Raw genomic sequence first — 44,407 nt, forward strand, 5'->3', positions numbered from 1 at the left:
GATTTTCAATCCCTTGCTCTACCGACTGAGCTATCCGGGCAACGGGGCGCATTAAACCGTATTGGGCATGTGTCGTCAACGGCTTTTTGTAACAACGGTGGCGTTCGTCACCCGACTGATGCTTTTTACCGCATTTTGGCGATTTAACTTACGATACCGGGAAAGTGTCTGTCAAAACAGGGTGGGATGGGCGGATTTTCGCGTTTTGTGATGTCGCATTCTGTAAGAATTTCCCGCAATGTTCAGGGTTGAACAGGGGAATAAAAGATGCCATTATTGCGCCGATTTATTAAACAACTCTGATCCCGTTTTCACGCGACAGCTCAAGAGGGTTGCGGCATGGCTGGTTTATCACATCGCGCTTTTCGTAAGTGCAGAAAAAATCTGATGATGATCTCCGGGTGCTGTAATCACCACGATTCCAGTTTTCCTCCTTTTGCAGATCCTTTCATGCGGTAAGGCTACCGTTTGCCTGCTGTTAGATATTAGTAAAAACAGAGCGCACCTCTGATTTTACTGTTGTCTATCAGACGTGGCCTGGCCTGAACGTCGATCTGTCACCACTTTGCCCCTCGGGCATCGTTTCATCGCACTCGACCTCGCGCTCAAGCCAACGTCATTTGCCGGGCTGGACTCTGCGCATTATACCTTTAAGACGTAAGAACCAGCTCATTGCCGTGCCCTGTGGCACACCCTCTTACTTAACCGTTTGAGAGTCTGAATGAAACACTTAAAACTTGCAGCAAGCGCTTCTGTCGCCCCTTATCTCCAGACGTCCCGCCTGGTCGTCGATCTGCGTCGTGCCGATTATGCCGACGTGGCGGCCATCATTATTTCTGTCGGGGATCTGAATCACGGCAGGCTGGCGGAGATAGAAACGCTGGGATTCGGGATCCCCGCGTTTGTTGCAGTGCAGGGAACGGAGCAGATTGCGCCGGAGTTTTTACCGTCGCTGAAAGGCGTGATTACGCTGTCCGATGCCAATCAGGCGTTCTATGCGGCGCAGATTGAATCGGCTGCGCAGGGCTATGAAGAAGCTTTGTTCCCGCCGTTTTTCGACACACTGAAAAAGTATGTCGAGATGGAGAACGCTACCTTTGCCTGTCCGGGGCATCAGGGCGGTGAGTTTTTCCGTCGCCATCCGGCAGGGCGTCAGTTCTATGATTTTTACGGCCCGAACATTTTCCGTTCCGACATGTGCAACGCCGACGTCAAACTGGGCGATTTGCTGATCCACGAAGGCTCGGCGAAGGATGCGCAAAAGTATGCGGCGAAAGTCTTCAGCGCGGATAAAACCTATTTTGTGCTCAACGGGACTTCTGCCGCGAACAAAGTCGTGACCAACGCGCTGCTGACGCGCGACGATCTGGTGCTGTTCGACCGTAACAACCATAAATCCAACCACCACGGCGCACTGCTTCAGGCGGGCGCGACGCCGGTGTATCTCGAAACCGCACGCAATCCGTTTGGTTTTATCGGCGGCATCGACGCGGCCTGTTTCGATGAAGCTTATCTGCGCAAACAAATCAAAGAAGTGGCTCCGCAACGTGCTGGAGAAAAACGTCCTTTCCGCCTGGCGATTATCCAGCTCGGCACGTATGACGGCACCGTGTATAACGCGCGTCAGGTGGTCGATAAAATCGGGCATCTGTGCGACTACATTCTGTTTGATTCTGCATGGGTCGGTTACGAGCAATTCATCCCGATGATGAAAGAGTGCTCGCCGCTGTTGCTGGAACTCAACGAAAACGATCCGGGCATTATCGTCACGCAGTCCGTGCATAAGCAGCAGGCCGGGTTCTCGCAGACGTCGCAGATCCATAAAAAAGACAATCATATCAAAGGCCAGAAGCGTCATTGCAGCCATAAGAAGCTGAATAACGCATTCATGATGCACGCTTCAACCAGCCCGTTTTATCCGCTTTTTGCCGCGCTTGATGTCAACGCGCGTATTCATGCCGGTGGCAGCGGTAAACATATGTGGATGGAGTGCGTGAAGCTGGGTATCGAAACCCGCAAAATGCTGCTCGATCAGTGTTCGATGATTCTGCCGTTTGTTCCGCCGGTGGTCGGTGGAAAGCGCTGGCAGGATCATGAAACCGCTGAAATGGCGAACGATGTGCGTTTCTTCGATTTTGTGCCGGGCGAGCGCTGGCATGCCTTCTCGGGTTACGCGGAAAAACAGTATTTTGTTGATCCTTGCAAGCTGCTGCTGACCACGCCAGGCATTGATGCGTCCAGCGGGAAATATACCGAGTTTGGTATTCCCGCGACGATCCTGGCGAACTACCTGCGTGAGAACGGCATCGTGCCGGAGAAATGCGATCTCAACTCGATCCTTTTCCTGCTGACGCCAGCCGAAACGCCGGCCAAAATGCAGCTGCTGGTGGAAGAGCTGGTTCGCTTCGAGCAGTACATCGAAGAAGACGCGCCGCTGAGCGAAGTGTTGCCGACCGTTTACCGTAAAAACGAAGACAGATACCGCAACTACACCATCCGCCAGTTGTGCCAGGAAATGCATAACCTGTACGTCAGTTTTGATGTGAAAGAGCTGCAAAAAGAGATGTTCCGCGAGAAGAGTTTCCCGAAAGCGGTGATGAACGCGCAGGACGCCCATAACGAGTTTATCCGCGACAATATTGAACTGGTGCCTGTCGGCGAAGCCGAAGGCCGTATCGCGGCGGAAGGTGCGTTGCCGTATCCGCCGGGCGTTCTGTGTGTCGTGCCGGGCGAGCTGTGGGGCGGCGCTGTGCAGCGTTACTTCATGGCGCTGGAAGAGGGGATTAATCTGCTGCCGGGCTTCTCGCCTGAACTACAGGGCGTTTATATCGAGAAAAAACCTGTCGGCTGGAAGCGTATTATGGGCTACGTCGTCGCGGAGTAATCCGCACACGCTCACGCAGAAATGAAAACGGAGGCCAGCGGGCCTCCGTTTTTTTTTGTACCGCAATCACATCAGTCTACACGGCGATAGCTGCGCTGCGTGTTGTTCACTTTGTACAGATAGCGGCGCGATTCGGCTGACGGATGTTTGGTGGTCAGCGTGGTATAGACATCGCCCGGCGCCATGTTGTTGATGATGTTGAACGCCTGCGTTTTGTTCTGTGAGAACACGCGCAGCACGCTGCCTGCACCGCCATTGTAGGCCGTGATCACGGCGTAACGGCGTGACGTCGGGTTACTGATGTTCCCCAGATACGTCGTTTGCAGCATCGCCAGATACGCGGTGCCGGTGTTGATATTGTTCTGCGGATCGAACAGATAGCTTCGGCTCGGTTTGCCCCACTTGCCTTCGGATTTAAAGACGTCAACCCCGGCGGAATGCTGCACAACCTGCATCAGGCCCAGCGCATCGGCGTTACTGACCGCATACGGGTTAAAGGCGGATTCGGTTTGCATGATCGCCAGGATCAGCGACTGATCGACGCCGTATTTGGCGGAGGCTTCGCGGATCATCGGCAGATATTTATGCGCACGCTGATTCAGGTGGTTTGGCACCATCTGGATCGTGACGGAATAAATGATATGCATGCCGGACTGGCGGCGCATCAGTTTGTTTTGCACCAGATAATCGGCAAAGCTGTTGGCACGGCCGACCCAGCGGATAGGCTGCCCGGTGTTGTCGAGAACCTGCCCGTAAAGCATCGGCTCACGGCTGATCTGGATATCGTTGGCGTCGGAATAGAGGTCAACATTGCCCGGATCATCGCCCACCAGTAAGGTGCTGACGATCGCCTGACGCAGGCTCGCGGCCGGATCGGTGCCGGAAATGGTTTCAATCGTGATGGTACCCGCATCAAAGTTGATGTGGCTGCGGGTGTAATACTGATCGCTATACTTTACGTAGTCTTTCGGACCCGCAATCAGGACTTCATTCATACCCCAGATATTTTCGATGTTATGAGCGAACTGCCCCATCAAAATATCGAATCCGTTGGTGTCTTTTACGAAAGCTTCGTCGAACTGGTTTTTTTTACTGCCGGAGCAGGAAATCAGCATCGGTGCGATAACCAGCAAAGCTAAAATTTTCTTCATCTGAAAACCATTTCTGGTGAAAGAAGCAGGCCGCGCACGAGCCTGCCTAAATTTCTGTTCCTGAACGTTATTTTGAAGGCGGGGTGTAGCCTTCAATATGAACATCCTGACCTTCAAACAGGAAATTAACCATTTCCTGTTCCAGCAGTTTCCGGTCGTCCGGGTTCATCATGCTGAGTTTCTTTTCGTTGATCAGCATGGTTTGTTTGGTCATCCACTGAGACCAGGCTTCTTTCGAAATTTCGTTGAAAATACGTTTGCCGATCTCGCCCGGATAAAGCTGGAAGTCCTGTCCTTCGGCATCGCGTTTCAGAAAAGTACAAAAAATCGTTCTGCTCATGCTAATTCCTTATGATCATTCTGTTGGGACGGTTTTTTGCCATCGGCTTGTTTTGCCAGAGAGGTCAGCAAACGCTCGACCGGTGCGGCCAGCCCGACCTGTTGTGGTTGCGCTAAGTTATACCAGAGACCCGCACCTTCATCCATGCAACCCGCTGTCGTTCGCAGATTTAACCACATCGGGACGATATCCAGATGGAAATGGCTGAAAGTGTGGCGAAAAGCGGTCTGCTGCTGCAACTGATTTTGCGTAACACCGTATTTTTGAAGCCCCTGCGCCAGTTCTTCTTCTGTCGCAAATTGCGGGAAGCAAAATAAACCGCCCCACAGGCCCACCGGCGGCCGCTGCTCCAGCCAGACTTTTTCGTCCTGCTGAATCATCAGCATAAAGGCCGTTTTTTCCGGCAACGTCGTCTTGGGTTTTTTACCCGGATATTTTGCCCAGCTGTGATGTGCGTAGGCTTCGCAGCCGGATTTCACCGGGCACAGTTCACATTTTGGTTTGCTGCGGGTGCAGACCATTGCCCCTAAATCCATCATCGCCTGATTAAACTGCGCGACACCTTCAGCCGGTGTGACGTCTTCGCTTATTTTCCACAAACGATTTTCAGTTTTCTTCTCGCCCGGCCAGCCGTCAACGGCATAACACCGGGCCAGCACGCGCTTCACGTTACCGTCTAAAATGGGATAGTGCTGGTTTAGCGCCAGCGACAATACGGCGCCTGCGGTCGAACGACCAATGCCCGGCAACGCGAGAATTTCATCAAAGGTGGTCGGAAACACGCCATTGTGCTGAGTGGCAATAGTTTGCGCCGCTTTATGCAGGTTACGCGCCCGGGCGTAATAACCCAGACCGGTCCACAGATGCAGCACTTCATCGAGCGGGGCGGCGGCGAGATCGGACACCGTCGGGAAGCGTTCCATAAACCGTTCGAAATAAGGAATAACGGTTGCGACCTGCGTTTGCTGCAACATCACTTCAGAAAGCCAGACTTTATAAGGCGTTTTGGCGATTTGCCACGGCAGCGTTTTACGGCCATAGCGCTGATACCAGTCGAGCACCAGCGGCGAAAAAGTGGAGGCTTCCATCATGGGTGAATTACAGTCCGGCAGGGTTAAAAGACGGGGCTGATCACATCACAGTTCCCGTCTGGCTGTAAACCGGAACTTTCCGCACTGTATTGACGGATTTCCTGCCCGCAAGCCTTGCTAATCGGGAGTAAGTTTGGATAATGCGCCATTCTTAACAGTTAATGACCAAAATACAGCAGTGACCGAATACCGCGTCTTGCGTAACGGAGTGGAAACACCATGAAAAACGACGTCATTTCTCCGGAGTTCGATGAGAACGGTCGCGCAATGCGCCGTATCCGCAGCTTTGTCCGCCGTCAGGGCCGTCTGACAAAAGGTCAGCAATTTGCGCTGGACAACTTCTGGCCGGTGATGGGCGTGGAGTTTCAGACTGAAGCTCTGGATATTGATGCCTTATTTGGTCGCTCAGCACCGGTTGTGCTGGAAATCGGTTTTGGTATGGGCACGTCGCTTGTCACCATGGCGCAGCAGAATCCTGACCAGAACTTTATCGGGATCGAAGTGCATTCGCCGGGCGTCGGTGCCTGTCTGGCAACGGCGCACGAAGAGGGCGTCAGCAACCTGCGCGTGATGTGTCACGATGCGGTTGAAGTACTGGAAAAAATGATTCCGGATGGCTCGCTGGACATGGTACAGCTATTCTTTCCTGACCCGTGGCATAAAGCGCGTCATAATAAGCGCCGTATCGTGCAGCCTGAATTCGTTGAGAAACTGCGCAGGAAATTGAAAGTGGGTGGCGTATTCCATATGGCAACCGACTGGGAGCCGTATGCAGAACACATGCTTGAGGTGATGACCAGTCTCGAAAACTGGGCAAATCTGTCGCAGGAAAATAATTATGTACCGCGCCCCGAATCGCGCCCGGTAACTAAGTTCGAAATGCGTGGCCAGCGTTTAGGCCACGGCGTGTGGGATCTGATGTTTGAGAGGAAGCAATAATGGCTACAAATCGCAGTCGTCGTTTACGTAAGAAGTTACACATTGCCGAGTTCCAGGAACTGGGCTTCTCTGTAAAATGGCGTTTCCCGGAAGGTACCGCGGTAGAAACCATTGACGAATCACTGGATAAATTCATTGACGGTGTGATCGAGCCAAACAAACTGGCCTTCGACGGCAGCGGCTTATCTGCAATGGGAAGGTCTGGTTTGCCGTCAGGATATCGGTCACTGCACTGATGAACAGCGCGCGCAGGTCAAAAAATGGTTAGAAGACCATAAAATGGAAGACGTTGAAGTTTCAGACCTGTTCGATATCTGGTGGGATTGATTCTGCCAGCAGTTGAACACTGAATCTTTTAAAGGTGCCTTTCCGGCACCTTTGTTACATCTGGAGGAAGGACGTTGGGTACCGAGCTCGATAACAGTTTGCTGGAAGATATTCTTGCGCAGGTCAGGCCGCTGATTGGCCGTGGTAAAGTCGCCGACTATATTCCCGCGCTGGCAGAAGTCAGCCCTGATCATCTGGGGATTGCCGTGTGTACCACGAAAGGGGAGATCTTTCGTGCCGGTGATGCCAATACCCGGTTCTCAATCCAGTCGATTTCTAAAGTGCTCAGCCTGACGCTGGCGCTGACCCGCTATCAGGAAAGCGAAATCTGGCAACGCGTGGGCAAAGAGCCTTCCGGCCAGCCGTTTAACTCGCTGGTTCAGCTTGAGCTGGAACAGGGGAAACCGCGCAATCCGTTTATCAACCCCGGTGCGCTGGTGGTTTGCGATATGCTGCAAACCCGTCTGACTGCGCCCAAGCAAAGAATGCTGGAAGTGGTGCGTCAACTGGCCGGTTCGGCCGATCTCAACTACGATCGGCACGTTGCGCGTTCTGAATTCGATCATTCCGATCGCAACGCCGCGATCGCTTACCTGATGAAATCTTTCGGTAATTTCGATAACGACGTCATCACCGTGTTGCACACCTATTTCCATTATTGCGCATTGCGCATGAGTTGTGAGGAACTGGCGCGGACGTTCGTTTATCTTGCGAACAAGGGCCATCCGCTGGGTAATGAGCAGCCGCTGATTGATGCCCGTCAGGCGCGACAGATTAACGCAATGATGGTGACCAGCGGCATGTACGACGGCGCCGGTGAATTCGCTTACCGCGTCGGCATGCCGGGCAAGTCCGGTGTCGGTGGCGGCATTATTGCTATCGTGCCGGGAGAGATGTGTATCGCTGTCTGGTCGCCGGAACTTGATGCGGCGGGGAACTCTTTGGCAGGTATTGCTGCCTTAGAATTACTGGCGCAACGAATTGGCCGTTCAATTTTTTGAGTTTGCTGTCTTAAGGGAGAGTACATGTTAGTAAAAAGTGGAGTGGTAAAAACCGGACTGGCTGCATTGCTGGCGCTGAGTGCATGGAGCGTGCAGGCTGATTATCAGTGTGCCGTTCAGCCTAAAGACGACGTGATCATCAAGCCGCAAACCGTGCAGGTTGTCGGCAAAAGCGGTGACTTGCTGATGACCCCTAACGGCAATGTGACTCTTAACGGAAAAGACATGACCCTGAGCGCAAAACAGCGTCAGGAAGCCATCGATTATCAGGCTGGCCTGCGCCGTGACCTGCCATGGATTGATCAGGGCGCGACGGCGCATCTCGAAAAAGGCCGTGTGGCCGTTGACCGTGTGATTGTCGATAAACTCGGCAGCGACAGCAACGTGCGTAATCGTCTGGTCAAGCTGGATAAACAGCTGAAAGAGCAGATGAATCTGATTATCGAGCATCGCACTGACGGGCTGACCTTCCACTACAAAGCGGTGGATCAGGTTAAGCAGAATGGCCAGAAGCTGATGGAACAAACTATGGGCGGTGTGATGCAGGACAGCATCAACGAGATGGGCCTGAAACAAGCCACGAGCGGCGGCAATCCCCTGCAGGCAATGATGGGCAATCTCGGCGGTCTGCAACAGGCCGTACAGGAAGAGTGGAACAAACAGGAAAAAGAGTTTAAAGCCTTCGGCGATGATGTTTGTAAACGCGTCACCGCGCTGGATACCCAGCACAAAGCGTTACTGGCGGATTTGAAACAGTAATTTGCTAAATGCCAGACACAAAAAAACCGCGATTACGCGGTTTTTTTATCTTTGCGATCCTAATCCTTACTCCGCCAAAAAGAGCTCCAGCAGTGAGTTCAGGAACAGTTTTCCTTTGCCGGTGATCTGCCAGTGCGTCTCGGTTTCAACCAGATATTCTTTGGCGATAGCTTCATCTAACTGCGTGCGGATCACCGATTCATCCAGCCCGGTATACAACCCAAACTCTTCGCGTGGTGCGGCTTCGAGCAGACGGAAACGGTTCATGAAGAATTCAAACGGCAAATCTTCTGTTTCCACAGGATGCTGTTTGTCCATGTAACGTCCCTGCATATAACCACGCGGATGCTTGGTTTTGACCGTGCGCAGAATTTGCCCGTCGGGCTGTGTCAGCTTGCCGTGCGCGCCGCAACCGATGCCGAGATAATCCCCGAAGCGCCAGTAATTGAGATTATGCTGGCACTGATAGCCGGGTTTAGCATAGGCAGACGTTTCATATTGCTGATAACCGGCGGCCGTCAGCAGCCGGTCGCCTTGCTCAAAGATATCCCACAGCGCGTCGTCATCCGGCAACGTTGGCGGACGTGAGGCGTACATCGTATTAGGCTCGATGGTCAGCTGATACCACGATAAATGCGGCGGATTCAGTGCGATGGCCTGACGCAAATCGTCCAGCGCTTCTTCGAGTGTCTGATCCGGTAAACCGTGCATCAGATCCAGATTAAAACTGCGCAAATTCAGGCCGGTCGCCAGATGGGCGGCGCGTTTTGCTTCTTCCGGCCCGTGAATACGCCCCAGACGCTCCAGTTTTTGCGCATCGAAACTTTGCACACCAATTGAAATGCGGTTCACACCGGCGCGCTGATAGCCGCTGAAGCGGTCTGCTTCGACGGTACCCGGATTGGCTTCCATGGTGATTTCCGCACTGGCATCGAGAGGCAAACGCGCACGTACGCCGTCGAGCAGGTTTTGCATCGCTTCGCTGCTCAGCAGGCTTGGGGTTCCGCCGCCGATAAAAATTGTCCCTACGCTTCGGCCTACGGCCAGATGCAAATCTGCATCCAAATCGGCCAGCAGATGCGCGACATAGTCGTCGTGCGGCACTTCACCCTTTAACGCATGCGAGTTGAAATCGCAGTAAGGGCATTTTTGCACGCACCACGGAATATGAATGTAGAGACTCAGCGGCGGCAACTTACGCATTCTTCTGTACAGCCTCTTTCATCGCCGCCAGCAGCAGTTTCAGCGCCTGACCACGGTGCGATACCGCACTTTTTTCTTCACGCGTCAGCTCTGCGGCTGTTTTGCCCAGTTCCGGAACGAAGAAAATGGGGTCGTAACCAAAACCACCTTCACCGGCTTGTGCAAAGGCAATTTCACCCGGCCAGCTGCCGTGACACACCAGCGGCGTCGGGTCTTCTGCGTGACGCATGTAAACCAGAACGCAATGAAATTGTGCATTGCGCTGGCCCTGCGGCACGTCTTTCAACGCAACGAGCAGTTTGTCGAGATTTTGCTGATCGCTGGCATCAACACCTGCGTAACGTGCGGAATAAATCCCCGGCGCGCCACCCAGAAAATCGACGGCCAGGCCGGAGTCATCGGCCACAGCCGGTAAACCGGTTTCTGCCGCCGCGTGGCGGGCTTTGAGAATGGCGTTCTCAATGAACGTCAGGCCGGTTTCTTCAGCGGATTCAACGCCGAGTTCGGTTTGTGCGACAACGTCCAGCCCGAAATCGGCCAGAAGGTGTGCGAGTTCACGGACTTTACCGGCGTTGCCGGTAGCCAATACGACTTTTTGCATAAAATAACGTCCTGAAGACCATCTGAAATGAGTTTATTCAGCGAGCAGTACCGCGACCTCGGTCGGGATATTTTGCGGATTCGTAATGCGGACTTGTTTATGGCGGCCCAGCTCGCCCTTTTCAATGCTTATCTGACTTTTGGCGACTTTAAACTGTTTGGCGAGAAATTTCACCAGATGCGTGTTGGCCTGACCGTCCACTGGTGGCGCGGTGATGGCGACTTTGAATTCATCGCCATGCAAACCGACCAGGCTGTCGCGGCTGGCTTTGGGCTGAATAATCAACCGCAAAACCAGCGCATCGGACTGCCAGCTCACCGGATTTACGGCAACTGCCATAATGTTCCGATGTAATTTAAGTTCGCGAAGAAATTATCGAGAATATAAAGAATAATCACGATAATCATGCCTGAAAAATCGATGCCACCCAGCGCGGGTAAGATGCGGCGAATTGGCCCCATCAGCGGTTCAGTTAACTGCATCAGCAGATAATCCATCGGGCCACGACCCTGCGTTACCCAGCTCAGCAGGGAGCGGATAATCACAACCCAGAAAATCAGCGAGCCTGCGGTTTTGATTAACGAAACCAGACCCGCCAGCAAATTCACCAGGCTCAGTGAAATCCCGCCACTAATAATCAGCTCCATCAGCGGGTATTTGAGCGTCAGCAGCAGGAACGCAATCAGCAATGACGCGCTGTCAATCGGCCCCAGCGGCGGGATCACCCGGCGAAGCGGACGGATAACCGGCTGTGTGACTTTTACGACAAACTGGGATAACGGATTATAAAAATCTGTACGCGCCCACTGCATCCAGATGCGGAGCAGTAAAATCATTGCGTAAGTATTAATTACCATGACTAACAAATTGGTCAGCATAAATTGCCTTATCTAAGTATGTTAAAACTGTTTTTCCATTTCCTGTGCGCGGGTAATGGCGGCCTGCATGGCTTCGGAGACAATCTCCGGTAATTTACGATCGGTGAAAACTTTCAGTGCTTCAAACGTCGTGCCACCTTTGGACGTCACATTCTCACGAAGTTGTGACAATGGCGTGTCCGGGCTGGCGGCGACCAGCGCAGTCGCCCCGCTTGCAGCCTGTTCCACCAGCATCCGTGCCGCTTCTGCACTAAAGCCCAGACGCTGTGCTTCAGCCTGCATCGCTTCCATAAACAGGAAGAAATACGCCGGCGCACTGCCCGCAGCAGCAATAATATGGTTGATGCCTTCTTCGGTATCGACCCAGCACACTTTGCCGACGGCGGTCATCAGCTCGCCGCTGTAATCGCGGTCAGCTTGTGAAACCTGTTCTGGCGCGAACAAACCGCTCATGCCTTTTCCGACCAGAGACGGCGTGTTAGGCATAATACGCACAATGTTCAGATTATCGCCCAGCAGCTCGCAGAAACGCGCCACGCTGACGCCTGCGGCAATCGACAGTACCAGCTTGCCGCTAAAATCCACGTCTTTTTGCAGTGCTTTACATACATCGGCCATCATTTGTGGTTTTACAGAAAGTACCACCACATCAGCGTCTTTTGCGCAGCCATTGTTATCGCTGCTGCTTTTAACGCCATATTTTTCAGCCAGCGCGTCGCGGTGCGTGGTGGAAGGGGCACAAACGCTGACCAGATTTGCCGGATAGCCGCTTTCGACCAGACCCGCAATAATCGCGCCTGCCATGTTACCGGCGCCGATAAAACAGAGTTTACGATGTTGCATTGGTGCTCCTTGCTGTCAGAACAGGGGATAAGTAAGTCATTTAATGATGATTTAAAACAGTTTACTGCATCGCAGCGGTTACTGTTTGGCGCTGTAATCGCGGGCACCAAAAATCGCCGTCCCGATACGCACCATGGTGCTGCCTGCCGCAATGGCTGCCGGCATATCGTCGGTCATGCCCATTGAAAGCGTATCCGCTTGCGGGCAAATGACCTGCAATGCCTTCAGTGCGTCGCGCATCTGGCTGAAAACGTCCAGCTGGCGTGCGTAATCGGTTTCTGCCGCCGGAATTGCCATCAGACCGCGCAGATTCAGATTAGGCATCGCCATGATTTGCGCCGCCAGCTCCGCAACGTCTTCCAGCGCAATACCGGATTTACTGGCTTCATCGCTGATATTCACCTGAATCAAAACCTGTAATGGCGCAAGATCAGCCGGACGTTGTTCATTGAGGCGCTGGGCGATTTTCAGACGGTCAATCGTATGGCACCAGTCGAAATTCTCGGCCACCAGGCGGCTTTTGTTTGATTGCAATGGTCCGATGAAATGCCAGGTGAGCGCTGGCTGATGCCCGGCAAAGTGGGCAATTTTATCCACGCCTTCCTGCACGTAGTTTTCACCGAAGGCAAACTGCCCGGCGGCGATAGCTTCTTCGACAGCGCTCGCAGGTTTCGTTTTGCTGACTGCAAGCAAAGTAACTTCTTCTGGAGACCTGCCGCAAAGCTGTGCAGCGGCTGCGATTTTCTCGCGGACATTCTGTAAGTTCTGCTCAATAGCGTTTTGCTGACTCAGGCTCATAAGGACTCGGGAGGATTTCAACATGGATATTGATGGATTAGTGGGGCGTAGTGTAAAGCAAAATGCCTCTGATCTGCACCTTTGTACCGGCTATCCGCCAATGTTACGCATTGATGGCGAATTATGCCGCTGCGAGGATCTGCCGGTTGTTAAGGCGTCGGCGATGCAGGCACTCAGCCAGCAGTGGCTGGATACCGCGCAGCTTGACTGTCTGCATCAGGCCGGACAGGTGGATAAAGCGCTGACGCTCGGGGCGGGCGTGCGGATGCGGCTCAACATTTTTCAGCAATGGCACGGGCTTTCCGCGGCGCTGCGACCCATTCCGGCGCATTGTCCGGATTTGGCCACGCTTCACGCGCCTGACGTTTTGCAGCGGCTGATTATGCAGGAGGATGGCTTGATTCTGGTTACCGGCGCGACCGGTAGCGGGAAATCCACCACGCTGGCAGCGCTGATTAACCATCTCAACCGGCATACGGCGCGGCACATCATTACGCTTGAGGATCCCATTGAGCTGATTCATACCAGCCAGCGCTGCCTGATCCAGCAGCGTGAGCTGGGGCAGCATACGCGCTCTTTTTCTGAGGCCGTGCGCGGTGCCCTGCGTGAGGATCCGGATGTGTTGCTGCTGGGGGAACTGCGTGACACCGAAAGTATCCGGCTGGCGCTGACCGCGGCAGAAACCGGGCATCTGGTACTGGCAACCTTGCATACGCGTAATGCCACGCAGGCGATTGACCGGCTGGTCGATGTTTTTCCCGTAGAAGAAAAGGCGTTTGTCCGGGCACAGCTGGCAGGCAGTTTGCGGGCGGTGATTGCCCAAAAGCTGGCGGTAACGAAAGCGACGGAGGAACAGCAGGGCGGAAGGGTGGCATTGTTTGAAGTGCTGACATCAACGCCGGGTGTGTGCAATCTGATCCGCGAGGGGAAAACGCATCAGCTGGCCGATGTACTGCAAACCGGCGCACAGGCCGGAATGCAGACATTTGCGCAGAGCCGCCAGCAGCGGCAAAGCGCCGGGTTACTGGCTGCGGATCAGGACTGACTCCATTGTTTCTCGAACCAGCTTTCCAGAATGATGACCGCCGAAGCCGCGTCCACGCTGCCTTTGTCCAGCGCGCGAAAGCCGCCACGGTCAAACAAATCCGCGCGTGCTTCAACGGTGCTCAGACGTTCGTCATGCAGCTCCACCTGAACGCCAAAACGGCCATGCAGACGGTTGGCAAACTTGCGTGCACGTGCCGTCAGCGGCTGTTCTGTACCGTCCATGTTCAGCGGCAGACCAACCACGACCAGATCAGGAAGCCATTCTTTCAGCAGCTTTTCGATCTTCAGCCAGTCCGGCGTGCCGTCCTGCGCTTTAAACGACGTCAGCGGGCGCGCCGTGCCAGTGACTTCCTGGCCGATCGCAAGGCCGATGCTTTTGGTGCCGAAATCGAAGGCGAAGACTGTGCGGTTACCCATTATGCGTGCCCTGCGTGGGTGGCAAGCTGGCTGACATCCACGCCGATCATTTTCGCGGCTTCACGCCAGCGGTCTGCAATCGGTGTGTGGAAGAGAATGTCGCTGCTCGCTTCAATGGTCAGCCATGAATTTTCCAGCAATTCCTGCTCCAGCTGCCCCTGTTCCCAGGCCGCATACCCGAGCGCCACCAGCACATTTTTCGGCTGGTCAGGCGTGCCCAATGTTTCAAGAACGTCTTTGGACGTAGTGATCATGGTGCAGTCTGAAATCCGGATACTGGACCCAAAACCTTCACGCGGCGTATGCAAAATAAAACCACGATCGTCTGCCAGAGGGCCGCCGGAAAAGACCGGGCGGTCGAGGCGGATTGCCGGATCGCGTGGCTCAGGGCTGATATCGAGTTTATCGAGCACATTTTCGACGGTGAAATCTTCGACCAGTTTATTAATCACCAGACCCATTGCGCCGTCTTCATTATGTTCGCAGATATACACGACCGAACGTTTGAACTGGGGTTCGTCCAGTCCGGGCATCGCAATAAGAAAGTGATGTTGTAGATTCATGGTATGTAGGATGTTTAACCTCAAAATAGAAACAAAATCAGACAAGCCAGTTTATTACGGCAGCGTCATCAAAAAAAGCGGGCTATCCGGCAGTGCGGATAACCCGTTAATGACGATATTGCGTGATTAGCGTGCAGCCAGACGCTTTTCGATAGCGTCCATCAGCATACCGGTGATGGAAATCGGGAATGCGGCTTCGATTTCACGCGCACAGGTCGGGCTGGTAACGTTAATTTCGGTCAGGCGATCGCCGATGATATCCAGACCGACAAAAATCAGGCCTTTTTGCTTGAGGATTGGTGCAACGGTGCGGGCAATTGCCCAGTCGCTTTCGCTCAGCGGACGTGCTTCACCGCGGCCACCGGCAGCCAGATTGCCACGGGTTTCACCTTGTGCAGGAATACGCGCCAGGCAGTAAGGCACCGGCTCGCCGTCGACAACCAGAACGCGTTTGTCGCCGTCTTTAATGGCAGGCAGATAGTTTTGCGCCATGCAGAAACGGCTGCCGTGCTCGGTCAGTGTTTCGATGACAACGGAAACGTTCGCGTCTTCCGGTTTCAGGCGGAAGATTGATGCGCCGCCCATACCGTCGAGCGGTTTGAGGATCACATCGGTATGTTCTTTATGGAACGCTTTCAGCTGTGCCGCGTTGCGTGTTACCAGCGTGTCCGGCGTCAGTTCTGGGAACCAGGCGGTGAAAAGCTTTTCGTTACAGTCGCGCAGGCTCTGCGGTTTGTTGACGATCAGCGTGCCTTTTTCTTCGGCGCGTTCAAGGATGTAAGTGGCATAAATAAATTCGGTATCAAACGGCGGATCTTTACGCATCAGGATCACGTCGAGCTCCTGCAGGGCGATATCCTGTTCGGTGCCGAATTCATACCAGCCGTCATAATCCTGCTTTACGCTGAGCTTTCTGGTGGTCGCACGGCCTTCGCCGCCGCGCAGATACAGGGAATTCATTTCCATGTAATGCAGCTCGTAGCCACGACTCTGCGCTTCGAGCAACATTGCGAAACTGGTATCTTTTTTGATGTTGATGGAAGAAATCGGGTCCATCACGATGCCAAGCTTGATCATTTGGTCTCCTCTTAACCCAGATCGCCGAAACGAACCTGTAAGGCCGTTATCGCGGTGAGTGCTGTAGTTTCTGTACGCAGAACACGGGGTCCCAGCAGGATATCAGTAAATCCGTAACCGGAGGTCATTGCAATTTCGTCGGCGGATAAACCGCCTTCCGGGCCGATCAGCAGGCGAACATGATTCACCGGCAGCGGCAGGGTATTGATGCTGTGACTGGCGCGAGGATGCAGGTTCAGCTTCAGGCTGTCGTCCTGCTCGGCGCACCAGGCTTCAAGCTGCATGACCGGACGAATTTCCGGAATGCGGTTTCGGCCACACTGTTCACAGGCGGCAATGGCGATTTTCTGCCACTGCTGCAATTTCTTTTCCAGACGCTCACCGTCCAGTTTCACGCCACAGCGTTCGGAAAACAGCGGCGTAATGGTATTCACGCCCAGCTCAATGGATTTCTGGATGGTGAATTCCATCTTCTCGCCGCGCGAAATCACCTGGCCGAGATGCAGATTCAGCGGTGATTCATTGTCTGACAGCACGCCTTCTTCCAGGCTGACGCGCACGTTCTTCTTATCCACCTGCGTAATGCTGGCGTCGAAGATCTGATTACTGCCGTCAAATAACTGAATGGCCTGACCAGGCTGCATGCGCAGAACGCGCCCGACGTGATTCGCGGCATCTTCACTGAGCGCAATTTCGCTGTGCGCGTTTAACGGTTCAGGGTGATAAATGCGAGGTATGCGCATGTGAGGCTGCTGTCCTTAAAGTCTTGAGAGGGGTTATTTTGGCGACATTAGTCCGCATTGTCGCGAACTAATGTGCTCTGATGATGAGTTTAATACTAAGTTAGCTTTTTCTTTGCGCGCAAGCCTGCTGAACGTACGGATTGTGATTTCCCTGCACATTCGCAATGCGGTTATCGCGTTCGCATTCCCAGGCGGTGACCGGATACTGGCGATCCCAGGCAGTAAACAGCTGAGTTTGCTGACGGGACAGGTTCAGTTTGTACTGGTCGCGCATGTAGAAATAGGTGCGTGCGATGGCGCCGCGTGCACGGGCTGGCGGCTCGGCGGCTTTGGCTTTGAAGTCGACTTTCATCCCGCATTTGCCGTACTGGCCTTCCCCGCCGTTCCACTGACTGTACATAAAGTTGTTGCGATCGCCGTTCACTTCGCCGATAGCCGGTTCAAGGTTGTGCAAATCCGTTTCTATCTGGCGATAGTCGGCGTTTTTCGCACAGTTTTTGCGTCCGCCATCCTGCCAGCACTGCATCTGATGGCCGAACTGCCAGGCGGGAACCACATGCTCCCACTCAATCCTGCTGGCGCGTTGTTCGCTTTTACGTACCTGATAGCCACAGGATTGCAGATCCGGCGTGCCTTTTTTCCCCTGCCAGCTGATGGTACAACCGCAATAAAATGTAGGCGCACCCTGATTAATTTTCACTGCCGCCGCTTTGGCCTGAGTGAAATTATTAATGGCGTTGCCAGACTGGCTGAAAGCGCTCAGCGGTGCCAGAGCACCGATAAACAGAAAGGATAAAAGTGTTTTACGAAACATGTTTCCGAATAGCCCGAGTGTAAAAGGTCGCAAGGGTAACGGATGCGAAGCGGTGTGACAATCAGACAATATGGCTATTTAGTGATTGAAAAATCAGCAGTTAGCGGTGCCTTTAGCGTTAAAACGTAACAACTCACCGCAATGCCGGCAGCGATATTCTGACTCTTTACGCATCACTTTATTGTGGCGTCGGACAGTCAGCTGGTGATCACGGCAGGCGCATAAATATGGGTAGGTTTTGCTTTGCACCGAGGCGACTTCGAACTTGTGCGTCCGGCTGGCGGAAACACCCAGCACATGTTCCATCATCCAGCGCCACTCTTTGCCATGCGGCGCCGGTGCGCGTCCAAACCGCCGGTAAACCAGCAAATGCGCCAGCTCGTGCGGAACCACTTCATCAATAAAAGGCTGCTGGTTTTCCATCAGCAAGACAGGGTTAAGACGGATTTGCCAGTGCTGGAGGTACGCGCTGCCCGCGCTGGTACCGCGTTGCTGATATGTGATTTCCGGCTCCGCGTAATCGGTGGCAAAAAACTGATTTGCCATCTGGAGTTTTTCCCGCAGGCAGCGCATGACGGCTTGTTGCAGGGCGATGGGAAGGCGTGAGGTTTTCATCAGGCGAAGGATAAATCGGTGGGAAGCGAGATGCAATATTGAATTCCTCCCCTTTGCAGGGGAGGAATGGCGGGCTTACTTACCGATGTCGCGCAGCGCTTCACCTTTCATCAGGTTGCGTTCGATGTGTTCCAGAGAGACGTTTTTGGTCTCAGGGATTAACGCAATGGTGATGAAGATGAACACAACGTTCAGCGCCGCGTAAACCCAGAAGGTGTTGGCGTTGCCGAGGCTGTCGAGCATGGTCAGGAAGGTCGCGCCCACGATCATGTTGGCAATCCAGTTGGTCGCGGTTGAAACGGTGATACCGAAATCACGGCCTTTCAGCGGCTGAATTTCAGAACACAGAACCCAAATCAGCGGACCGGCACTCATCGCAAAACCTACGATGAACATCAGCAGCATCGCGATAGAGAAGTATTTCGCGGCATCTGATACAACGCCAATGTGCAGCATAGTCCCGAGCACGCCCATACCGACGGCCATAACCAGGAAGCCCAGTTTCAGGGTAGGTTTACGGCCCCAGCGGTCAACCAGACCGATGGCGATAAAGGTCGCCAGAACGTTAACCAGACCGACAATGACCGTTCCCCACATTTGTTGAGACGTGCTGGCAAAACCGGCAATGCCGAAGATTTTCGGTGCGTAATACATGATGACGTTCATGCCGGTGAACTGTTGCATGACCTGCAACAGGATGCCGAGGTAAACCGCACGACGGAAGTTTTTGTTGTTAGTGAACAGACCCCAGCCGCTTTGTTTTACTTTCAGGCTTTCACGGATTTCATCCAGCTCACGTTTCGCCTGTTCGCTGGAATCACGCAGTTTTTCCAGAACACGGCGGGCTTTGCCATCGTCACCGCGTGCGGCCAGCCAGCGCGGACTGTCCGGCAGGAAAAATACGCCAATCAGCAGCAACACGGCAGGGATGGTGATAACGCCCAGCATCCAGCGCCATGCGCCGGTGTAGCTGAATGCGGTATCAGACAGGTACGCCGCCAGAATACCGATGGTGATCATCAGCTGGTACATGGAAATCATGCTGCCACGGATTTTTTCCGGTGCAATTTCTGACAGGTAGATTGGCGCAGTGTAAGACGCGACGCCGACCGCCAGACCCAGCAGGACGCGGGCAATAATCAGAATTTCTGTGTTTGGCGCGAAGGCTGAACACAGGGAACCGGCAACGAACAGGATCGCGCCAATCATCAGGCTGTACTTACGGCCAATGCGGAAGTTCATCCAGCCACTGCCGACAGCACCGACGGCGGCACCAAACATCATGGAGCTGACCACCCATTCCTGCTGGTGGCTGGTGATTTGAAAATCATGGCTGATAAACGGAAGGGCACCAGCGATGACGCCGATATCTAAGCCGAACAACAGTCCGGCCAGCGCAGCGAGAAAACACACAAAGAAAGTGACGCTTTTGTTCGAGCGTTTTCCTTTGGTCGAAGTTGAGTTGTTCATCCGGTCTCCAAAATAATGCAATCGTTTTGAGTTTGTAATAATGCTTAGGTTGTTATGTTATTTACCCTGTACACAGCTTAACGTGAACCCGGTCACAGTGTTGTAATCGTTTACACTTATAGGTGTCATCGGGAATGTTGTTCGGTAAGGGTTTCAATGAGATATGCAGCAGGGAAGGGGCTTTCATGCAGAGTAATAGCCCATAAATTGATTTATATCAATCAAAATTATGTGACACATTTTTAATCATAAAAATAATCTATTAATTTATAACAAGTTATTATCTGTAACCGTTTTCACATGTCTTTAAAAATCAGATTCCATCCCTATTCATTCCGCGCTAATCCCCTAAAAACAGGCAATAAAAAACCCCGCCGCAAGGACAGGGTTTCAGTGCAGAACAGTCTGAAAAACTTATTTCAGGCCGGCAGCTTCGCGCAGCTGAGCCGCTTTGTCGGTTTTTTCCCATGGGAAATGTTCGCGACCAAAGTGACCGTATGCAGCGGTTTCTTTGTAGATCGGGTGCAGCAGATCCATCATCTGAATCAGGCCGTATGGACGCAGGTCGAAGAACTCGCGCACAAGCAGGGTCAGCTGTTCGTTAGAAACTTTACCCGTACCGAAGGTTTCCACCATGATGGAAGTCGGTTCAGCCACGCCAATGGCGTAAGACACCTGGATTTCACAACGGTCAGCCAGACCGGCTGCCACGATGTTTTTCGCCACATAACGTGCAGCGTAAGCAGCAGAGCGGTCAACTTTCGACGGATCTTTACCTGAGAATGCACCGCCGCCGTGACGGGCCATGCCGCCGTAGGTATCAACGATGATTTTACGTCCGGTCAGACCGCAGTCGCCCATCGGGCCACCGATAACGAAACGGCCAGTCGGGTTGATGTGGTATTTGGTGCTGGCGTTCAGCCATTCTGCTGGCAGTACAGGTTTGATGATTTCTTCCATCACCGCTTCCTGCAAATCTTTCAGCGCAATGTCTTCAGCGTGCTGAGTGGACAGCACAACGGCATCGATGCCAACGATTTTGCCTTCGTCATACTGGAAAGTGACCTGGCTTTTCGCATCAGGACGCAGCCATGGCAGGGTGCCTGATTTACGTACTTCAGCCTGACGCTGCACCAGACGGTGTGCGTAAGTGATTGGAGCTGGCATCAGAACGCTGGTTTCGTTGGTAGCGTAACCAAACATCAGACCCTGGTCGCCCGCGCCTTGTTCCAGCGGGTCAGTGCGGTCAACGCCCTGATTGATGTCCGGAGATTGCTTACCAATAGCGCTCAGTACGGCACAAGAGTTGGCATCGAAACCCATGTCAGAATGGATATAGCCAATTTCGCGAACGGTCTGACGCGTGATTTCTTCAACGTCGACCCATGCGCTAGTGGTGATTTCACCGCCAACCAGGACCATGCCGGTTTTGACATAAGTTTCACATGCAACACGTGCTTTCGGGTCTTGCTCTAAAATTGCGTCCAGTACGGCGTCAGAAATCTGGTCTGCAATTTTATCTGGATGTCCTTCTGAAACAGATTCGGACGTGAAGAGGTGTTTAGCCATTATGTTCTTTACCTTACATACGACGGGTTAGATATCACTGCATAGCACCGGGGAGACGGGCAGATGAGGAGCTTAGCTCGTCATTGTCACAATGCGTCCTGCATGTCCCCATTAGGCAAAGCCTTAAAGCAGTTTGCGCATTAATCCCTAAAATTGCTACGGACGGATTAACATCTGGACGGCTATTTTAGGATAGCACCTGTGTTGAAAGCCAGTCATTTTTGTGGCGAACATGGCGTTATTGTGCGGGTTTGCAGTGATATTCACGCATAGAAACAATCCTGACGTCATTTTCATTTTGCAATTTCAGCAGGTTGCCGGTATAAACGGCGCGCGCTGTACACATTTATAGAGACTGTAGATCCCAGCGTATTCCAGTGATTACTGTTTTCTCAGCTCGAATGCCCGCGGGTGATGCGTGGCACGTGTGGAGGTGGTTAGGTTAATGACCCACTTTTTACCGGTTGTTACATTTCAACAGCATCCCCTGCAGCCTTTAATGCGCCTTGCAGCACTTCTTTCAGAGAAATGTCTGCCCTCTCTGCGATGTTACAGACAGCCTGACTACAGACAGGTCAGTCGCCGACATCTGTACGCTACTCAGTAAAACCGGGATCGTATTCCCGACATATAACTGATGTAGCCTGCGACCTCCGGGGTGATTTCCCCTGATTTCTTCCGACTCGTTACACGGAGTCTAAAAACGTGTTTTACAATGATATGAGTGAAAAACAGTCCCATGGCTGTGGCTCGCAGGGTTTTATCCTGTCTGAAAGCCAGCCTTGCGGGTTGTTCTCACCTGTTGTTACTGCGATAGTGGCTGGCCATGTTGTCAGTATAGAAAGAGGATTTACCTATGTCTGATGACATCCAGTCCCACCGTCCGTCACAACCGGGCGATACTGTTTCTTTGCGCTCCATGCAGGAGGTTGCCGTGAACGATCGTGATGCCAGCAAAATGCTGCGCACTTACAACGTTGCCTATTGGGGTAACAACTATTTTGACGTCAATGAACTGGGCCACATCAGTGTTTGCCCGGATCCTGACGAGCCTTCTGCCCGTGTCGATTTGGCGCAATTGGTGAAAGACATGCGCGAGCAGGACGGTCAGCGTCTGCCCGCTTTGTTCTGTTTCCCACAAATTCTGCAACACCGTCTGCGTTCGATTAACGGCGCCTTCAAGCGCGCGCGTGAATCGTTCGGTTATGAGGGTGATTACTTCCTGGTTTATCCGATCAAGGTTAACCAGCATCGCCGCGTCATTGAATCTCTGGTCGAGTCCGGCGAACCGCTGGGCCTGGAAGCGGGTTCAAAAGCGGAACTGATGGCGGTTCTGGCTCACGCCGGAATGACCCGTTCTGTTATCGTTTGTAACGGTTATAAAGACCGCGAATATATTCGTCTGGCGCTGATCGGCGAGAAACTCGGTCACAAGGTTTATCTGGTTATCGAGAAAATGACCGAGATTAAACTGGTGCTGGAAGAAGCTGAACGTCTGAACGTCATCCCGCGTCTGGGCGTGCGTGCGCGTCTGTCCTCACAAGGCTCCGGCAAATGGCAGTCCAGCGGTGGCGAAAAGTCCAAGTTTGGTCTGGCGGCGTCTCAGGTTCTGCAACTGGTGGAAATGCTGCGTGAAGCCGGACGTCTGGAAAGCCTGCAACTGCTGCACTTCCATCTGGGTTCACAACTGGCGAATATCCGCGATATCTCGACTGGTGTGCGGGAGTCGGCGCGCTTCTACGTTGAACTGCACAAGCTTGGCGTCAACATTCAGTGCTTCGACGTCGGCGGCGGTCTGGGTGTGGATTACGAAGGCACCCGTTCGCAGTCTGACTGTTCGGTGAACTACGGCCTGAACGAATACGCCAACAACGTCATCTGGGGTATTGGCGACGCCTGTAATGAACATGGTTTGCCGCATCCGACGGTGATTACCGAGTCTGGCCGTGCTGTAACCGCGCACCACACAGTTCTGGTTTCCAACGTGATTGGCGTTGAGCGCAACGAGTTCAAAGAGCCGGTTGCGCCGGAAGATGATGCACCACGTGCGCTGGGCAGCATGTGGGATACCTGGAACGAAATGCACGATCCGGAAAACCGTCGCTCACTGCGCGAATGGTTGCACGACAGCCAGATGGACTTGCACGACGTCCATTCGGCCTATGCACACGGTATTCTGGATCTGACTCAGCGCGCCTGGGCGGAAGATATCTACCTGAATATCTGTAATAAAATTCAGGATCAGCTGGATCCAAGCAACCGCGCGCACCGTCCGATTATCGACGAATTGCAGGAACGTATGGCCGATAAGCTGTACGTGAACTTTTCGTTGTTCCAGTCCATGCCGGATGCGTGGGGTATCGATCAGCTGTTCCCGGTTCTGCCGCTCGAAGGGCTGGACAAACCGCCGGTTGGCCGTGCGGTGCTGCTGGATATTACCTGTGATTCCGACGGGACTATCGATCACTACATCGACGGTGACGGTGTGGCGACCACAATGCCGATGCCTCCGTATGATCCTGAGAACCCGCCGGTGCTGGGCTTCTTCATGGTTGGCGCGTATCAGGAAATTCTCGGCAACATGCACAACCTGTTCGGCGATACCGCGGCAGTGGACGTGTTTGTGTTCCCTGACGGCAGCATAGAAGTGCAGCAGTCTGACGAAGGCGACACCGTGGCCGATATGCTCGAATACGTGCAGCTTGACCCGAATGTGTTGCTGACCCGCTTCCGCGATCAGGTAAAAGAAACCGATCTGGATGCGGAACTGCAGGCGCAGTTTGTGGAAGAGTTTGAATCCGGTTTATACGGTTATACGTATCTGGAAGAAGACGAATAAGGGCGCCGGTTTTCGGCTCTGAATGAAAGATAAAATAAAGGCACCTTCGGGTGCCTTTATTATTTAGGTTGTGAATATTCTATTTTTGAGGATATAAATAACGAATTTGTTCTCGCGATTATTTATCTTCGGCGATACGCTTTTTAATATTATCTGCGCGCTCCTGAGAAGGCGGGTGAGAGCTGAATAAACTCTTCTCACTGCCACCGCTCATTTTTGCCAGTTTCTCAAAGGCAGTAACCAGCCCTTTGGTCGGCAGGCCGCGTTTTTTCAGCAAGTCGTAGGAATAATTATCAGCGTCAGATTCCTGTTTCTGAGAGAACTGCGCGTTAATCAGGTCTTCACCCAGATCGGCCAGCTGTGTGCTGGAAAGCTGTCCGGCAATGCCACCGGCTGCGCCCGCTGCATTGTGCGCGGCGGAAGTGCTGTATGCCACCTGCATGGCTTTTTTGCTGTGACCCAGGGCGACGTGACCTATTTCGTGGCCCAGTACGCCTTCGACTTCATCGTCGGTCATCATGTCCATCAGGCCGCTGTAAACGCGGATACAGCCGTTCGCCATCGCCCAGGCGTTGACGTCGCTGGTGAGATAGACTTTGTAGTTAGCCTGCCGGCCATTGATGTCGTTACCGAGGTTTTTGGCAATTTTATTCAGGCGTTTTGTGTATTTGCTTTTTGATGAAGCAATTTGGGATTCGGCATCCAGCGCTTTACAGGAACCTTCCGTCATATTGATGACATCCTGATCGGTCAGCGTGGCCGCTTTGTAAGCATCTGAACCCGATTTCATTAAGGCATCGGTATTGAGCGCGCCGTTTTGGCAACCACTTAATAATACGGTGATCCCGAACGCAATTGCAGTTATGCGAAAATTCATAATCCATCTTCCTTTGATAGTTAAATTAAACAAAAACGCAGGAAGAATAACGAAACGTTTTTACTTAGCGAGGAAAAGTCTTCATGGAGGGTTATTTTCAGATTTTGTGCGGTATTTATTTCTGAATAATGGATTTTTAATGAAATTAGGAAGCTTCACTTATACAGGTAATAAAAAGATGCACCCCTTAGCGGGCGCATCTTTATATATGAAGGAATTAATTACCGGCAGCTATGCGATCGCGGATATGTTTGGCACGCGCTTCGGATGACGGGTGATCGTCAAACCAGCCAATGCTGCTTCCCTGATCCAGTTTTGCCAGTTTTTCAAAACTGGTCGCCAGCCCAGTCGGATCTATCCCGCGTTTTTTCAGCAGATCAAACGAGTAATCATCGGCTTCGGATTCCTGTTTCTGAGAGAACTGCGCGTTAACATATTTCTCACCGAGATCGGCCAGCTGCGATTGCGAAAGCGTGGTGCTGACGCCGCCCAGTGACGCCACCGCCGTCCGTGCCGCCGTGGCGCTGTAGGCAACCTGCATCGCTTTACGGGTATGCCCCAGCGCGACGTGACCCATTTCGTGGCCGAGTACGCCTTCGACTTCGTTATCGTTCATCATATCCATCAGGCCGCTGTACACGCGGATACAGCCGTTCGCCATCGCCCAGGCGTTGACGTCCTTGGTCAGGTACACCTTATAGTTGGCTGGCGTGCCATTGATGTTGTCCCCCAGCGCTGCCGAGATTTTTTTCAGACGTTGCGCGTATTCGCTGCTTTCTGGTGCTATTTGCGCTTTTTTATCCATTTCTTCGCAGGACTGAACACTCAGGGTTTTTACATCGGCGTCGCTCAGTGTATAAGCCTGATAAGCCTGCGCGCCGGATTGCATTAAGGTATCGGTATTAAGGGTTGAACAACCGCTGACCAGTGCGGCCGCGCAAAGACTCAGCAAAACGGGGTGGAATTTCATCAGTTTGGGTTCCCGGAGAACGTTAATAATAAAGTCAGTACAGCCTCAAAAAAGCGCTGATTGTAAGAATAGCGTTAAGATAGGTTTTTGGGATCGCCCGATCTATAGTGTAAGTCTGAAAAAACGCACTGATTTAAAAGCGAATTCTGTGAACTTAGTCACGAGAGTGATTAAGGATTGCCGTTTTAATGCCGAGTCTGAGAAAATGACTTTCTTGACTGCTTTTTTAATCCGACCTGGAGTAGAACATGTCCTCTCGTAAAGAGCTTGCGAACGCTATCCGCGCACTTAGTATGGACGCCGTGCAGAAAGCGAATTCCGGCCACCCTGGCGCCCCTATGGGCATGGCAGACATTGCCGAAGTCTTGTGGCGTGATTACCTGAACCACAACCCGTCAAACCCGAACTGGGCTGACCGCGACCGCTTCGTGCTGTCCAATGGCCATGGTTCCATGCTGATTTATAGCCTGCTTCACCTCACCGGTTATGACCTGCCAATCAGCGAGCTGGCGAATTTCCGTCAGTTGCATTCTAAAACTCCGGGTCACCCGGAATACGGTTATACCCCTGGCGTAGAAACCACCACTGGCCCGCTGGGTCAGGGCATTGCGAATGCAGTGGGTATGGCGATCGCAGAACGTACGCTGGGCGCGCAGTTCAACAAACCAGGCCATGACATCGTCGATCACCAGACTTACGCGTTCCTGGGCGACGGCTGCATGATGGAAGGCATTTCTCACGAAGTGTGTTCTCTGGCCGGTACCATGAAACTCGGCAAACTGACCGCGTTTTATGATGACAACGGCATCTCCATCGACGGCCACGTAGAAGGCTGGTTCACCGATGATACCGCTAAACGTTTCGAAGCTTACGGCTGGCACGTTGTGCGTGGTGTTGATGGCCATAATCCTGACGCCATCAAAGCGGCTATCGAAGAAGCACATAAAGTGACTGATAAGCCATCGCTGCTGATGTGCAAAACCGTGATCGGTTTCGGTTCACCGAACAAAGCCGGGACTCACGATGTCCACGGTGCTGCACTGGGTGCTGCTGAAGTGGCGGCAACCCGTGAAGCGCTGGGCTGGAAATACGCTGCCTTCGAAATTCCGCAAGATATTTATGCTCAGTGGGATGCTAAAGAAGCGGGCCAGGCGAAAGAAGCGGCATGGAACGACAAGTTTGATGCTTACGCCAAGGCACACCCTGAGCTGGCAAAAGAGTTCAAACGTCGTGTGAACGGCGAGCTGCCAGCCAACTGGGAAGCAGAAGCACAGAAATTTATCGAAGAACTGCAGGCTAAACCTGCCAACATCGCCAGCCGTAAAGCATCACAAAACGCGCTGGAAGCTTTTGGTAAAGTGTTGCCGGAATTCCTGGGCGGCTCTGCCGACCTGGCGCCAAGCAACCTGACCATGTGGTCCGGTTCTAAGTCTATTGGCGACGATCAGGCGGGTAACTACATCCATTACGGTGTGCGTGAATTCGGCATGACCGCGATCACCAACGGTATCGCGCTGCACGGCGGTTTCCTGCCGTACTCTGCGACCTTCCTGATGTTCGTGGAATACGCACGTAACGCCGTGCGTATGGCTGCGCTGATGAAAATCCGCAACGTGTTCGTGTACACCCATGACTCTATCGGCCTGGGCGAAGACGGCCCGACGCACCAGCCGGTTGAGCAAATTGCCAGCCTGCGCGTGACGCCAAACATGAGCACCTGGCGTCCTGCGGATCAGGTTGAATCTGCTGTGGCATGGAAATACGCGATTGAGCGTAACGACGGCCCGGTGACTCTGATCTTCTCCCGCCAGAACCTGACTCAGCAACCACGTACCGCTGAGCAATTAGCCAACGTGGCGCGCGGTGGTTATGTGCTGAAAGATTGCGACGGTACGCCGGAAGTCATCCTGATTGCGACCGGTTCTGAAGTCGGTATCACTGTAGAAGCGGCTGATAAACTGGCGGCTGCGGGCACTAAAGTGCGCGTGGTTTCCATGCCTTCAACTGACGCCTTTGACAAACAGGACGCGGCTTACCGTGAATCTGTGTTGCCGAAAGCCGTTTCTGCACGTGTTGCAGTTGAAGCAGGTATCGCGGATTACTGGTTCAAATACGTTGGCCTGAATGGCGCGATCGTTGGTATGCACAGCTTCGGCGAATCTGCTCCGGCAGACCTGCTGTTCAAAGAATTTGGTTTCACTGTAGATAACGTTGTTGCTCAGGCACAGGCGTTGCTGAAGTAATCCGGTTTTCTTAACGCTGCTTAAAAGCACCTTCGGGTGCTTTTTTTTCGTCGGCAATTTTATGCGCAGGTTCTCAGTTTCGCGCGAAATGACGCAGGTCAAACCCTTCGGGTGCCGACTCCGCTAAACTCCCTGCATTCTGATGCTGTTTCAAACCGTCGGTTTTTGAGAAAAATCACTGTTGAAAAGGTGATGAAAAAGTAAAATCACTGTGAATACACAGAATTGGCTGGCGTTTTTTTAAGCGTTCAGCGCGATTAATGCCTCAGTGTTTTACGAATTATTCCTTTTATTCATCGTTTGGTTTATTCTCAGCTGAACCGTTTCAGTCGGGCTATTTGAGCTTAACATCGTCACCAGGTTGTTATCGTGACTGAAACTGAGATTTTTCTGCCGTACGCATTGTGCTGACAGATGACGATGGTGATTCACCGTAAACGCACGCTGCATTACTATAGGTGTTACTGATATTGAGTAACAACCGTGTAACAGGGAGATGTATGCCAATACGTATTGCAATTAATGGCTTTGGTCGCATTGGCCGTAGCGTATTGCGCGCGTTATACGAATCCGGGCGTCGTGCGGAAATCTCCGTTATTGCCATCAATGAAATCGCCAGCCCTGAAGGCATGGCACATCTGCTCAAATACGACTCCAGCCACGGGCGCTTCGCCTGGGATGTCCGCCAGGAAGGGGAAAACCTTTACGTCGGCGATGACTCCATCCGTTTACTTCATCAGTCTGATGCCAGCCAGTTGCCATGGGGCGAACTGAGTATTGACGTCGTGCTCGATTGCACCGGCGTTTATGGCAGCCGTGAAGACGGTGAAGCTCAGCTCGCGGCCGGTGCCAAAAAAATTCTGTTCGCGCATCCCGGCGGTCATGATCTTGACGCCACGGTGGTTTACGGTGTGAACCACGATTTGCTCGAACGCCAGCACCGCATTGTGTCCAATGCGTCCTGCACCACCAACTGTATTATCCCTGTGATCAAGCTGCTCGACGATGCCTTTGGCATTGAGTCGGGCACGGTAACGACCATCCATTCTTCGATGAATGACCAGCCGGTCATTGATGCGTACCACGCAGATTTACGCCGTACGCGCGCGGCCAGTCAGTCCATTATTCCGGTCGATACCAAACTGGCCGCAGGGATCACGCGCATCATGCCCAAATTCTGCGATCGCTTTGAAGCTATCTCAGTGCGTGTGCCGACCATCAATGTCACAGCCATTGATTTGAGCGTATTTGTCGAGGGTTCCGTGACGGTAGACGAGGTGAACCAGCTGCTGCAAAAGGCCGCAACGGGCGCTTTTCGTGGTATAGTTGACTATACCGAACTACCATTAGTCTCGACAGATTTTAACCATGATCCCCACAGCGCCATCGTCGATGGAACGCAGACGCGGGTAAGTGGACAGCACCTGATAAAAACACTGGTCTGGTGCGATAACGAGTGGGGTTTTGCCAACCGAATGTTGGATACAACATTGGCAATGTCCGCTAGCGGTTTCTAGTACGGCTGTTCCGGCCTTCTGGCCGAAATTGCCTTCAAGCAACTTTAAAGAGAATCAACGAGAGGATTCACCATGTCTGTTATTAAGATGAGCGATCTGGATTTAGCGGGTAAACGCGTACTGATCCGTGCCGATCTGAACGTGCCAGTTAAAGATGGCAAAGTAACGTCAGATGCACGTATCCGCGCTTCTTTGCCAACCATCGAAATTGCCCTGAAACAAGGCGCACGCGTGATGGTTACCTCGCATCTGGGTCGTCCGACTGAAGGCGAATATAACGAAGAGTTTTCTCTGCTGCCGGTTGTTAACTACCTGAAAGAACATCTGAAATCTCCAGTGCGTCTGGCGAAAGATTACCTTGATGGCGTTGAAGTTGCAGAAGGCGAGCTGGTTGTTCTGGAAAACGTTCGCTTCAACAAAGGCGAAAAGAAAGACGACGAAGCCCTGTCCAAAAAATATGCTGCTCTGTGTGACATCTATGTGATGGACGCCTTCGGTACTGCGCACCGCGCACAAGCTTCTACTCACGGCGTGGGCAAATTTGCACCAATCGCCTGTGCCGGTCCGCTGCTGTCTGCAGAACTGGAAGCACTGGGTAAAGCGCTGGGTAACCCGGCTCGTCCGATGGTGGCTATCGTTGGCGGTTCTAAAGTTTCTACCAAACTGACCGTTCTGGATTCCCTGTCCAAAATCGCTGACCAGCTGATCGTTGGTGGCGGTATCGCGAACACCTTCGTCGCTGCTCAAGGCAACAACGTCGGTAAATCCCTGTACGAAGCAGATCTGGTCGGTACCGCAAGCAAATTGCTGGAAACCTGCGACATTCCAGTTCCTACAGATGTTCGCGTGGCGACTGAGTTCTCCGAAACGGCTACCGCGACGGTGAAGTCTGTAAAAGACATCAAAGATGACGAACAAATTCTCGACATGGGCGATGAGTCTGCATACCGCCTGGCTGAGATCATTAAAAACGCTAAAACCATTCTGTGGAATGGTCCTGTAGGCGTGTTCGAGTTCCCTAACTTCCGTAAAGGGACCGAAATTGTGGCGCAGGCTATTGCTGACAGCGATGCATTCTCTATCGCAGGCGGCGGCGACACTCTGGCGGCTATCGACCTGTTCGGTATCGCTGACAAAATTTCCTATATCTCCACTGGCGGTGGCGCATTCCTGGAATTCGTTGAAGGGAAAGCACTGCCAGCGGTTGTGATGCTGGAAGAGCGTGCTAAGAAGTAATGAACCCTGAGCGGGGAGCCAGCGGCTTCCTGTTCTTCTTTGCCGCGCGAGGGGCTGCACAGTGGAACTCGCGCGACATAGCAAACCGATTCAATCCATCTACGGCCGACGAATACAGGACAAAGAACTATGTCTAAAATTTTTGATTTCGTAAAACCAGGCGTTATCACTGGTGATGATGTACAGAAAGTTTTCGCTATTGCTAAAGAAAACAAATTTGCTCTGCCAGCGGTTAACTGCGTAGGCACCGACTCTATCAACGCCGTTCTCGAAGCTGCTGCGAAAGTCCGTTCACCGGTTATCGTTCAGTTCTCTAACGGTGGCGCTGCGTTCATCGCGGGTAAAGGCCTGAAAACTGACGTGCCACAAGGCGCGGCAATCCTGGGTGCAATCTCTGGCGCACATCACGTACACCAGATGGCAGAACATTACGGCGTGCCCGTTATCCTGCACACCGACCATTGCGCGAAAAAACTGCTGCCATGGATCGACGGTCTGCTGGACGCGGGTGAAGCTCACTACGCGAAAACCGGTAAGCCACTGTTCTCTTCCCATATGATCGACCTGTCTGAAGAGTCTCTGGAAGAAAACATCGAAATTTGCAGCAAGTACTTAGCTCGCATGGCAAAAATCGACATGACTCTGGAAATCGAACTGGGTTGCACCGGCGGTGAAGAAGATGGCGTGGACAACAGCCATATGGACGCATCTGCACTGTACACTCAGCCACAAGACGTTGATTACGCATACGAAAAACTGAACGCTATCAGCCCGCGTTTCACTATCGCTGCGTCATTCGGTAACGTACACGGTGTTTACAAACCAGGTAACGTTAAACTGACTCCAACGATCCTGCGTGATTCTCAGGAATACGTGTGCAAAAAACACAACCTGCCACACAACAGCCTGAACTTCGTATTCCACGGCGGTTCCGGTTCTACTGCAGCTGAAATCAAAGAATCTGTAGGCTACGGTGTTATCAAAATGAACATCGACACCGACACCCAGTGGGCTAACTGGGATGGTATCCTTCAGTTCTACAAGAAAAACGAAGCTTACCTGCAAGGTCAGTTGGGTAACCCGGAAGGCGCGGACAAACCTAACAAGAAATTCTATGACCCGCGCGTATGGCTGCGTGCTGCTCAGTCTTCCATGGTGACACGCCTGGAACTGGCATTCAAAGAACTGAACGCAATCGACGTACTGTAATTCTTACCCTTCCGGTGCTTGACCACCGGAATGTGAGGATAATCGTCAAAGGGGCTTCGGCCCCTTTTTTATTGCCTGTTTTCCAGACACAATAGCCCGTTACGTATTTGCGACCGCACCCCAAAGAGAGAGCCATGAAGCCAAAATCTGTCACCCTCGATGACGTCGCGCGTCAGGCGGGCGTTTCTTATCAGACTGTATCGCGTGTGCTGAATCAGGCGGCGCACGTCTCGGCAAAGACGCGGGATAAAGTCGAGCAGGCCATGGCGGCTTTAAACTACGTGCCGAATCGCGTTGCCCAGCAGCTGGCCGGGAAACAAAGTTATACGCTGGGGCTGGCGACTACCGAACTCGCCCTTCATGCGCCGTCCCAAATTGCTTCTGCAATGAAAACCCGCGCCAATCAGTTAGGTTTTAACGTTGTTATTTCGATGATTGATAACCTGAGCCTTTCTGCCTGCCGCACGGCGGTGAATGAGCTGATGTCTCAGCGCGTCGATGGCGTGCTGATTAACGTGCCGCTGTCAAACGATGATGCGGGCGTCATTGCACAGCTTTGCGGTGATTTACCGGTGCTGTTTCTGGATGTCGATCCGCAGGCTGACGTCTTTAAAATTCTGTTCGATCCGCATTGCGGGGCAGAGCAGGGCGTTGAACACCTTCTGGCGCTGGGGCATCAGAAAATTGCGGTGCTGACCGGCCCGCTGGAATCCATCTCTGCGCGGCTGCGTTACGAAGGCTGGCTGAGTACGCTGGCAAAGCACCAGATTACGCCCTGTGCCGTACAGCACGGTGACTGGAGCGCGGCTTCCGGCTATCAGCAGGCATTATTACTGCTCAACCAGCCGGTGCGGCCTACGGCGATCCTGATTGCCAATGATCAGATGGCGCTCGGTGTGTTACGTGCGGTGCATGAATTTGGCCTGCGCGTACCGGAACAGATTTCGGTGATCGGCTATGACGATACCGAAGACAGCGCGTTTTTCTTCCCGCCGCTGACTACCATCAAGCAAGATTTCCGTCTGCTCGGCCACGAGAGCGTCAAGCGGCTGGTTGACCATCTGCATCATCATGGCGATAAGCAGCAATTGTCGCTGTTATTGCCGACCTCTCTGGTGGAACGCCACACAACGTCGAAACCCGGTGAATCTGCCGTTTCTCAGGAAGCACTGTCGCAGGAACTTCTCCGCATCGCCCGCCAGCTCAGCCCGCGCTGATTTACTTTTTTTGCTTCTCCGGCGCGGGATCTGTGATCCGCGTCCCTTTCCCGCACTCCCTTGCTTTACTTAATTGCTCCCTTTACGCATGTTTATATTATTGTGAGCGCATAACAATTTGCATGAGGATTATTATGACATTATCAGCGGATGAAAAACTGTCGTCACTGGCCACCGTTCTGGGGCGCCGTGACTGGGAAAAACCATCATCAACGCAATATAACCGTCTTGCGGCGCACCCGCCTTTTAACAGCTGGCGGGAAAGTGAAGAAGCCAGACGAAATCAAGGTTCCCCTAATATTGTTTTCCTGAACGGGGAATGGAAATTCAGCTATTTTAACCGGCCAGAAGCCGTGCCCGAACAATGGCTGGAAGGTGACCTCGCGGATGCAGACAAGGTGCAGGTGCCATCTAACTGGCAGCTTGCAGGTTATGATGCGCCGATTTACACCAACGTTCAGTATCCCATCCCGGTTAATCCGCCGTTTGTGCCCGCAGAAAATCCTACAGGTTGTTACTCGCTCACAGTTTCTTTGGAGAAAGAATGGCTCAGCAGCGGACAGACCCGCATCGTGTTCAACGGCGTCAGTTCGGCGTTCTATCTGTGGTGCAATGGTCAGTGGATTGGTTATTCACAGGACAGCCGTTTACCGGCTGAATTCGATCTCAGCGACGTGCTTCATGCGGGTGAAAACCGGCTCGCGGTGATGGTGTTGCGCTGGAGCGACGGCAGCTATCTGGAAGATCAGGATATGTGGCGCATGAGCGGCATCTTCCGCGATGTCACATTGCTGCAGAAACCCCGGGAGCAGATCACGGATTACCAGGTGCGCACGCATCTGTTCCACGGTTTTACGCAGGCTGAACTGGAAGTGCAGGTCAGCGCGGCGGTACCTCAGGAAAGCGCGGCTGATTATCAGGTGCGCGTTCAGTTGTGGCAGGGCGATAAGCAGGTCGCAGAACATCAGCAGGCGCTTGGCAGTGAAATCATTGATGAACGCGGGGCGGCATATGATCGCACCACGCTGCGTCTGCCGGTCAGCCATCCTGCATTATGGAGTGCCGAACAGCCCGCTCTTTATCGCGCGGTGGTTTCCCTGATTTCTCCGGAAGGCCAGCTCATTGAAGCCGAAGCGTGCGACGTCGGTTTCCGTCAGGTGGAAATCAGCAACGGGCTGCTGAAAGTCAACGGACAGCCGGTCCTGATCCGCGGTACTAACCGTCACGAACATCATCCTGAAAATGGTCAGGTGATGGATGAAGCCACTATGCGCCGTGACATTGTGCTGATGAAACAGCACAACTTTAACGCCGTGCGCTGCTCGCATTATCCGAATCATCCGCTGTGGTACACACTTTGCGATGAATACGGCCTGTATGTGGTCGATGAAGCCAATATCGAAACCCACGGTATGCAGCCGATGAATCGTCTTTCAGACGATCCGGTGTGGTTCAACGCCTTCAGCGAGCGCGTCACCCGCATGGTTCAGCGTGACCGCAACCATCCCTGCATCATCATCTGGTCGCTGGGCAATGAATCCGGCCACGGTGCGAATCACGACGCGCTGTACCGCTGGATAAAATCTGTCGATCCGACGCGTCCGGTGCAGTATGAAGGCGGCGGTGCCAACAGCGCGGCGACCGACATCATTTGCCCGATGTATTCCCGCGTTGAGCAGGATCAGCCATTCCCGGCGGTACCCAAATGGTCGATTAAAAAGTGGATCAGTATGCCGGACGAAACGCGTCCGCTGATCCTCTGCGAATATGCCCATGCCATGGGCAACAGCTTCGGTGGTTTCGATAAATACTGGAAAGCCTTCCGCCAGTTCCCGCGTTTACAGGGCGGTTTCGTCTGGGACTGGGTCGATCAAAGTCTGCTGCGCACTGGCGAAGACGGCGAACGTTATATGGCCTACGGCGGTGATTTTGGCGATACGCCAAACGATCGTCAGTTCTGCATGAACGGACTGGTATTTGCCGACCGCACGCCGCATCCGTCGCTGTTTGAAGCGCAGCGTGCGCAGCAATTCTTCCAGTTCTCGCTCACCGGCACCTCACCGCTGACGATTGAAATTCAGAGCGAGTATCTGTTCCGCCAAAGTGATAACGAACAGCTGGTCTGGCGTATCGAGCGTGACGGCGAAGTCATTTCACAGGGCGAAACGGTGCTGAACATCGCGCCTGACGGCAAACAAGTGTTGGATCTGGGTGATATCCCGCAGGCAGAAGGCGATTTGTGGCTGAACGTCGCGATACACCAACCGCAGGCAACCGCGTGGTCCGAAGCGGGGCACCGCAGCGCCTGGGATCAATGGCAGCTGCCGCAACCGCTCAGCCTGCCGGTGCAGGAGAAAACCTCCACCAGCGCGCCGGTTCTGGATCGGCAGGGCGATATGATTTCTGTAGTCCACGGCGCGCAACGCTGGCTGTTCAGTCAGCAAACCGGACTACTGGAACAGTGGTTTGATGACAAAACGCCGCGCCTGCTTTCGGCGCTACGCGACCAGTTTGTCCGCGCGCCGGTGGATAACGATATAGGCGTCAGCGAAGTCACCAGAATCGATCCGAATGCGTGGGTGGAGCGCTGGAAAGCCGCCGGAATGTATCAGCTGGAATCGCGTCTGCTGAATATTTCCGCCGATCAGTTGCAGGATGGCGTGGTGATTACTACCACGCATGCATTTATGGCGGGTGAGGAAGTGCGTTTGCTGAGCCGCAAAAGTTTCCGCATCGATAATCAGGGTGAGTTGCATATCAGCGCCGACGTCAGTGTGGCGGCGAACGTGCCGTCGCCGGGGCGCATCGGCCTGACCTGTCAGCTGGCAGATATCGCGGAAAACGTCCGCTGGCTGGGGCTGGGGCCGCATGAAAACTATCCGGATCGTCGTCTGGCCGCGCAGCACGGGCGCTGGACATCGCCACTCGGCGATCTGTATACGCCGTACGTTTTCCCGACCGAAAACGGTTTGCGCGGTGGGACGCGTGAACTGGAATACGCCGGTTGGACATTGCAGGGTAATTTCCACTTTGGCCTGAGCCGCTTCAGCCTGCAACAGCTGATGGAAACCAGCCATCGTCACCTTTTGCGTGAAGAAGAGGGCACCTGGCTGAACATCGACGGCTTCCATATGGGCGTCGGTGGTGATGATTCGTGGAGCCCGAGCGTCAGCCCTGACTTCCTGCTGACTGCCGGCCAGTATCATTATTCATTCACCTGGAAACGTGCCTGACAGCCTGTGCCGCCGGGTCCATCTCCGGCGGCGAAATATTCAGACGTAAGGAAACTGCGTATGTATTACCTGAAAAATACTAACTTTTGGATGTTCGGGCTGTTCTTCTTCTTCTATTTTTTCATCATGGGTGCATATTTCCCGTTCTTCCCGATCTGGCTGCACGACATCAATCAGATCAGTAAAAGTGACACCGGAATAATATTTGCCAGCATTTCGCTGTTCTCCCTGCTTTTTCAGCCGGTGTTTGGTTTACTGGCCGATAAACTGGGGCTGAAAAAGCATTTGCTCTGGGTGATCACCGGTATGCTGGTTCTCTTCGCACCATTCTTTATTTACGTGTTCGGCCCGCTGCTGAAAATTAATATCTATCTCGGTTCGGTGGTCGGCGGGATTTATCTCGGCCTGATTTACAACGCCGGTGCGCCTGCGATTGAAGCGTATATCGAAAAAGTCAGCCGCCGCAGCAGCTTTGAATTTGGCCGTGCGCGGATGTTCGGTTGTGTCGGCTGGGCGCTGTGTGCGTCGGTGGTCGGCATCATGTTCACCATCAACAACGAATTTGTTTTCTGGCTCGGTTCCGGCTGTGCGGTCATTCTGGCAATCCTCTTGCTGATCGCCAAACCGGAAGTTACGCCTACCGCGCGCGTAGTTAATGAACTGGGCGCGAACACCAAACCGTTCAACCTGAAGATTGCCCTTGAGCTGCTCAAAGACCGCAAACTCTGGTTCCTGGCGCTTTACGTGATCGGCGTGTCCTGCACGTACGATGTCTTCGACCAGCAGTTCGCCAACTTCTTTACTTCGTTCTTTGATTCGTCGTCCGAAGGCACACGCGTTTTCGGCTATGTCACCACCATGGGCGAGTTGCTGAACGCCTGCATCATGTTCTTCGCACCGCTTATCGTGAACCGCATTGGCGGGAAAAATGCGCTGCTGCTGGCCGGAACGATTATGTCGATCCGCATCATCGGCTCGTCGTTTGCCTCATCGCCGCTGGAAGTCGTGGTGCTCAAAACGCTGCACATGTTTGAGGTGCCGTTCCTGATTGTCGGCTGCTTCAAATACATCACTTCAGTGTTTGAAGTGCGCTTCTCCGCGACGATTTATCTGGTGACGTTCTGCTTCTTCAAACAGGTGGCGACCATGTTTATGTCCGTCTTCGCCGGGAATATGTATGACCGTATCGGTTTCCACGGCACGTACCTGATCCTGGGATTAGTGGCGCTGACGTTCACCGTGATTTCGGCCTTCACGCTGAGCGGAAGAGGGCCGTTACAGGCTTTCAAAACGCCTGAAACGCTTAAGAACAGCCGCGTAAATTCCTAATCTGATAGCCTTTCTCAACGGGCGGTTGGCACTTCATCGCATTGTTAGTTAACCTTAAAGCACACTTGCTGCCCGCATCGTCGGGCAGCTTTGGTTTCTTGCAGCCCGACAGGGTGTAATTTTGGGGTACTTTAAATGGATGATTTGAACGTTGTAGGCAGCATTAATAATGCTGGCAACTGGTTGGTGAGAAACCAGGCCTTACTTCTGCATTATGCTGTGAACATTGTGGCGGCTATTTTCATTCTGATCGTCGGTCTGATAATCGCCCGCGTCGTTTCCGGCGGTGTCAGCCGTGTTCTGAAAGTTCGTGGTATTGATATCACGGTTTCTGATTTCCTTTCCGCTATGGTGCGTTACGCGATTATCGCCTTCACGCTGATTGCGGTTCTCGGACGCATCGGGGTACAAACCACGTCGGTGATTGCGGTTATCGGTGCCGCCGGTCTGGCCGTCGGTCTGGCGTTACAGGGCTCGCTGTCTAACTTCGCAGCTGGCGTGTTGTTGGTTATTTTCCGTCCGTTCCGTGCAGGTGAATATGTGGATCTCGGCGGCGTAGCCGGTACGGTGACGCACGTACAGATTTTCTCAACCACTCTGCGTACGCCGGACAACAAAATCATCGTCGTACCAAACGGTAAAATTATTGCCGGTAACATCATCAACAATTCACGCGAACCGACAAGCCGTATCGATATGACCATCGGCGTGGGTTATGACTCTGACATTGATCTGGTCAAATCGATCCTCACCGAGATCATCACTGCCGATCAGCGTGTGTTACAGGATAAAGGCGTCACCGTACGTCTGAACGAAATGGCCGCTTCTACCCTGAATTTCATCGTGTACGCATGGACCAGCAACGGTGATGCGCAGAACGTGAAATGGGATCTGCTGGAATCGTTCAAACGTGCGCTGGATAAAAACAATATCAATATTGCGTATCCGCAAATGGACGTTCATTTGTATCCGGCGGCCCCTGTCGTTGTGGATAAAAACGTACAGCCTGCGGAATAAAGTCGCGGCTTCTCAAAGGGCGCCTGCGGGCGCCTTTTTTGTGTCTGAAAAATGGGCTCCTCACAAATAAGTCAGGCTAATGACCGATTAGAAATATCCATTTCCTTTAATGACACCAAAGCCCTTACACTGCGCGCAATCTCTGCTATTAACTCTTTAAGGATATTCACGTGCTGGCTATTTTCCTGCAAGGACTGGCGATGAGCGCCGCAATGATTTTACCCCTCGGGCCGCAGAATGCGTTTGTGATGAATCAGGGCATTCGCCGCCAGTATCATCTGATGATTGCGTCTTTATGCGCGCTGAGCGATATCGTGCTGATTTGCGGCGGGATATTTGGCGGCAGCGCGCTGCTGAGCAAATCGCCGCTGTTATTAGCGCTGGTAAGTTGGGGCGGCGTGGCATTTCTGCTGTGGTATGGCTGGGGCGCGTTTCGCACGGCATTCAGCAAAAATCCTGAACTGGCACAGGCGGAAGTGGCGAAGCAAAGCCGCTGGAAGATTGTCGTCAGCATGCTGGCGGTGACCTGGCTCAACCCTCACGTTTATCTCGATACGTTCGTCGTATTGGGTAGTCTGGGCGGAAGCCTGAGCCACGACGAACGTTCGTGGTTTGCGCTCGGCGCGGTCAGTGCTTCTGTGCTGTGGTTCTTCGGGCTGGCCATTCTCGCGGCATTACTCGCGCCCTGGTTAAACACCGGGAAAGTGCAGCGCGTCATCAACTTTATTGTTGGCGTAATTATGTGGGGGATTGCCGTACAGCTGGCGCGTCAGACCGGCGTATTTTGAGTTTTTACCCGAAAACAGGTTTTTGTCACTAATCTTAGTTTCAGTTGTAACGGTTTATGCTACGGTTCTGCGGATTGATTGAATTAACTATTGCCAGATCTTTGATGATTAATGGAGGCACTGTGAAACTGAAAGCATTGGCTGTAGCAGCGATGTTGGGATTAGGGACTTTACCTTTAGCGTTGCACGCGGCAGAAGTTCCTGCCGGCCCGCACGTGGTGACATCAGGTACGGCAAGCGTTGACGCCACACCGGATATCGCGACGCTGGCCATTGAAGTGAGCGTATCGGCAAAAGATTCCGCGAGCGCCAAGAAACAAGCCGACGATCGTGTGGCGGAATATTTTGGTTTCCTGCAGAAAAACGGAATTGAAAAGAAAGACATCAATGCCGCGAATCTCAGCACACAGCCGGAATATAATTACCTGAAAGACGGCAGTTCAGAGCTGAAAGGCTACCGTGCGGTGCGTCAGGTTCAGGTGACATTGCGTCAGCTGGATAAATTGAACGATTTGCTGGATGGCGCATTAAAATCCGGCCTGAATGAAATCCGTTCTATCGAACTGGGTGTGGCAAATCCTGATCGTTTCCGTGACGAAGCGCGTCAGAAAGCCATTGATAACGCCACACAGCAGGCAAAATCTTTGGCAGAGGGCTTCCACACCAAACTGGGGCCGGTTTACAGCATTCGTTATCACGTCGCCAACTACCAGCCAATGCCGGTTGCGCGCATGTTTAAAGCCGCCGCCGCACCCACGCAAAATGATGCCGCTGAAACCTACGAACAGCAAAGCATTCACTTTGATGATCAGGTCGATGTGGTGTTCGAACTGCAGCCGCAGGCACCCGCACCAGCTCAGTAAATATGACGCCGTAATAATGAAAAACCCGCTCCGGCGGGTTTTTTGTTTTCTGCGGCGCTAAATCAGTCCTGACGCAACACCTGATGACCGTGTGCCAGCAGGGCATCGGTGACTTTACGCATCATGCGGCTTTCCGGCGCAAAGCGGTGCCAGTACAGCATCCGGCGCTGGAACAGGCCGGGCGTCAGGTCGATAAGCTCGCCGCTTTCCAGCTCTTTCTCGATTTGCAGATGCGGGATCATACAACAGGTCGTGCCCTGACGTGCCAGCTGCACAAAGGCTTCCGACGAGTTAACGATATGACACGGCACGCTGCCCGGTGACAAATCGAAGTTCTGTTGAAGGAACGCCTGGTGCATATCGTCGAGATGATCAAACGCAACCGCCGGCGCTTTCAGCAGCGCGGAACGGGTGACGCCGTTCGGGAAATACCGATCGGCAAACGGCTTGGAAGCGACAAACAGGTAATCCAGCGCGCCAAGTTGATCGACCAGACAGCTCGGAAGCGGCTGCGGCTGAATACTCACCGCGCCGACCACTTCACCGCGGCGCAGACGTTCCTGCGTCCGGGTTTCATCTTCAACCTGCAAATTCAGGCGGATAGGTGAATCGACCAGCACGGATTTCAGCGCCGGTAACAGCCAGGTTGCCAGGCTGTCGGCGTTAACCGCCAGCGAAAGCAGCAGCGGCGTATCGTTACTGTCGCTGTTACTGTCACTGCCGAGCCACTCTTCTTCCAGCAGTTCCACCTGATGTAACAGGGCCAGTAATTTCTGCCCCTGTTCCGTCGGACGAGGCGGCACGGTACGCACCAGCAGAGGCTGGCCGAACAAATTTTCCAGTTGTTTAATGCGCTGAGAGACCGCCGATTGGGTGATGCAAAGCTTTTGTGCGGCGCGCTCAAAACCGCGCTCACGGATCACCGCGTCCAGTGCCTGTAGCGTTCTATAGTCCGGGCGTTTCATCGGAGTTCTGTCCCTTGGATTTAATTTTATCCGAACACTATGCCACAGATTGTCAGGTTTTGTGGTGAGGAAAATCGGGGCGCTTACAACCCAATTGCACTTAATAAGTGTGATCTGGTCACGCTCTTGTCTGCCCAATCTGCCGGCACATGCTTTATAATCACCGACACTTTTCCGTATTCACGCCACTTACGTTATCAGACAGAGAAGCCATTATGACGCAGGAAGAATTGAAAAAAGCAGTCGGCTGGGCCGCACTGGATTACGTGACTCCGGGCACCATCGTCGGTGTCGGAACCGGATCCACCGCCGCCCATTTCATCGATGCACTGGGTTCGATCAAAGGTCAGATCGAGGGCGCCGTTTCCAGTTCTGACGCTTCAACGGCAAAACTGAAAAGCTTAGGCATTCACGTTTTCGACAGCAACGAAGTGGACTCGCTGGACGTTTACGTTGACGGCGCGGATGAAATCAACGGCTTCATGCAGATGATCAAAGGCGGCGGCGCTGCGCTGACCCGCGAAAAAATCATTGCCGCGATCGCCAAAAAATTCGTCTGTATTGTGGACGCGTCCAAACAGGTCGATGTGTTGGGTAAATTCCCGCTGCCGGTAGAAGTCATCCCGATGGCGCGTTCTTACGTTGCGCGTGAACTGGTGAAACTCGGTGGTCTGCCGGAATACCGCCAGAACGTTCTGACTGACAACGGCAATATCATTCTCGACGTCCATAATCTGAGTATTCTGGATGCCGTCGCGATGGAAAATAAGATCAACGGAATTGCGGGCGTGGTGACGGTCGGGCTGTTCGCCAACCGTGGCGCCGACGTTGCGCTGGTAGGCACTTCTGAAGGCGTAAAAACTGTCACGCTGAAGTAACCTATCAATAAGCAGAAGATCTGGCTGCTTTTGCTGAAAGCAGCCAGTCATCCCCCTGTCATAACACAATGTTATGAAGATGATAATTTTCTGAATGAATCATCTTTTCTTCAAAAGCCTGAATTTGGTGACTTATGTCACATTTCTCACTATCGCCTCCTGAACGTCTTGCTTTGTAAAATCTAACCAGCAGGAAATGCTGAAAACCAACAGGCGCGGTGAGCCTTCTGCTGTCTGGCAGGCAATCGTTTGTATTGATGATGGCGTATTTTTTGTTATGTTGACTGTGAGCAGTCACCTAGCAGTTCGAATTCAGCCAGAAAAAATATAGGGTCGGGAAATGGCAAAAGTATCACTTGAGAAAGACAAGATTAAATTTTTGTTAGTGGAAGGCGTCCACCAAAGTGCGGTTGATACACTCCGTGCCGCGGGTTACACCAATATTGAATTTCACAAAGGTGCTTTAGATACGGAATCGCTGAAAGAATCGATCCGTGATGCGCACTTTGTTGGACTCCGATCGCGTACTCAGCTGACCGAAGAAGTGTTCCAGGCAGCAGAAAAACTGGTGGCTGTAGGGTGTTTCTGTATCGGTACCAATCAGGTTGACCTGAAAGCGGCAACCCGTCGTGGTATTCCGGTCTTTAACGCACCGTTCTCTAATACCCGTTCCGTCGCCGAAATGGTGCTGGGCGAAATGCTGCTGATGATGCGTGGTATTCCTGAGGCCAACGCCAAAGCGCACCGCGGGATCTGGAACAAACTGGCCGTCGGCTCTTTTGAAGCGCGTGGTAAACGTCTGGGTATTGTCGGCTACGGCCACATCGGTACACAGTTAGGTATTCTGGCGGAAAGCCTGGGGATGCGCGTCTTCTATTACGACATCGAAAGCAAATTGCCGCTGGGTAATGCGCAGCCGATTGCGACTCTGGAAGAACTGCTCAGCACCAGCGACGTCGTGACCCTGCACGTTCCAGAAACGCCAGGCACCAAAAACATGATTTCCGAAGTGCAGCTGGCACAAATCAAACAGGGCGCATTGCTGATCAACGCCTCACGCGGCACGGTGATCGACATTCCTGCCCTGTGCAATGCGCTGCGCAGCAAACATCTGTCCGGTGCGGCTATCGACGTCTTCCCGGAAGAACCGGCGACCAACAGCGATCCGTTCAATTCTCCGCTGTGTGAATTCGACAACGTGCTGCTGACGCCACACATCGGCGGTTCTACCATGGAAGCGCAGGAAGGCATAGGCCTGGAAGTGGCGGGCAAACTGGCGAAATACTCTGACAACGGTTCGACTTTGTCCGCGGTTAACTTCCCGGAAGCCTCTTTGCCAGCGCATACCGAGAAAGCCAGCCGTTTGCTGCATATCCACGAAAACCGTCCGGGTGTGCTGACCAGCATCAACCAGATTTTCGCGGAGCAGGGCATCAACATTGCAGCACAGTATCTGCAAACCAGCCCGGAAGTCGGTTATGTGGTTATCGATGCTGAAACGGATGTCACAACGTTGAACACCGCGCTGCAACTGATGAAAGCGATTCCGGGCACGATCCGTGCGCGCTTGCTTTATTGAGAGATCTGCGCAGTAACAGATTATAAACCGCCGAAAGGCGGTTTTTTTATGCTATTTCCCGCAGACGGGAAGATCTTACCGGATGAGTCGTTTGCCAGATTGCTCAAGGCGTTGAGCCGATGACGGGCGCCATCTCAGGGCACTTCACGAAAATGTCATAAGTAAAAGAACAGGCTGACCAGACCACAGAGGATCAGTGAAGACAGGGTGATTTCGAACTGGAAGCGGCGCAGCATCATCCACAGTACCTCAGGATAAAAACTGGAGAAAAAAACACCCGGCGAACCGGGTGTAAATTTAGCATTTCAGGTAATTGCGAGTTAATACCTCACAAAGACTTCTTGGTAACTTCTTATGCTGCTGGGGTTGCTTTTGTAGCCGGAGCAGCTTTCTTAGCATGTTTCACGTGTTTTTTAGCAGCCTGCGCTTTCTGCGCTACCGGAGCTGCTTTCTTAGCATGTTTCACGTGTTTTTTAGCAGCCTGCGCTTTCTGAGCTACCGGAGCAGCTTTCTTAGC

38 protein-coding genes and 1 pseudogene are annotated in these 44,407 nt (G+C 53.0%); 19 read left to right on the forward strand and 20 right to left on the reverse strand.

Features of this window, described 5'->3' with window-relative positions; all coding sequences use genetic code 11:
• The first annotated feature begins 721 nt into the window (after nt 1–721).
• Complete coding sequence (gene speF, locus J8X26_RS18415) at nt 722–2,884, forward strand: ornithine decarboxylase SpeF (RefSeq protein WP_152327728.1); 2,163 nt, start codon at nt 722–724, stop codon at nt 2,882–2,884.
• A 71-nt stretch (nt 2,885–2,955) separates the two neighbouring features.
• On the opposite strand, the gene mltC is transcribed toward speF, so the two are convergent.
• The 3 genes from mltC to mutY form a co-directional block, all read right to left on the reverse strand.
• Nucleotides 2,956–4,035 carry a membrane-bound lytic murein transglycosylase MltC gene (gene mltC, locus J8X26_RS18420; RefSeq protein WP_152327729.1) on the reverse strand — a complete coding sequence of 360 codons (1,080 nt, stop codon included), beginning with the start codon at nt 4,033–4,035 and terminating at the stop codon, nt 2,956–2,958.
• Nucleotides 4,036–4,102: 67 nt separating this feature from the next.
• A complete protein-coding gene (locus tag J8X26_RS18425) occupies nt 4,103–4,375 on the reverse strand; it encodes an oxidative damage protection protein (RefSeq protein WP_101075311.1) in 273 nt (90 codons plus the stop codon).
• On the reverse strand, nt 4,372–5,466 hold the full coding sequence (mutY, locus tag J8X26_RS18430; RefSeq protein ID WP_152327730.1) for an A/G-specific adenine glycosylase: 1,095 nt from the start codon (nt 5,464–5,466) through the stop codon (nt 4,372–4,374). Before mutY ends, J8X26_RS18425 begins: the two co-directional genes overlap by 4 nt.
• Before the next feature lie 219 nt (nt 5,467–5,685).
• Here mutY and trmB point away from each other — a divergent pair, with 219 nt between their 5' ends.
• From trmB to J8X26_RS18450, 4 genes and pseudogenes are all read left to right on the forward strand, one after another.
• Nucleotides 5,686–6,405, forward strand: coding sequence for a tRNA (guanosine(46)-N7)-methyltransferase TrmB (trmB, locus tag J8X26_RS18435; RefSeq protein ID WP_152327731.1), 720 nt, complete (start codon nt 5,686–5,688; stop codon nt 6,403–6,405).
• Nucleotides 6,405–6,732, forward strand: a pseudogene (locus J8X26_RS18440) (YggL family protein). The gene trmB and the pseudogene J8X26_RS18440 overlap by 1 nt, the downstream one beginning before the upstream one ends.
• Nucleotides 6,733–6,806: 74 nt before the next feature.
• Complete coding sequence (gene glsB, locus J8X26_RS18445; protein ID WP_165059139.1) at nt 6,807–7,733, forward strand: glutaminase B; 927 nt, start codon at nt 6,807–6,809, stop codon at nt 7,731–7,733.
• Between the two features lie 24 nt (nt 7,734–7,757).
• A complete protein-coding gene (locus J8X26_RS18450; protein ID WP_208951574.1) occupies nt 7,758–8,492 on the forward strand; it encodes a DUF2884 domain-containing protein in 735 nt (244 codons plus the stop codon).
• Nucleotides 8,493–8,558: 66 nt separating this feature from the next.
• Here the strand turns inward: J8X26_RS18450 and hemW are convergent, their stop codons facing one another.
• The 6 genes from hemW to J8X26_RS18480 all read right to left on the reverse strand — a co-directional run bounded on the left by hemW (nt 8,559) and on the right by J8X26_RS18480 (nt 12,815).
• Nucleotides 8,559–9,695 carry a radical SAM family heme chaperone HemW gene (gene hemW / locus J8X26_RS18455; protein ID WP_208951575.1) on the reverse strand — a complete coding sequence of 379 codons (1,137 nt, stop codon included), beginning with the start codon at nt 9,693–9,695 and terminating at the stop codon, nt 8,559–8,561.
• A complete protein-coding gene (locus J8X26_RS18460) occupies nt 9,688–10,296 on the reverse strand; it encodes an XTP/dITP diphosphatase (RefSeq protein ID WP_208951576.1) in 609 nt (202 codons plus the stop codon). Before J8X26_RS18460 ends, hemW begins: the two co-directional genes overlap by 8 nt.
• Before the next feature lie 33 nt (nt 10,297–10,329).
• The gene (yggU, locus tag J8X26_RS18465; protein ID WP_152327736.1) at nt 10,330–10,635 is read right to left on the reverse strand and encodes a DUF167 family protein YggU; all 306 of its coding nucleotides are present in this window, start codon (nt 10,633–10,635) and stop codon (nt 10,330–10,332) included.
• Nucleotides 10,620–11,174: a YggT family protein gene (locus J8X26_RS18470; RefSeq protein WP_104923215.1), complete on the reverse strand. Its 555-nt coding sequence runs from the start codon at nt 11,172–11,174 to the stop codon at nt 10,620–10,622. Before J8X26_RS18470 ends, yggU begins: the two co-directional genes overlap by 16 nt.
• A 21-nt stretch (nt 11,175–11,195) precedes the next feature.
• The gene (gene proC / locus J8X26_RS18475; RefSeq protein WP_152327737.1) at nt 11,196–12,017 is read right to left on the reverse strand and encodes a pyrroline-5-carboxylate reductase; all 822 of its coding nucleotides are present in this window, start codon (nt 12,015–12,017) and stop codon (nt 11,196–11,198) included.
• 78 nt (nt 12,018–12,095) lie between these two features.
• Nucleotides 12,096–12,815, reverse strand: a complete 720-nt coding sequence (locus tag J8X26_RS18480; RefSeq protein ID WP_208951577.1) for a YggS family pyridoxal phosphate-dependent enzyme — start codon at nt 12,813–12,815, stop codon at nt 12,096–12,098.
• A 22-nt stretch (nt 12,816–12,837) separates the two neighbouring features.
• Here J8X26_RS18480 and J8X26_RS18485 point away from each other — a divergent pair, with 22 nt between their 5' ends.
• A complete protein-coding gene (locus tag J8X26_RS18485; RefSeq protein ID WP_208951578.1) occupies nt 12,838–13,860 on the forward strand; it encodes a type IV pilus twitching motility protein PilT in 1,023 nt (340 codons plus the stop codon).
• Here J8X26_RS18485 and ruvX read toward each other — a convergent pair.
• The 8 genes from ruvX to metK all read right to left on the reverse strand — a co-directional run bounded on the left by ruvX (nt 13,851) and on the right by metK (nt 21,130).
• Nucleotides 13,851–14,279, reverse strand: coding sequence for a Holliday junction resolvase RuvX (gene ruvX / locus J8X26_RS18490; protein ID WP_152327740.1), 429 nt, complete (start codon nt 14,277–14,279; stop codon nt 13,851–13,853). The two genes, J8X26_RS18485 and ruvX, sit on opposite strands and share 10 nt — an antisense overlap.
• Entirely contained in the window at nt 14,279–14,842 is a 564-nt protein-coding gene (locus J8X26_RS18495; RefSeq protein WP_152327741.1) for a YqgE/AlgH family protein, read from the reverse strand. Before J8X26_RS18495 ends, ruvX begins: the two co-directional genes overlap by 1 nt.
• A 126-nt stretch (nt 14,843–14,968) precedes the next feature.
• Nucleotides 14,969–15,919, reverse strand: a complete 951-nt coding sequence (gene gshB, locus J8X26_RS18500; protein WP_208951579.1) for a glutathione synthase — start codon at nt 15,917–15,919, stop codon at nt 14,969–14,971.
• Nucleotides 15,920–15,930: 11 nt separating this feature from the next.
• Nucleotides 15,931–16,662: a 16S rRNA (uracil(1498)-N(3))-methyltransferase gene (rsmE, locus tag J8X26_RS18505; protein ID WP_152327743.1), complete on the reverse strand. Its 732-nt coding sequence runs from the start codon at nt 16,660–16,662 to the stop codon at nt 15,931–15,933.
• Between the two features lie 100 nt (nt 16,663–16,762).
• Nucleotides 16,763–17,476, reverse strand: coding sequence for a deoxyribonuclease I (gene endA / locus J8X26_RS18510; RefSeq protein WP_208951580.1), 714 nt, complete (start codon nt 17,474–17,476; stop codon nt 16,763–16,765).
• A gap of 93 nt (nt 17,477–17,569) precedes the next feature.
• On the reverse strand, nt 17,570–18,091 hold the full coding sequence (locus tag J8X26_RS18515; protein WP_208951584.1) for a SprT family zinc-dependent metalloprotease: 522 nt from the start codon (nt 18,089–18,091) through the stop codon (nt 17,570–17,572).
• A 75-nt stretch (nt 18,092–18,166) separates the two neighbouring features.
• Nucleotides 18,167–19,561 carry a sugar porter family MFS transporter gene (locus J8X26_RS18520; protein WP_152327746.1) on the reverse strand — a complete coding sequence of 465 codons (1,395 nt, stop codon included), beginning with the start codon at nt 19,559–19,561 and terminating at the stop codon, nt 18,167–18,169.
• A gap of 414 nt (nt 19,562–19,975) precedes the next feature.
• Complete coding sequence (gene metK, locus J8X26_RS18525; protein ID WP_152327747.1) at nt 19,976–21,130, reverse strand: methionine adenosyltransferase; 1,155 nt, start codon at nt 21,128–21,130, stop codon at nt 19,976–19,978.
• 856 nt (nt 21,131–21,986) lie between these two features.
• Between metK and speA the strand changes: the two genes are divergently transcribed.
• The gene (gene speA / locus J8X26_RS18530; RefSeq protein WP_152327748.1) at nt 21,987–23,969 is read left to right on the forward strand and encodes a biosynthetic arginine decarboxylase; all 1,983 of its coding nucleotides are present in this window, start codon (nt 21,987–21,989) and stop codon (nt 23,967–23,969) included.
• Between the two features lie 118 nt (nt 23,970–24,087).
• Here the strand turns inward: speA and J8X26_RS18535 are convergent, their stop codons facing one another.
• A complete protein-coding gene (locus tag J8X26_RS18535; protein ID WP_165059153.1) occupies nt 24,088–24,846 on the reverse strand; it encodes a M48 family metallopeptidase in 759 nt (252 codons plus the stop codon).
• A 217-nt stretch (nt 24,847–25,063) separates the two neighbouring features.
• Complete coding sequence (locus tag J8X26_RS18540) at nt 25,064–25,816, reverse strand: M48 family metallopeptidase (RefSeq protein ID WP_152327750.1); 753 nt, start codon at nt 25,814–25,816, stop codon at nt 25,064–25,066.
• 248 nt (nt 25,817–26,064) lie between these two features.
• On the opposite strand from J8X26_RS18540, the gene tkt reads away from it, so the two are divergent.
• The 10 genes from tkt to J8X26_RS18590 all read left to right on the forward strand — a co-directional run bounded on the left by tkt (nt 26,065) and on the right by J8X26_RS18590 (nt 40,468).
• Nucleotides 26,065–28,059 (forward strand): transketolase, encoded by a 1,995-nt coding sequence (gene tkt / locus J8X26_RS18545; RefSeq protein WP_152327751.1) that lies wholly within the window; start codon nt 26,065–26,067, stop codon nt 28,057–28,059.
• Nucleotides 28,060–28,559: 500 nt separating this feature from the next.
• Complete coding sequence (gene epd / locus J8X26_RS18550) at nt 28,560–29,576, forward strand: erythrose-4-phosphate dehydrogenase (protein ID WP_152327752.1); 1,017 nt, start codon at nt 28,560–28,562, stop codon at nt 29,574–29,576.
• A gap of 72 nt (nt 29,577–29,648) precedes the next feature.
• Nucleotides 29,649–30,812, forward strand: a complete 1,164-nt coding sequence (gene pgk / locus J8X26_RS18555; RefSeq protein ID WP_165059159.1) for a phosphoglycerate kinase — start codon at nt 29,649–29,651, stop codon at nt 30,810–30,812.
• A gap of 129 nt (nt 30,813–30,941) precedes the next feature.
• Nucleotides 30,942–32,021 carry a class II fructose-bisphosphate aldolase gene (gene fbaA / locus J8X26_RS18560; RefSeq protein WP_165059161.1) on the forward strand — a complete coding sequence of 360 codons (1,080 nt, stop codon included), beginning with the start codon at nt 30,942–30,944 and terminating at the stop codon, nt 32,019–32,021.
• 134 nt (nt 32,022–32,155) lie between these two features.
• A complete protein-coding gene (locus tag J8X26_RS18565) occupies nt 32,156–33,238 on the forward strand; it encodes a LacI family DNA-binding transcriptional regulator (RefSeq protein WP_208951581.1) in 1,083 nt (360 codons plus the stop codon).
• Between the two features lie 134 nt (nt 33,239–33,372).
• Complete coding sequence (locus J8X26_RS18570; RefSeq protein WP_208951582.1) at nt 33,373–36,471, forward strand: beta-galactosidase; 3,099 nt, start codon at nt 33,373–33,375, stop codon at nt 36,469–36,471.
• Nucleotides 36,472–36,531: 60 nt separating this feature from the next.
• Complete coding sequence (locus J8X26_RS18575) at nt 36,532–37,800, forward strand: MFS transporter (protein ID WP_208951583.1); 1,269 nt, start codon at nt 36,532–36,534, stop codon at nt 37,798–37,800.
• A gap of 135 nt (nt 37,801–37,935) precedes the next feature.
• Nucleotides 37,936–38,817, forward strand: coding sequence for a small-conductance mechanosensitive channel MscS (gene mscS, locus J8X26_RS18580; protein WP_152327758.1), 882 nt, complete (start codon nt 37,936–37,938; stop codon nt 38,815–38,817).
• Nucleotides 38,818–38,987: 170 nt separating this feature from the next.
• Entirely contained in the window at nt 38,988–39,605 is a 618-nt protein-coding gene (gene argO / locus J8X26_RS18585; protein ID WP_152327759.1) for an arginine exporter ArgO, read from the forward strand.
• Nucleotides 39,606–39,727: 122 nt separating this feature from the next.
• The gene (locus J8X26_RS18590; protein WP_193333203.1) at nt 39,728–40,468 is read left to right on the forward strand and encodes an oxidative stress defense protein; all 741 of its coding nucleotides are present in this window, start codon (nt 39,728–39,730) and stop codon (nt 40,466–40,468) included.
• A gap of 62 nt (nt 40,469–40,530) precedes the next feature.
• Here the strand turns inward: J8X26_RS18590 and J8X26_RS18595 are convergent, their stop codons facing one another.
• On the reverse strand, nt 40,531–41,433 hold the full coding sequence (locus J8X26_RS18595; RefSeq protein ID WP_101075345.1) for a LysR family transcriptional regulator ArgP: 903 nt from the start codon (nt 41,431–41,433) through the stop codon (nt 40,531–40,533).
• Between the two features lie 215 nt (nt 41,434–41,648).
• Here J8X26_RS18595 and rpiA point away from each other — a divergent pair, with 215 nt between their 5' ends.
• Together rpiA and serA are read left to right on the forward strand one after the other, a co-directional pair.
• Entirely contained in the window at nt 41,649–42,311 is a 663-nt protein-coding gene (rpiA, locus tag J8X26_RS18600; protein ID WP_152327761.1) for a ribose-5-phosphate isomerase RpiA, read from the forward strand.
• Between the two features lie 340 nt (nt 42,312–42,651).
• The gene (gene serA / locus J8X26_RS18605; RefSeq protein ID WP_165059167.1) at nt 42,652–43,890 is read left to right on the forward strand and encodes a phosphoglycerate dehydrogenase; all 1,239 of its coding nucleotides are present in this window, start codon (nt 42,652–42,654) and stop codon (nt 43,888–43,890) included.
• Nucleotides 43,891–44,407 lie beyond the last annotated feature (517 nt).

This window comes from Rahnella sp. ChDrAdgB13 (assembly GCF_017655185.1).
GTDB lineage: Bacteria > Pseudomonadota > Gammaproteobacteria > Enterobacterales > Enterobacteriaceae > Rahnella > Rahnella contaminans.

Coding starts and splice junctions, on each gene's coding strand:
- speF (WP_152327728.1), top strand. CDS start 722: ATGAAACACTTAAAACTTGCAGCAAGCGCTTCTGTCGCCCCTTATCTC.
- mltC (WP_152327729.1), bottom strand. CDS start 4,035: ATGAAGAAAATTTTAGCTTTGCTGGTTATCGCACCGATGCTGATTTCC.
- J8X26_RS18425 (WP_101075311.1), bottom strand. CDS start 4,375: ATGAGCAGAACGATTTTTTGTACTTTTCTGAAACGCGATGCCGAAGGA.
- mutY (WP_152327730.1), bottom strand. CDS start 5,466: ATGATGGAAGCCTCCACTTTTTCGCCGCTGGTGCTCGACTGGTATCAG.
- trmB (WP_152327731.1), top strand. CDS start 5,686: ATGAAAAACGACGTCATTTCTCCGGAGTTCGATGAGAACGGTCGCGCA.
- J8X26_RS18450 (WP_208951574.1), top strand. CDS start 7,758: ATGTTAGTAAAAAGTGGAGTGGTAAAAACCGGACTGGCTGCATTGCTG.
- hemW (WP_208951575.1), bottom strand. CDS start 9,695: ATGCGTAAGTTGCCGCCGCTGAGTCTCTACATTCATATTCCGTGGTGC.
- J8X26_RS18460 (WP_208951576.1), bottom strand. CDS start 10,296: ATGCAAAAAGTCGTATTGGCTACCGGCAACGCCGGTAAAGTCCGTGAA.
- yggU (WP_152327736.1), bottom strand. CDS start 10,635: ATGGCAGTTGCCGTAAATCCGGTGAGCTGGCAGTCCGATGCGCTGGTT.
- J8X26_RS18470 (WP_104923215.1), bottom strand. CDS start 11,174: ATGCTGACCAATTTGTTAGTCATGGTAATTAATACTTACGCAATGATT.
- proC (WP_152327737.1), bottom strand. CDS start 12,017: ATGCAACATCGTAAACTCTGTTTTATCGGCGCCGGTAACATGGCAGGC.
- J8X26_RS18480 (WP_208951577.1), bottom strand. CDS start 12,815: ATGAGCCTGAGTCAGCAAAACGCTATTGAGCAGAACTTACAGAATGTC.
- J8X26_RS18485 (WP_208951578.1), top strand. CDS start 12,838: ATGGATATTGATGGATTAGTGGGGCGTAGTGTAAAGCAAAATGCCTCT.
- ruvX (WP_152327740.1), bottom strand. CDS start 14,279: ATGGGTAACCGCACAGTCTTCGCCTTCGATTTCGGCACCAAAAGCATC.
- J8X26_RS18495 (WP_152327741.1), bottom strand. CDS start 14,842: ATGAATCTACAACATCACTTTCTTATTGCGATGCCCGGACTGGACGAA.
- gshB (WP_208951579.1), bottom strand. CDS start 15,919: ATGATCAAGCTTGGCATCGTGATGGACCCGATTTCTTCCATCAACATC.
- rsmE (WP_152327743.1), bottom strand. CDS start 16,662: ATGCGCATACCTCGCATTTATCACCCTGAACCGTTAAACGCGCACAGC.
- endA (WP_208951580.1), bottom strand. CDS start 17,476: ATGTTTCGTAAAACACTTTTATCCTTTCTGTTTATCGGTGCTCTGGCA.
- J8X26_RS18515 (WP_208951584.1), bottom strand. CDS start 18,091: ATGAAAACCTCACGCCTTCCCATCGCCCTGCAACAAGCCGTCATGCGC.
- J8X26_RS18520 (WP_152327746.1), bottom strand. CDS start 19,561: ATGAACAACTCAACTTCGACCAAAGGAAAACGCTCGAACAAAAGCGTC.
- metK (WP_152327747.1), bottom strand. CDS start 21,130: ATGGCTAAACACCTCTTCACGTCCGAATCTGTTTCAGAAGGACATCCA.
- speA (WP_152327748.1), top strand. CDS start 21,987: ATGTCTGATGACATCCAGTCCCACCGTCCGTCACAACCGGGCGATACT.
- J8X26_RS18535 (WP_165059153.1), bottom strand. CDS start 24,846: ATGAATTTTCGCATAACTGCAATTGCGTTCGGGATCACCGTATTATTA.
- J8X26_RS18540 (WP_152327750.1), bottom strand. CDS start 25,816: ATGAAATTCCACCCCGTTTTGCTGAGTCTTTGCGCGGCCGCACTGGTC.
- tkt (WP_152327751.1), top strand. CDS start 26,065: ATGTCCTCTCGTAAAGAGCTTGCGAACGCTATCCGCGCACTTAGTATG.
- epd (WP_152327752.1), top strand. CDS start 28,560: ATGCCAATACGTATTGCAATTAATGGCTTTGGTCGCATTGGCCGTAGC.
- pgk (WP_165059159.1), top strand. CDS start 29,649: ATGTCTGTTATTAAGATGAGCGATCTGGATTTAGCGGGTAAACGCGTA.
- fbaA (WP_165059161.1), top strand. CDS start 30,942: ATGTCTAAAATTTTTGATTTCGTAAAACCAGGCGTTATCACTGGTGAT.
- J8X26_RS18565 (WP_208951581.1), top strand. CDS start 32,156: ATGAAGCCAAAATCTGTCACCCTCGATGACGTCGCGCGTCAGGCGGGC.
- J8X26_RS18570 (WP_208951582.1), top strand. CDS start 33,373: ATGACATTATCAGCGGATGAAAAACTGTCGTCACTGGCCACCGTTCTG.
- J8X26_RS18575 (WP_208951583.1), top strand. CDS start 36,532: ATGTATTACCTGAAAAATACTAACTTTTGGATGTTCGGGCTGTTCTTC.
- mscS (WP_152327758.1), top strand. CDS start 37,936: ATGGATGATTTGAACGTTGTAGGCAGCATTAATAATGCTGGCAACTGG.
- J8X26_RS18595 (WP_101075345.1), bottom strand. CDS start 41,433: ATGAAACGCCCGGACTATAGAACGCTACAGGCACTGGACGCGGTGATC.
- rpiA (WP_152327761.1), top strand. CDS start 41,649: ATGACGCAGGAAGAATTGAAAAAAGCAGTCGGCTGGGCCGCACTGGAT.
- serA (WP_165059167.1), top strand. CDS start 42,652: ATGGCAAAAGTATCACTTGAGAAAGACAAGATTAAATTTTTGTTAGTG.